General features: G+C 45.2%; 56 protein-coding genes (1 of these 56 running past the window's edge). 34 read left to right on the top strand and 22 right to left on the bottom strand.

Annotation, left to right across the window (positions count from 1 at the left end; genetic code table 11):
- Positions 1-1183, bottom strand: partial view of a tetratricopeptide repeat protein gene (locus QUA57_RS07325; protein ID WP_333061724.1) — the beginning only. It extends 3275 nt beyond the left edge of the window; only the first 1183 of its 4458 coding nucleotides appear in the window; the start codon lies at positions 1181-1183; the stop codon falls past the left edge of the window.
- A gap of 39 nt (positions 1184-1222) precedes the next feature.
- Here QUA57_RS07325 and rpiA point away from each other — a divergent pair, with 39 nt between their 5' ends.
- The 3 genes from rpiA (at position 1223) to QUA57_RS07310 (ending at position 4449) form a co-directional block, all read left to right on the top strand.
- Entirely contained in the window at positions 1223-1939 is a 717-nt protein-coding gene (gene rpiA, locus QUA57_RS07320; protein WP_333061722.1) for a ribose-5-phosphate isomerase RpiA, read from the top strand.
- Between the two features lie 355 nt (positions 1940-2294).
- Complete coding sequence (locus tag QUA57_RS07315) at positions 2295-3479, top strand: aldo/keto reductase (RefSeq protein ID WP_445304462.1); 1185 nt, start codon at positions 2295-2297, stop codon at positions 3477-3479.
- A 214-nt stretch (positions 3480-3693) separates the two neighbouring features.
- Entirely contained in the window at positions 3694-4449 is a 756-nt protein-coding gene (locus tag QUA57_RS07310) for a Fe-Mn family superoxide dismutase (RefSeq protein WP_333061720.1), read from the top strand.
- 182 nt (positions 4450-4631) lie between these two features.
- Here QUA57_RS07310 and QUA57_RS07305 read toward each other — a convergent pair whose 3' ends face one another.
- The 3 genes from QUA57_RS07305 to QUA57_RS07295 all read right to left on the bottom strand — a co-directional run bounded on the left by QUA57_RS07305 (position 4632) and on the right by QUA57_RS07295 (position 6948).
- Positions 4632-5417: a glucose 1-dehydrogenase gene (locus QUA57_RS07305; RefSeq protein WP_333061718.1), complete on the bottom strand. Its 786-nt coding sequence runs from the start codon at positions 5415-5417 to the stop codon at positions 4632-4634.
- Between the two features lie 25 nt (positions 5418-5442).
- On the bottom strand, positions 5443-6186 hold the full coding sequence (gene rsmG / locus QUA57_RS07300; RefSeq protein WP_333061716.1) for a 16S rRNA (guanine(527)-N(7))-methyltransferase RsmG: 744 nt from the start codon (positions 6184-6186) through the stop codon (positions 5443-5445).
- Positions 6187-6276: 90 nt separating this feature from the next.
- Positions 6277-6948 (bottom strand): energy-coupling factor ABC transporter ATP-binding protein, encoded by a 672-nt coding sequence (locus QUA57_RS07295; protein WP_333038351.1) that lies wholly within the window; start codon positions 6946-6948, stop codon positions 6277-6279.
- A gap of 407 nt (positions 6949-7355) precedes the next feature.
- Between QUA57_RS07295 and QUA57_RS07290 the strand changes: the two genes are divergently transcribed.
- The 3 genes from QUA57_RS07290 (at position 7356) to QUA57_RS07280 (ending at position 9555) form a co-directional block, all read left to right on the top strand.
- Complete coding sequence (locus QUA57_RS07290; protein ID WP_333038355.1) at positions 7356-8372, top strand: Sll0314/Alr1548 family TPR repeat-containing protein; 1017 nt, start codon at positions 7356-7358, stop codon at positions 8370-8372.
- Positions 8373-8500: 128 nt separating this feature from the next.
- Complete coding sequence (locus QUA57_RS07285; RefSeq protein ID WP_333038358.1) at positions 8501-8953, top strand: DUF3531 family protein; 453 nt, start codon at positions 8501-8503, stop codon at positions 8951-8953.
- 170 nt (positions 8954-9123) lie between these two features.
- The gene (locus QUA57_RS07280; RefSeq protein ID WP_333061715.1) at positions 9124-9555 is read left to right on the top strand and encodes an NUDIX hydrolase; all 432 of its coding nucleotides are present in this window, start codon (positions 9124-9126) and stop codon (positions 9553-9555) included.
- A gap of 151 nt (positions 9556-9706) precedes the next feature.
- Here the strand turns inward: QUA57_RS07280 and QUA57_RS07275 are convergent, their stop codons facing one another.
- Both QUA57_RS07275 and ychF read right to left on the bottom strand, forming a co-directional pair.
- On the bottom strand, positions 9707-10072 hold the full coding sequence (locus QUA57_RS07275) for a phage holin family protein (protein ID WP_333030414.1): 366 nt from the start codon (positions 10070-10072) through the stop codon (positions 9707-9709).
- Between the two features lie 21 nt (positions 10073-10093).
- Complete coding sequence (gene ychF / locus QUA57_RS07270; RefSeq protein ID WP_333061714.1) at positions 10094-11185, bottom strand: redox-regulated ATPase YchF; 1092 nt, start codon at positions 11183-11185, stop codon at positions 10094-10096.
- A 121-nt stretch (positions 11186-11306) separates the two neighbouring features.
- Here ychF and QUA57_RS07265 point away from each other — a divergent pair, with 121 nt between their 5' ends.
- Entirely contained in the window at positions 11307-11663 is a 357-nt protein-coding gene (locus QUA57_RS07265; protein WP_333061713.1) for a hypothetical protein, read from the top strand.
- Between the two features lie 133 nt (positions 11664-11796).
- Here the strand turns inward: QUA57_RS07265 and QUA57_RS07260 are convergent, their stop codons facing one another.
- Positions 11797-12045 carry a gamma-aminobutyric acid A receptor, epsilon-like protein gene (locus QUA57_RS07260; RefSeq protein WP_333061712.1) on the bottom strand — a complete coding sequence of 83 codons (249 nt, stop codon included), beginning with the start codon at positions 12043-12045 and terminating at the stop codon, positions 11797-11799.
- 567 nt (positions 12046-12612) lie between these two features.
- Here QUA57_RS07260 and QUA57_RS07255 point away from each other — a divergent pair.
- The 10 genes from QUA57_RS07255 (at position 12613) to QUA57_RS07210 (ending at position 23377) form a co-directional block, all read left to right on the top strand.
- On the top strand, positions 12613-13530 hold the full coding sequence (locus QUA57_RS07255; protein ID WP_333061710.1) for a chitinase: 918 nt from the start codon (positions 12613-12615) through the stop codon (positions 13528-13530).
- Between the two features lie 104 nt (positions 13531-13634).
- Positions 13635-14585: a glycosyl hydrolase family 17 protein gene (locus QUA57_RS07250; RefSeq protein WP_333061709.1), complete on the top strand. Its 951-nt coding sequence runs from the start codon at positions 13635-13637 to the stop codon at positions 14583-14585.
- A 24-nt stretch (positions 14586-14609) separates the two neighbouring features.
- Positions 14610-15077: a CAP family protein gene (locus tag QUA57_RS07245; RefSeq protein WP_333061707.1), complete on the top strand. Its 468-nt coding sequence runs from the start codon at positions 14610-14612 to the stop codon at positions 15075-15077.
- Between the two features lie 111 nt (positions 15078-15188).
- Positions 15189-16268, top strand: a complete 1080-nt coding sequence (locus QUA57_RS07240) for a glycoside hydrolase family 64 protein (protein ID WP_333061706.1) — start codon at positions 15189-15191, stop codon at positions 16266-16268.
- Positions 16269-16289: 21 nt separating this feature from the next.
- Complete coding sequence (locus QUA57_RS07235) at positions 16290-17087, top strand: pentapeptide repeat-containing protein (protein WP_333061704.1); 798 nt, start codon at positions 16290-16292, stop codon at positions 17085-17087.
- Between the two features lie 182 nt (positions 17088-17269).
- A complete protein-coding gene (locus QUA57_RS07230) occupies positions 17270-17713 on the top strand; it encodes a hypothetical protein (RefSeq protein WP_333061703.1) in 444 nt (147 codons plus the stop codon).
- Positions 17714-18093: 380 nt separating this feature from the next.
- Positions 18094-19257 carry a GTPase gene (locus QUA57_RS07225; RefSeq protein WP_333061701.1) on the top strand — a complete coding sequence of 388 codons (1164 nt, stop codon included), beginning with the start codon at positions 18094-18096 and terminating at the stop codon, positions 19255-19257.
- A gap of 662 nt (positions 19258-19919) precedes the next feature.
- Positions 19920-21482, top strand: a complete 1563-nt coding sequence (locus tag QUA57_RS07220) for an aminotransferase class I/II-fold pyridoxal phosphate-dependent enzyme (protein WP_333061700.1) — start codon at positions 19920-19922, stop codon at positions 21480-21482.
- A gap of 99 nt (positions 21483-21581) precedes the next feature.
- Positions 21582-22175, top strand: a complete 594-nt coding sequence (gene cbiT / locus QUA57_RS07215) for a precorrin-6Y C5,15-methyltransferase subunit CbiT (protein ID WP_333061699.1) — start codon at positions 21582-21584, stop codon at positions 22173-22175.
- A gap of 284 nt (positions 22176-22459) precedes the next feature.
- On the top strand, positions 22460-23377 hold the full coding sequence (locus tag QUA57_RS07210; protein WP_333061698.1) for a phosphatidate cytidylyltransferase: 918 nt from the start codon (positions 22460-22462) through the stop codon (positions 23375-23377).
- 107 nt (positions 23378-23484) lie between these two features.
- On the opposite strand, the gene QUA57_RS07205 is transcribed toward QUA57_RS07210, so the two are convergent.
- Both QUA57_RS07205 and QUA57_RS07200 read right to left on the bottom strand, forming a co-directional pair.
- Complete coding sequence (locus tag QUA57_RS07205) at positions 23485-24276, bottom strand: DUF2993 domain-containing protein (RefSeq protein WP_333061697.1); 792 nt, start codon at positions 24274-24276, stop codon at positions 23485-23487.
- Between the two features lie 349 nt (positions 24277-24625).
- Positions 24626-24784: a hypothetical protein gene (locus tag QUA57_RS07200; protein WP_333038389.1), complete on the bottom strand. Its 159-nt coding sequence runs from the start codon at positions 24782-24784 to the stop codon at positions 24626-24628.
- A gap of 109 nt (positions 24785-24893) precedes the next feature.
- On the opposite strand from QUA57_RS07200, the gene QUA57_RS07195 reads away from it, so the two are divergent.
- Together QUA57_RS07195 and QUA57_RS07190 are read left to right on the top strand one after the other, a co-directional pair.
- Positions 24894-25688, top strand: coding sequence for a pseudouridine synthase (locus tag QUA57_RS07195; RefSeq protein WP_333038391.1), 795 nt, complete (start codon positions 24894-24896; stop codon positions 25686-25688).
- Positions 25685-26566, top strand: a complete 882-nt coding sequence (locus QUA57_RS07190; protein ID WP_333061694.1) for a RodZ domain-containing protein — start codon at positions 25685-25687, stop codon at positions 26564-26566. Before QUA57_RS07195 ends, QUA57_RS07190 begins: the two co-directional genes overlap by 4 nt.
- 388 nt (positions 26567-26954) lie before the next feature.
- Here QUA57_RS07190 and malQ read toward each other — a convergent pair whose 3' ends face one another.
- The 4 genes from malQ to QUA57_RS07170 form a co-directional block, all read right to left on the bottom strand.
- A complete protein-coding gene (gene malQ / locus QUA57_RS07185; RefSeq protein WP_333061693.1) occupies positions 26955-28463 on the bottom strand; it encodes a 4-alpha-glucanotransferase in 1509 nt (502 codons plus the stop codon).
- 463 nt (positions 28464-28926) lie between these two features.
- Positions 28927-29052, bottom strand: coding sequence for a photosystem II protein Y (locus tag QUA57_RS07180; protein ID WP_333038396.1), 126 nt, complete (start codon positions 29050-29052; stop codon positions 28927-28929).
- Between the two features lie 175 nt (positions 29053-29227).
- Positions 29228-29986 carry a MinD/ParA family protein gene (locus QUA57_RS07175; protein ID WP_333038399.1) on the bottom strand — a complete coding sequence of 253 codons (759 nt, stop codon included), beginning with the start codon at positions 29984-29986 and terminating at the stop codon, positions 29228-29230.
- 74 nt (positions 29987-30060) lie between these two features.
- Positions 30061-31851 carry a CHASE2 domain-containing protein gene (locus tag QUA57_RS07170; RefSeq protein WP_333061692.1) on the bottom strand — a complete coding sequence of 597 codons (1791 nt, stop codon included), beginning with the start codon at positions 31849-31851 and terminating at the stop codon, positions 30061-30063.
- A 336-nt stretch (positions 31852-32187) separates the two neighbouring features.
- Here QUA57_RS07170 and QUA57_RS07165 point away from each other — a divergent pair, with 336 nt between their 5' ends.
- From QUA57_RS07165 to QUA57_RS07140, 6 genes are all read left to right on the top strand, one after another.
- A complete protein-coding gene (locus tag QUA57_RS07165; protein ID WP_333061689.1) occupies positions 32188-32928 on the top strand; it encodes a DUF928 domain-containing protein in 741 nt (246 codons plus the stop codon).
- Between the two features lie 142 nt (positions 32929-33070).
- On the top strand, positions 33071-33808 hold the full coding sequence (locus tag QUA57_RS07160) for a DUF928 domain-containing protein (RefSeq protein WP_333061687.1): 738 nt from the start codon (positions 33071-33073) through the stop codon (positions 33806-33808).
- 216 nt (positions 33809-34024) lie between these two features.
- The gene (locus QUA57_RS07155) at positions 34025-34819 is read left to right on the top strand and encodes an HAD family hydrolase (RefSeq protein WP_333061685.1); all 795 of its coding nucleotides are present in this window, start codon (positions 34025-34027) and stop codon (positions 34817-34819) included.
- A 409-nt stretch (positions 34820-35228) separates the two neighbouring features.
- Positions 35229-36446: a DNA double-strand break repair nuclease NurA gene (locus tag QUA57_RS07150; RefSeq protein ID WP_333061684.1), complete on the top strand. Its 1218-nt coding sequence runs from the start codon at positions 35229-35231 to the stop codon at positions 36444-36446.
- A gap of 144 nt (positions 36447-36590) precedes the next feature.
- Complete coding sequence (locus QUA57_RS07145) at positions 36591-36809, top strand: hypothetical protein (RefSeq protein WP_006633087.1); 219 nt, start codon at positions 36591-36593, stop codon at positions 36807-36809.
- A 180-nt stretch (positions 36810-36989) separates the two neighbouring features.
- A complete protein-coding gene (locus QUA57_RS07140) occupies positions 36990-37319 on the top strand; it encodes a hypothetical protein (RefSeq protein WP_333061681.1) in 330 nt (109 codons plus the stop codon).
- 124 nt (positions 37320-37443) lie between these two features.
- Here the strand turns inward: QUA57_RS07140 and QUA57_RS07135 are convergent, their stop codons facing one another.
- Positions 37444-39495, bottom strand: coding sequence for an ABC transporter ATP-binding protein (locus QUA57_RS07135; protein ID WP_333061678.1), 2052 nt, complete (start codon positions 39493-39495; stop codon positions 37444-37446).
- 445 nt (positions 39496-39940) lie between these two features.
- Here QUA57_RS07135 and QUA57_RS07130 point away from each other — a divergent pair, with 445 nt between their 5' ends.
- Positions 39941-40459: a GNAT family N-acetyltransferase gene (locus tag QUA57_RS07130; protein WP_333061677.1), complete on the top strand. Its 519-nt coding sequence runs from the start codon at positions 39941-39943 to the stop codon at positions 40457-40459.
- Positions 40460-40532: 73 nt separating this feature from the next.
- Here QUA57_RS07130 and QUA57_RS07125 read toward each other — a convergent pair whose 3' ends face one another.
- On the bottom strand, positions 40533-41867 hold the full coding sequence (locus QUA57_RS07125) for a tetratricopeptide repeat protein (protein ID WP_333061676.1): 1335 nt from the start codon (positions 41865-41867) through the stop codon (positions 40533-40535).
- A gap of 21 nt (positions 41868-41888) precedes the next feature.
- On the opposite strand from QUA57_RS07125, the gene QUA57_RS07120 reads away from it, so the two are divergent.
- The 4 genes from QUA57_RS07120 to hisC all read left to right on the top strand — a co-directional run bounded on the left by QUA57_RS07120 (position 41889) and on the right by hisC (position 46035).
- Positions 41889-43172, top strand: coding sequence for an esterase-like activity of phytase family protein (locus QUA57_RS07120; protein WP_333061674.1), 1284 nt, complete (start codon positions 41889-41891; stop codon positions 43170-43172).
- 178 nt (positions 43173-43350) lie between these two features.
- Positions 43351-44205 (top strand): alpha/beta hydrolase, encoded by an 855-nt coding sequence (locus tag QUA57_RS07115; protein WP_333061672.1) that lies wholly within the window; start codon positions 43351-43353, stop codon positions 44203-44205.
- Complete coding sequence (locus QUA57_RS07110; RefSeq protein WP_333061670.1) at positions 44202-44915, top strand: glycerophosphodiester phosphodiesterase family protein; 714 nt, start codon at positions 44202-44204, stop codon at positions 44913-44915. Before QUA57_RS07115 ends, QUA57_RS07110 begins: the two co-directional genes overlap by 4 nt.
- 73 nt (positions 44916-44988) lie before the next feature.
- The gene (gene hisC / locus QUA57_RS07105; protein ID WP_333061669.1) at positions 44989-46035 is read left to right on the top strand and encodes a histidinol-phosphate transaminase; all 1047 of its coding nucleotides are present in this window, start codon (positions 44989-44991) and stop codon (positions 46033-46035) included.
- A gap of 86 nt (positions 46036-46121) precedes the next feature.
- Here hisC and QUA57_RS07100 read toward each other — a convergent pair whose 3' ends face one another.
- From QUA57_RS07100 to QUA57_RS07070, 7 genes are all read right to left on the bottom strand, one after another.
- Positions 46122-46589 carry a type II toxin-antitoxin system VapC family toxin gene (locus QUA57_RS07100; RefSeq protein ID WP_333061668.1) on the bottom strand — a complete coding sequence of 156 codons (468 nt, stop codon included), beginning with the start codon at positions 46587-46589 and terminating at the stop codon, positions 46122-46124.
- Positions 46583-46900 (bottom strand): antitoxin family protein, encoded by a 318-nt coding sequence (locus QUA57_RS07095; protein WP_333061667.1) that lies wholly within the window; start codon positions 46898-46900, stop codon positions 46583-46585. The genes QUA57_RS07100 and QUA57_RS07095 overlap by 7 nt, the downstream gene beginning before the upstream one ends.
- A gap of 46 nt (positions 46901-46946) precedes the next feature.
- Positions 46947-47747, bottom strand: coding sequence for a class I SAM-dependent methyltransferase (locus tag QUA57_RS07090; protein ID WP_333061666.1), 801 nt, complete (start codon positions 47745-47747; stop codon positions 46947-46949).
- 143 nt (positions 47748-47890) lie between these two features.
- Complete coding sequence (locus QUA57_RS07085) at positions 47891-49531, bottom strand: 2-isopropylmalate synthase (protein WP_333061664.1); 1641 nt, start codon at positions 49529-49531, stop codon at positions 47891-47893.
- A gap of 207 nt (positions 49532-49738) precedes the next feature.
- A complete protein-coding gene (locus QUA57_RS07080; protein WP_006633075.1) occupies positions 49739-50260 on the bottom strand; it encodes a LabA-like NYN domain-containing protein in 522 nt (173 codons plus the stop codon).
- A gap of 336 nt (positions 50261-50596) precedes the next feature.
- Positions 50597-51247 (bottom strand): response regulator transcription factor, encoded by a 651-nt coding sequence (locus QUA57_RS07075; protein WP_333061663.1) that lies wholly within the window; start codon positions 51245-51247, stop codon positions 50597-50599.
- Positions 51248-51896: 649 nt separating this feature from the next.
- Entirely contained in the window at positions 51897-52322 is a 426-nt protein-coding gene (locus QUA57_RS07070) for a ferredoxin (RefSeq protein WP_333061726.1), read from the bottom strand.
- A 258-nt stretch (positions 52323-52580) separates the two neighbouring features.
- Between QUA57_RS07070 and groES the strand changes: the two genes are divergently transcribed.
- From groES to QUA57_RS07050, 4 genes are all read left to right on the top strand, one after another.
- Positions 52581-52892 (top strand): co-chaperone GroES, encoded by a 312-nt coding sequence (gene groES / locus QUA57_RS07065; RefSeq protein ID WP_006633072.1) that lies wholly within the window; start codon positions 52581-52583, stop codon positions 52890-52892.
- Positions 52893-53030: 138 nt separating this feature from the next.
- Positions 53031-54674 (top strand): chaperonin GroEL, encoded by a 1644-nt coding sequence (gene groL, locus QUA57_RS07060; RefSeq protein WP_015174510.1) that lies wholly within the window; start codon positions 53031-53033, stop codon positions 54672-54674.
- A gap of 122 nt (positions 54675-54796) precedes the next feature.
- The gene (locus QUA57_RS07055; RefSeq protein WP_333061662.1) at positions 54797-55798 is read left to right on the top strand and encodes an ATP-binding protein; all 1002 of its coding nucleotides are present in this window, start codon (positions 54797-54799) and stop codon (positions 55796-55798) included.
- A 28-nt stretch (positions 55799-55826) separates the two neighbouring features.
- A complete protein-coding gene (locus QUA57_RS07050; RefSeq protein ID WP_333061660.1) occupies positions 55827-57611 on the top strand; it encodes a S8 family peptidase in 1785 nt (594 codons plus the stop codon).
- Positions 57612-57671 lie beyond the last annotated feature (60 nt).

The raw sequence follows: 57671 nt of genomic DNA, 5'->3' as shown, positions 1-57671 counted from the left end.
CTCGTACAGGTTTTACACTAATAATATTCAACCATTCTACCCAGTCTCGGGATCGCACCGACCAAGTACACCCTCGATTTATATATTCTACCTGCTGTCTTAAATGATTTTCAGCAGTTGCGCCGCCCGCACCCGTGCCCTCATTTAAAACTCCGACTATCGCCTCTAAAAACCGCCTTGTATATCCCTCCCAATCTGCGTTGCCCGCCCGATTCCAATTAGTTATCGATGCAAAATTTTTCACCCCTGACATGGAAACTAGACGGGCAAATCCAGCCGTTGTTTCCGGCAAAGCTGCCAATTCACTCGTCACAATGCGGCAACCGCTAGCCATCGCCTCCATCACGGCAATAGATGAGGTTTCCAAATAGGTATTTGGGTAAGCTAAAACCGCGACTGAACGCAGTTGCCGGACGAGTTCGGGTTGCGGTACGGAACCGACGTACTCGACGCCTTCTGTTTCCTGGCACTGGCGGTAAAGTTGACCGAAAAAAAGCTTGTTATCATTGTCGTCTATTTGGTGTACTTTCATGCTTGAAAATACTTTTAATCGGGTTCCGGGGACAGCTTGACGAATTTCGGGAAAGACTTTTAACAAAATATCGAGTCCGCGAAATGGAGTGCTGGTGTAAGCTAGAACGGGCGGTCGAGATTTATGAGAGAGGATAGAAATATTATCGGCGAAAAGGTTAGCAAAACAAGGTGCGATCGCATTTCTTAAAACACAACTGCGATTAGAGTCAATCCCAAAGCGCCGATGAAATTGCTGGCGTTGCCACTCGCTGACAAATACAAAGGCATCGCAAGCATTGATTTCTCCCTGATTATTGAAATCTTGGAGGAATACAAAGCCCGGTTCGTTATGAATCCACAAAATTAACTTAGTTCGATGCCCCAAAAGCGGCTTAACTTCCTGCGCTTTGCCGACTATATTGACTATAACTAAAAAATCGAGCGATCGCAGCAATTCTAAATTAGATTTGTCCCCCACCCTGCGCCTGCAATCAACGCCGCGCGACATCCCCGACTGGGAAGTATTGTTGAGCAAAAATACCTCGTTTCCCTGTGCAGCCAACGCCTCGGCTAGGTAACAAATAGCCGACTGAGTGCCCCCCAAAGGTTTGCAGTAAGGAGTTTCAATATTGTAATCCCAAGTGTAGGTATCGAGAAATCCGATTTTCATTCAATGGTATAATCTTAAAACTATTAAGGAGTACCGAACATGACCACAGAACAAGATCCCGTAAAATTGATGAAACAGCAAGTCGGCTTTGCTGCAGCCGATCGCGTAAAATCTGGTATGATTGTCGGACTCGGCACTGGGTCAACTACAGCTTATACTATTCAAGCATTGGGCGATCGCATAAAATCAGGTGAACTTAAAGATATCAAGGGAGTGCCGACATCTTTTCAATCAGAAGTGTTAGCCAAACAGTACGGAGTACCGCTGGCAACACTCGATGAAATTGATAGAATTGATGTTGCTATTGATGGCGCTGATGAAGTCGATCCCCACCTCAACTTAATTAAAGGTGGCGGCGCAGCCCACACCCGCGAAAAAGTAGTCGATTACCTCGCAACTCAATTTATTGTAGTAGTTGACAGTTCCAAAATCGTAGATAAATTGGGTTCGACTTTTCGGGTGCCCATCGAAGTTATACCGATGGCATTAACACCAGTGATGCGCGCCATTGAAAAATTGGGTGGCAAACCCGAACTCCGCATGGGCGTGAAAAAAGCAGGCCCAGTAATTACCGATCAAGGTAATATGGTAATTGATGTCAAATTTGATGACATTGCCAACCCCGGAGAAATGGAAAAAAGCTTGAATAACATTCCCGGTGTGTTAGAAAATGGTTTGTTTGTAGACTGTACAGATTTGGTTTTAGTCGGCGAAATCCAAGACGGAAAACCCGTAGTACGGGAGATTTCTAAATAGTCAAAACTGCCGCACTGGTGGTCAAAAACTCTTTGTGGAACAGGCATCTTGCCTGTTCAGGAGAATGCGGCAATATGCGAGTTACAACCCGCAAAAATACAAAAAACAAGGTTTTTTACCCTATAGCAACAGCCAAGACTATTAAGAAGTTCTTAATCAGTCAAGCCCTGGGGATTGTTACATATTCCTTCTTCCTTCTTCCGACGGACATCGGACTGACATCCGTTACATCCGTTACATCCGAAGAAAACGAATCCGTTGCCCAACTTCCGACGGACATCGGACTGACATCCGTTACACCGTTAAAAAATCCGTTGCCGAACTTCTTTCTTCTATAGCTTTGACTTTGATTATGATGATGCAATATCGCAGATTCGGTCGCACAGAATTATCCATGCCCGTCTTTTCCTGCGGTGGCATGAGATATCAGTACAAATGGCAAGACGTGCCAGCCAATGAAATTCCCTCAGACAATCAACAAAATCTAGAATCGACGATTAGCTATTCGATTGAATGCGGCATCAATCACATAGAAACTGCTCGCGGTTACGGCACTTCCGAGATGCAATTGGGGTGGATTTTTCCGAATTTTCCCCGCGAAAAGTTGATAGTGCAAACGAAAGTTAGCCCCAAACCGAACTCCCAAGAGTTTCGCGAAGAATTTGAGAAATCCTTAGCTTATTTGCAACTAGAATACGTCGATTTACTGTCGCTGCACGGCATTAATACGTGGGAATTGCTAGAGGAGTCTATGCGTCCGGGCGGCTGCATGGATGTGGCCCGAAAGTTGCAAGCAGAAGGCAAAGTTCGGTTTATTGGTTTTTCAACCCACGGCCCGACGGATGTGATTGTCAAAACAATTGAAACTAATAAATTTGATTATCTTAACTTGCACTGGTACTACATCAATCAAATTAATTGGCCAGCTATTGAAGCTGCTAAACGTCACGATATGGGCGTTTTTATTATCAGTCCTTCGGACAAAGGCGGTCAACTTTACAGCCCGCCGCAAAAATTGGTAGACTTGTGCTATCCGTTGAGTCCGATGGTGTTTAATGATTTGTTTTGTTTGTCGCATCCGCAAGTACACACTTTGAGTTTGGGCGCCGCAAAACCTGAAGATTTTAACGAGCATCTGAAAGCTGTAGAATTGTTAGATAGAGCCGATGAAATTTTGCCCCCGATATTAGAAAAATTAGAAAATGCAGCAATTGATAAATTAGGAGAAGATTGGTTTAAGACTTGGCACGTCGGTTTACCAACTATAGAAAATACTCCCGGAGGTATTAATATTTATGTGATTCTGTGGCTGTGGAACTTGGCGCAGGCTTACGATACGATCGACTATTGCAAGATGCGCTACAACCTTTTAGGTAATGCGGGCCACTGGTTTCCGGGCCAAAAAGCCGATCGCCTCGATGAATTAGACTTGCGCCGCTGCCTAGCCCACAGTCCCCACGCTGCTAAAATTCCCGGTATTCTTCAAGCAGCCGATCGACTGTTTGGAGGCGAAGCCATCCAACGCTTGTCCCAAGAATAATCGCAAAAAAACCCGGTTTCGAGACAGAAACCGGGTTGATGAACCGGAGCACGTGAGTTAGTTACGCGCATACAATTAGCCTATACTTGAGAAACTCTCACAACCATCGCCCATCCGTCTCATCCATTCGGGCGATAGGACTTTTTTTCTCAACTCGCTCCCATTTTGCTTCAATCTGAGATAAAACAGTTAATAATTCACTTAGGTACTTTTTATGACTCTCAAACGCCGAGATTTCTTGTATTTGATGACTGCCACGGTCGGAGCTATTACCGCAGGTGCTTGCCAAGCGTCAGGAAATAATGTATCGCAAGCAAGTCCAGTTGCAGAAAGTCCAAAAATAGCCCAAACCCCCGGGCCTTTTACACTGCCACCTCTTCCCTACGAATACAATGCTTTAGAACCGCACATCGATGCGCGGACAATGCAATTTCACCACGACAAACACCACGCTGCTTACGTTAAAAACCTTAACGATGCTGTCAGTAAATATCCGCAACTCAAAAATATCACTGCGGAAAATATGCTGCGAGATTTGAGCAAAGTGCCGGAAGATATTCGCACAACCGTTCGTAACAATGGCGGCGGACACCTAAATCACAGTATGTTTTGGGAAATCATGAGTCCCAACGGCGGCGGCGAACCCACAGGGGCAATTGCAACAGCAATTAAGCAAACTTTCGGCAGTGTTGACGATTTTAAAGCAAAATTTAACGATGCTGGTACCAAGCGTTTTGGCAGCGGTTGGGTGTGGCTAGTCCGCAATAAAGCTGGCAAACTTGAGATTACAACTACTGCCAATCAAGACACTCCTTTCATGGAGGGAAATTATCCAATTATGGGTAACGATGTTTGGGAACACGCTTATTATCTCAAATACCAAAATTTGCGCGCAGACTACTTAAAAGCTTGGTGGAATGTTGTTAATTGGGCGGAAATTAACAAGCGCTACGAAAAGGCGAGCGCCTAGTTCCACAAAGTTTGTTGTTGCGATCGAGCCCCGACAGCCCAACAACAAACTCTGTTTTAAGTAGGTAGGCGCTGTAAAACGCAATTCAGTAAGTAAACGATTGTCAAATATCCTGAGCCTTAAACGTGGCTGACTTAGCAATGTTTCCATACTTTTAGATGGTTGAGTTTAATGCCGCCTACTTACTTATTTTGAGATTCTGCTGTGAAACTCGGGCTGCCCTCAATGTACAATCCACCATCTACCTTTAACACGCTACCCGTGATGTAGCTAGCTGCATCAGATGCCAGGAAAACTGCTGCTTTGCCTAAGTCTTCCGGGAAGCCCATCCGACCAAGAGGCATTTGGTTGCTAAACGACTCAAGCAATTCGTCGCTATACCAGCGTCGCTCACCCGGAGTGTCAGTCCACCCAGGCTCTAGGATGTTGACCCGAATTTTGTGCCACATCAGTTCATTCGCCATAGAAAGAACGAGGTGATGACAGGCTGCTTTGGTGGTGTTGTAGTCAATCGCACCCTTATACGGAAAATGGGCGTGGGGGGATGAGATATGGATAATCGAGCCTTGGGCCTTCCTTTCCACCATACGGCGGGCGAGTATTTGACATACATGAAACACACCGTACACCCCTATTTCTAGTGTCCGCTGTAAATCCTCAAATTTAGTTTCCAGCAAGGTGTTTCGGACGCTAGCGATCGCATTTGTTACTAAAATATCGATTTGACCGAGTTCTTGTTCGCACCTATCGACCATCCTTTCCACTTGGTCGCGCTGGGAGACATCTGCTTGAATCGCGATAGCGCGACGGCCGAGAGAGTGAATCTGGTTGACTATTTCTCGCGCAGATGTTGGAGACTCGGAATAGTTGACACAAATATCTGCACCAGATTTTGCTAATTCAAGGGCGATGCCAGCACCAATTCCTTTCGAGCTACCTGTCACAAGTGCAATCTTATTGGCAAGCATAGTTAGTATTGAAAAACGGCTATAGCTAGCGCACGGGACGCTCGAACTGCTGTACAACTTTCCGCAAGTAAACGCAGTGCCGCGCCCCCTGACTCGTCGGCGTTGTGAATGCTTCGACTGACTCAACTTTACCGCCCAAATGCTCGATCGCCCTTTGCAACTCCGTTTCTTCCTCCACCGTCCAATTCCCCCGGTAAAGTACAGCCAAACCGCCATTTTTCAGCAGAGGCAGCGCGCATTTAGCGCAGAGAGGAGCTGCTCCAACTGCTCGGAGAACGGCTAAATCATAAGCTTGTTTGTGCTGTGGCGCTCTGGCAATTTCATCGGCTCTCCCCAACAAAGTTGCAGCATTTTCTATCCCTAAAGACGGCACAACTGTTTCCAAAAAAGTAATTTTTTTGCGCGTAGAATCGAGCAAAGTAACTGATAAATGCGGCAGGGAGATCGCGATCGGCAGACCCGGAAAACCCCCACCTGTCCCGATATCGATCGCTTTCTGCACCGACTCGGCGCCTAATCCGGGATTTTCCGCCGAATTATGATTAGCTGGCAGCAGTCTCGCAATTCCCCGCAGAGAATCCCACAAATGTTTTTCCCAAAACTCCATCGGCTCAGTAATTCGAGTTAAATTCAAGGAGCGATTTCCCTCGACAATTAACTCATAAAGCCGCTGAAATTGTTGCTGCTGGGACTCATCCGGCTGCCAATTCAGCGTTTTTTGCCACAACTCGTTCATCTGGGGCAATACAGGCATTGTAATCTGATTCATCTTCTATTCCCACTCTTTTGTAAGCTCTGCAAATTCTCTGCACTTAAAAATGCTTCATAATGCGGTAGACCAGCCCGCACTAACTAATGACTAATGACTAACAAAACTCGTTTCCTTAGCTTCTAATTTAGACCGATCGACCTCCTGCAAATCCCCGTGGTCTAAAGTCCAAAATCGGTCAGCAACGCTCAACAAATCGCTAGCATCGTGAGTTACAATCAACAAAGTCCAGTGACTTTTCAACTTACTCAACAAGCTTACCAACTGCCGACGCATCGACCAATCCAAACCCGCCGTCGGTTCGTCCAAAAGTAGCAAATGCGGCTGCCGAATTAGCTGCACCGCCAGGGCTACCCTCCGCTGTTGTCCGCCGCTCAAAGCGTGGGGAGAAGCGCGCAGCGGCAAATGTCCTAGTCCCACTTCTGCCATTGCTGAGTTAATTTGTTCTTGTCCCAATTCAGGATGACCCAACCGTAATTCTTCTAAAATTGTGCCGCCGCAAAAATGTCTTTCTGGAAACTGGAACACTAAACCTCCTAACTGTTGCAAGTGTTCCGGTGTTAATTCTTGTTCCCGCCAACGGATGTCCCCGCTAGTTTTTTCCGCTAAACCTGCTAATATTTCTAATAGCGTACTTTTGCCAGAACCGCTGCGACCCACAATCAGCCCCATTTGCTGCGAGGGCAGTTCTAAGTTAATATTTTTCAGAATAGGATTCGGACAGGCGGTGGGATGATATACTAAGTTTTTTAGATAAAGCATTAACGGCAGTTGTTAGTTGGCAGTTGGCAGTTGGCAGTTCTTAACACTCAACAGTCAACAATCAGAAAAATAGTTATTGTTGGAGCGGGGAACTTCTGGTTGTGCTATTGATAGTTAAGGCTGTTTTTGGGTGGGGTCGATGGCACACAATTATTTTACATAAATCTTAACAAAAATTTCCTTTTTTTCATGAGTGGTGTTTGATTTTTCTGCTTTTTCATGGTATATTCTAATAATGAAAATATGTACTTTAATCTATTATAAGTCACACTTACATTATTAAAATGTACCTCAAAAACCCTAAAAAATCAAGCAAATTTCACTCTTTTTTTGGTCGCGGCCCGAAAGTCTGAAAATTTAACTCTCTTGTTTCTAGTATACAGTATATTACATTGAGAGAATTGACGATGACGAAAACCCCTTTAGCATCGCTTGGCAAGCAAATGTTAAGTTCTAAACAGACAGTGCGGGCGATCGCTCCTGCACTGGCGATCGCCCTCAGCATCTGCATTAACTCGGCATTAGCGGGCGATCCCTTTCGCAGCAGCAACCCGCAGGCGATCGGGCCCAACACCGAAACCGCTTTCAAAACAATGTTTCAGCAAGGAAACTACAAACAAGCAAAAACTCAAATTCAACAAGCACTATCAGCCGAACCAAACGAGCCGCTAGCCTATGCAATGGCAGCCTCCATCTCATACATCGAGGAGGACTTAAACTCGATGAATTCCTACGCGCAAAAAACCCGTGAAGTAGGCGAAAAATTGGCAAAAACTAATCCATTGCGCGGCAATATTTACACAGCAGCAGGTCACTTTCTAGAAGGGGCGAACATTATAGCCAAAGAAGGAACCGCCAAAGGCGCGCCCCAAGCTTTGAGTAAATTGCGAGTAGTATTTCAATACCTAGATGCCGCCGACAAAATAGCCCCCAACGACCCAGAACTAAACCTAATCAAAGGCTACATGGACTTAATGCTAGCCACAAACCTGCCCTTTTCCAACCCCAACGAAGCAATTCAAAGACTCGAACAAAAAGCCTCTCCCCGCTATTTAGCTTATCGCGGCATGGCAGTAGGGTATAGAGACTTGAAAAAGTACGATCGCGCTTTAGAATTTGCGAACAAATCCCTAGCAGAAACGCCAAACAATCCCGAAGTTCTCTATCTAAAAGCACAAATTTTGTTTTCCCAATCCCAGGGAAAAGACGGTAACAAAACCTTACTTGAGGAAGCCCGAAAAAACTTCGACGCAGCCTTAGCAAAACCCGACCAACTGCCGCGCAGTTTAGTAGCCGACATCTTCTTTCAGCAGTGCAGAACCCGTAACCGTCTCGACAGCCAATCTCGCGCCTGCGACCCGATGCGCGATAAAATCAGAGATGCAGATGGAGTCTGGGGGCCGGCAGCCTTACCACCACTATAAAAAGAGTGAGAGGGGAAGTCAGAAGTCAGGAGTCAGCAGGAAAATTTTCCCTGTCTCCCTCTCTCCCAATTTTCCTCTCTCCTGCAATCCAATTCCTGCAATTCCATTCCCTTTCTTTGAAAAAATTGATGCAAGTAGAGTTTCGCGAGTTTAACCCCTTTGACCTCTGGATTTGGCTGAAGTTCAGCAACGTGCCTTCAAACGGTGAAAAACAGTATGTTGAAGAAGTTTTTGACTCTTGGTTTTTCTTGGGAAAACTGGGAGGATTTAATGCGGAAAATTTGCAAGTTCAAGATGAAGGCTTAGATATCAGTCAGATGAATTACGATGTTAATCTAGCCGACCAAAGCATGATGGCTTTGATGCACAATATGGGAGAAATGGAGTATCAAGGTTCTTGGGCTCGCTGCTGGTTTGATTTGGGCACTAGCGATGCGATTGGCCTCGATGTTTTGATTAATGTTTTCCAGCAACTCAGCAAAGAATTCGTAACCATTGAAAAACTCATTATTGGCGGGGAAAATAGAAACTGGCCCGTTGACACCAGTCGCCGTCGAGAGACTTTTGCTGCTGATAATTAGTGATTAGTGATTACTCATTAGGGGCGGATTCTACTCGTTACTAGGCTCTGCCTGGTAACACATACCCGGAGGCTCTGCCTCCTATTTTGCTGCTCCGAAAGCGAGGCAGAGCCTCTGGACATTGATTCCTAGGCATAGCCTAGGAACCAGTTAATGATTGATGACTAATTATGCAAAAAGGTACAATTCGCGTAATTGTTTTAGGATTAATTCGATCGGGCGATCGCATTTTCGTGTCACAATGCGAAGATCCGGTCAAACAAGACACATTTTACCGATCTCTGGGCGGTGGCATAGAATTCGGAGAACACAGTATCGACGCTTTGCAAAGAGAGTTTCAAGAAGAAATTAAAGCCGAGTTAACAAATATCAAATATTTGGCTTGTTTGGAAAATTTTTTTATTTTTAATGACCAAGCCGGACACGAGCTAATACAACTTTATCAGTGCGAATTTGTCGATCCCAAATTTTATCAATTGGAAAGTCTAGCTTTTGCAGACGGAGAGTGGGTATTTACCGCACTTTGGATGCCGATCGAGCGCTTTCGATCGGCCGAATTGCGCCTAGTTCCAGAGCAATTTATCGACTACTGCGAAGGCTAAAAACTCAACCAATACCAAAAAATACATACCTGATATGGGGGAATTAAACCTAAAATATTTGCATTAGGGGCGGGTTTCACCTGAAATATTTGCGATAACTAACAGGATGAATAAACCCGCCCCTTCCTTCCGCCCAGCGCGTTACCTTTCTCTATCTTACACTAGGCAGAGTCCGCAACAGCTCATAAAGCAAAGAGTTGATAAAACCGAGGGCTATAGCACCCAGCAAAGCACTCCAAATTCCCCACCGCAAGCGAAATCCATCCACTAGCCAAGCCGCCAATCCAAAGATAATCGCGTTGATAACAATTATCCACAAACCAAAAGTTACCAACACCAATGGAAAACCCAAAACCACAAAAAGCGGCCGCACCAAAGCATTCAGCAATCCAAAAACCGCCGCCGAAATCATCGCTTTTCCAAAAGTGTCAATGTCCACCCCGATGGGCAACTTGGAAATAATAAAAAAGCTCACCGAAGTTACCAGCCAAGCAATTGCCAGCGAAACGATATCCATGTGTTCATCTCCTTAAAAAGGCTAAACATTAAATCGGAACAACAGCACATCCCCCTCTTGTACAACATACTCTTTTCCTTCACTGCGAACTAAGCCTTTTTCCTTAGCTGCATTCATCGCGCCCGTAGCAACCAAATCTTCATAACTCACAGTTTCGGCCCGGATGAAACCCCGTTCAAAGTCCGAGTGAATAACCCCCGCAGCTTGCGGTGCTAACATTCCCGCGATAATTGTCCAAGCGCGAGTTTCCTTCGGGCCGCTAGTAAAATAAGTCCGCAAACCCAATAATTCGTAAGTAGCTCGAATCAGAGATTTCAAGCCCCCTTCTTTTACCCCCAGAGATTCTAGGAAATCCGTTCGTTCTTCCTCGGATAACTCCACCAATTCTGACTCAACTTGCGCCGAAACTATGACAACCTTAGCATTTTCTTTAGCTGCTACTTCCCGCACTTGTTCGACATAGCTATTTCCCGTTGCTAAATCGTCATCAGATACATTAGCAGCATAGATAATTGGTTTGTTGGTCAGTAATTCCAAACCTTTAACTAATTCAGCTTCTTCATCTGTGAAATTATACTGCCGCGCCGGTTTCCCCGCATTCAAAACAGCGACCAATTTTTCGAGCACATCCACTTCGGCCTGAGCTTCCTTGTTGTTGCGGGCCAGCTTGCGAGTGCGATCGAGCCGGCGTTCAATTTGAGCTAAATCTGCTAGAATTAATTCGAGATTGATAATGTCAATATCTCGGATCGGATCGACAGAACCCGCAACGTGAATGATATCGTCATTCTCAAAACAGCGGACAACGTGGACGATCGCATCTACGGCCCGAATGTGAGACAAAAACTGATTTCCCAGTCCTTCTCCCTGACTCGCCCCCTTCACCAAACCCGCAATATCCACAAACTCCATCCGCGTCGGCACAGTTTGCACGGAATTGGAAATATTGCTCAGCACCTTCAACCGTTCGTCTGGCACTGCCACGATACCCGTATTTGGCTCGATCGTACAGAAAGGAAAATTAGCAGCAGTCGCCTTGGCATTAGCAACCAGAGCATTAAACAAAGTAGATTTGCCAACATTAGGCAGTCCGACAATTCCGGCAGTAAGCATAGCTATTTAGAAACATATCACTGTTTCAAAATATCATAAGCAATAGCAATATATCTGACTTGTGCTTTCTAACTTCTAAAGCTAAGCTTGAATAAATATACAACTTGAGGTAGATGACTCAATGGTTAACCAGTGGTTAAGCAAAGTAACGATGGCTGTGGGGCTGTCGCTGCCTCTTTTAGCGCTCACAGCAGCTAGCGTTTTCGCTCAGACGGTCACAATTTCGGTAATTAACAACAGTGGCAAGACGATGACAGCCGTCTATATGTCTCCTCCCGATCAGGATACTTGGGGAAAAAACGAGTTAAACGCCCCGATTGCCGATCGGGAAAAGGCAGAGTTTCAGTGGGATCAAGCTGACTACGTGGACTCGGATGCGGGCTGTGTTTTTGATGTCAGGGCCGAATACGCTGACGGCAGATCGACTGATTTAGCTGCTGTTGACGTTTGTAAAGAGACTGCGCTCAACTTCAATTAATCGATAATCTACGCAAAAACCGAGTTTTTTCAAGTCTGATATTCATCAAAAAGATTGGGGACTTGGGAGAAAGTCGGTTTTTGCGATCGACCTCACAAACAATCTTAAATTTCGCGATCGACTAAAACATAATTTATACAGGTTCAGGGATTGTCTGAGGAATAGGCTCCGGCACTGTCTGAGGAATTGGAGAGGGTACAGTTTCCGGCACCGGTTCAGGAATTGGCTGGGGAATTGGCGCAGGTACCGGTTCCGGTACTATCCCGGGAATCGGTTCGGGAACGGGACCCGGCACTGGTGGCGATGCGGGTATAGTCGGCAGCCCCGGTTCGGTGCTGGGAATCTGCGGGCCGGGAAACGGAGTAGGGTTAGGAAAAATCACGGCAATTCTATTAATAACTCGATACAATCATGCTAGATAAAAAACTAAAAATACGGCATCTATCTAAATAGTGAAAATTTATTAAAGTTGATATTTTGCATCTTTTTTAATCAGCTTTTTGGAGTAGACGAAAGCAACCGGGTTTATCTGTATTTAATTTTTTATGCTGACCGGAAGCAATTTGGTCACAGCCCCCCGGTACAGGCCGTGAGCCCTTGAAAAAAGCGTAGCGTACTCATCACCTGCGATCGCTACAGCCCGTGGGAGCAATTCTAAAATCTAAAATCTAAAATCTAAAATCTAAAATCTAAAATCGATCGCCGTCCGAAAAGCCTTGCTAGCCTGTAGTTTTGCACGACACCTAGCCAAAAGTACAGGTTATTCCCTCAATTAAGAGTCAGCTTCATGGGAGGTCTTTTGTATGGGCAGAAAACTCAACTACAGGCTAGCACCTTCCTTGGGTGTATCACCTTACAGTGGGTTTACAGAGGGAATCGCAAGCAGAAATAGTCTACAAGCTTGTTGGTTACTTTCAAATTTGAACAACCTACTCAGTTGAGGCAATTTATGTCTTGTACAGTTGGCCGCTCGTACATAGTAGAGGCTGGAAATACGCCTTATAACATCGCTCAAGAACAATTAGGTGATGGTAATCGTTGGCGTGAAATTAAAAAACCAGATGGCAGCTCATTGACAGACAATGATGCTAGCAATTTGCCAGTAGGTCAGGAACTCTGCATTCCTAACGGGTCTGTCACTTTGCCAGGAGGTAATGGTTTCGCAAGTATTATATCTTCTGAAACTTATGAAGCCATGTTCCCCAACCGTAACGCTTTGTACGCTTATGACAGTCTGGTGACGGCAACTCAGAAGTACCCGCAGTTTTGCAATGAGGGTTCAGATGAGCAACGCAAACAGGAGGCAGCCGCGTTCTTAGCAAATATTGCCCACGAGACGACGGGAGGTTGGGACGCTGCTCCTGGTGGACGTTTTGCTTGGGGTCTGCACTTTATCGAAGAGCAAAACCCCCCAAGTCAATATTGCGAGGCATCGAATACCACCTATCCTTGTGTGCCTGGTTGTTCCTATCACGGTCGTGGGCCCATACAACTGTCGTGGAACTACAACTACGGTCAGATGGGCGAAGTCTTGGGCGCGGATTTGCTTAATAACCCTGACCTGGTTAAGTCAGATGGCGTCATCGCCTTCCAAACTGCTCTGTGGTTCTGGATGACCTCGCAGCCACCCAAGCCTTCTTGTCACGCAGTAATGACTGGCGGTTGGACACCCTCTCCTGACGATGCCAGCAAGGGACGTGCACCTGGATTTGGCATGACTATCAACATCATCAATGGCGGTCTTGAATGTAGCATCCCTACTAATGACAAGGTTCGCGACAGGGTGGGTTTCTACGAGCGTTTTACCCAGATGTTGGGTGTAAACATGGGTGAGATCATCTTTTGCGAAAACATGGCGCACTACTAAAGATTCTGTTTCAAAAAGTTTTTGGCAAGTGTTCTAGACGCGCCGCACAACTTATCTGGAACCCTTGCACAAAATACATCTCATTGCAAGATGGAAGTATCACTATGTCTGAATTTCTTGGTGTAGCTTTTAGTCCGTATGTTGGCCCCGCGAATCAATTGTGGAACTCATACAGCCAGCAGGATATTGTTCGGATGCTGGAAATCATCGAACCGTATTTCAACAAGATAAGTACCTACAGTATGGGCTATGACGGATACCCGCCCACAACACCCTGGAATCAGGTCAATTCTAACTGTCATATTGTTGGTGCCGCTGCCCAGTTGAATCAACTTCGGGGTAAAATCGCCTTTGAAGTTAGTCAGGGAATTTATCAACAGACTAACCAGCAACAGCAGATTGACATGGCGCTACAGCAGGCAGAAATCGATGCTGCTTTTGCTGCGGCATCCTTAGCGAACACTTCTTACCCAAACACGGTGACTTCTTTCGTTTTCACCAATGAATATGTCACCGATGCTGAGAAAGCAAATGCGGTCAATCAGATGATTGTGGCTAACAAGGAAAAAGCTCACAATCTCGGTATTAAAGTGGGTGTTCGCTCGAATACCTTTGGTGAAATTGCCAATCCTAACAGCGCCTATTACAACGAGCTAAAAGGACTTATTCAGAATTGCGATTTTATCCAATGCAATCTTTATCCAGCTTCAGAGTCTGTCACACCTCAAGATGGTGTGAATGCAGTAGGTCAGGCTTTTTATCAAATCAAAACAGCCGTTTCAGACGTTAATCCCCCATGCGAGATGATGATTGGCGAAACAGGGTGGCCATCAGAGGGAATTAGCTTTAACAACACAAACAATAATGTGGCAAACCTCCTCGCTTATTATGAAGCAATTGACAAGTGGGCATTTGAAAATCGGGTGACCACTTACTTTTTTGAGGCATTTGACGAACCTTGGAAAAGCAATCATAACTCACAATATTCTGCCGAAGGACACTACGGAATCTGGTATCTCAATGACCAAGGCGAGTACAAGCAAAAGAAAGTTTAACTGCACAAAACAAAGGAGAAAATGATGTCTAATACTAATCCATCTGTGACAGCACCGCAAAACTCAATAGCTCAAGAAATTCTTAATGCTCATAACCAGTACCGGGCAGAAGTAGGCGTTCCTCCACTCACTTGGTCTGATACTTTAGCCAATCATGCTCAGGAGTGGGCAGACTACCTTGCTTCCTTGGGAGGAACCTTGCAACATAGCCAGAACACGGGTGAAGGCGAAAACCTCTGGATGGGAGCATCTGGCTACTTTAGTTATACCCAAATGATTGAGAGTTTTGGAAACGAAAAGCAGTATTTTATCGGTGGTACATTCCCCAATGTTAGCTCTACTGGAAAGTGGCAAGATGTTGGTCACTATACCCAGGTTGTCTGGAGGAACACTACAGAAGTTGGTTGTGCGATCGCTAGCGCCAATGGCAATGATATCTTAGTTTGCCGTTACAGCCCTCCAGGGAACTTTCTAGGAAAACCTGCTTTCTAACGACAATTACATATAGAGTTGAGTCTAGCTCTTGAATGAGAAAAGCTTTTCGATAGGAATGTTTAGCTTTTCCCCATAATTACCAACTCGCTTCTTGATTAGGAAAACATTATGAAATTTTCATTCACCAATAACACTGGAGGAAAATATTCCTCTGAGCAGATTTACTTTGTTATCATCGGCAAAAATTCCACAGGTCAATTTTGTCATGTAGACAAAGATGGTAATTTAGTCCCCTGCAATGATAGTGATAACGATGCGCCCGGTTATCTGACCAAAAATGAACAAAACTGGTGCAATTATTTGCATACAGTCAGTGAAGTTACCGAAATACAAGTTCCTAAAATCGATTCTGGTAGAGCATATATTAGTCTCGGCTCGCCAACGTATCTGAAAATTGTCAACAATGGATATGGTTTTGTTGGCCCAAATCCAGCTAATCCATCTGACCCCAATGCAGACGTTTATTTTGATTGGTTAGAATTTACTATTGATGATGCTGGTTTTCACGGTAATACCACTCAAGTAGATCAGTTTGGTTTCCCAATGACAGTTGAGTTGACTGCATCAGATGGATTTTCAAAAAAACTGGGAATAACTGAATCTAGAAGTGCTTTATTCAGTGAATACATGGCAAGTGTACCAACCGAATTTCAATCTCTGGTTCAGGCACCCTACAGAATCGTAGCGCCTTTTAAAGGTAATTTTTCTCGTGGTCAAAATTACGAAACATACTTCGATAGCTACATTGCTGAAATGTGGCAATATTATGCGTCAAACGAACTGGTTTTTACTACACATGAGGGAACTTTTACGGGAAAGGTAGAAAACAAGGTTTTTGCCTTTACAAAGGATGGTGATGTGAATAGGAAATATATAATCGATTATCCCACCTCTGCCGAAGTTTTTGAGTGTGCGGGAGCATTTGCTAAAGGCGATGCTACTGAAAAAGTGATTCAATCTCAAGTGAGCGCTATGCTCAACAGGCACATATTAGGCAGTCCAGAAAATCGGTATAATCCAGATGAGTATTATAAAAATGCTCCGGCTAATTACTATGCACAGTTCTGGCATCTTCACAGCATAGATAACAAAGCTTATGGATTTCCCTTTGATGATGTTTGCGAGCAAAGTACCTTGCTTGAACATCATAACCCGGAAGAATTAAAGGTAGTTATAAGTTGGGATTGAGCGGATAAAACTTTGGAGTTTATGAACAACAATACACCAAAAATTGAGGCTCTGAGAGAAAGTTTTGCCAGAGTCTACGATGGTCCAGACCGATTGCAGCGCGAGTATGACTTAGTGTGTGAAGCAAAGCGGTTGAATATGGAGATAGACATTTATCGCCGTTTATACGATCTCAGGTCAGAAGAACCTATCGATCCGTACCCTAAGACTAAGAATTGGTGGAACATACATACTACTTGGGCTAAGTGGGCACTGCACTTACCTACCAAGAAAAAATGGGCTTTGCTCCGCAAAGGATCTGTGAAATTATTACAAAGTGGGATAGTAATAACTGTTGTCATTGGGTTGGGTCGCTATGTTTGGGAAGCACCAAAACGACAGAAGCAAGCACACTATCAAGCATGGACGGTTATTAATTCAGCGTTGGGTCAAAACGGTAGTGGAGGAAGAATTCAGGCTTTGCAAGACCTGAATAAAGATGGGGTTAGTTTGCAAGGGCTGAAAGCTCCAGAAGCAAATTTAGAGGGGATCAAACTGGAAAAAGCTCAACTCGGTGGATCGAGCCTCGAAAAAGCTTGGATTAACAAAGCCAACCTCAAAGGTTCTAATCTTAATGGGGCATGGTTAAAGGATGCCAATCTTAGTGAAACCGACCTTAGTGGAGCATCATTAGATGGAGCCAACCTCAATGGAGCCAACCTCAAAGAAACCCATCTCAACGGAGCTAAAAACCTAACCCCAGAGCAAGTTAAAGCTGCCCAAAACTGGGAAACAGCCCACTATGACCAAGAGTTACGCGATCAACTAGGTTTACCTTGAAAGCAGTTAATGGAGCAGCTTAAGGAAGCGAAGCGATCGCCTCCTTAAGCTTAGATCCTTTCTTTGGTTTATCCCCCTACAGTGGTTTGATCGGGGAACCACAAGCCGAAATAGTCTACAAGCTTGTTACTTACTTTGAAATTGGAACAGAGTATTAAGTTGAAGCCATTTAGGAGAAAATCATGAAAGTTGGAATTGCTTTTTTTTTAATTCTTCTAGCAGGAGCAATAGGAGGTGCTGTAAATGCCCTTCTGACTCAGAATGGATTTATATTACCTAAAAAAATAGAGGATAAAGATTTCACAATCGTGAAACCTGGATATATGGGTAATATTTTAATTGGTGCTGTTTCAGGCATTGTTTCATGGGGATTATATGGTCCAATAGCAGGAGCTAATATACTTGCCGCTCTGGATGCTCCATTAAGCCTTGCCTCTTTCGCTGGTGCGATTCTTGTCGGAGTTGCTGGTGCAAGATGGCTTACAAATGAAGTAGATAAGAGCCTTTTTAAGGCGGCTGCTATTGAGGCGGCTAAAAAACCAGCAGATATCCATGCTTCACAAAGGATCTCAAACACGACATCACCGGAGAAGGCTTTTAAGATAGCAAAAGGAATAACCGACTAAACTGCGAGATGCGATCGCTTTGGGGCTAACCAATAGTCGTATAAAAAAAGAGCGATCTCTTCCTAGCAACAAGCGATCGCCCCAAAACTTCCTCCCTCACAATAGTAAGCTGTAGCCAAGAGGCGCGATCGCCCCCGTTTACTATAAAATAACTCCTGAAATTACGGATCTGTAATTCCTTTCATCCCTCTTTCGGCCAAGCCTTTGCCGGCCTTTCTTTTAGAGCGACACCTAACCAAAAGTTTAGGTTGCTTCCCCCACTTAGGTTTAGCTTATGCCTGATCTTTTTTATGGGCATCTAACTCAACTATGAGTTAGATGCTTTCTTGGGTTGAACCCCGTACAGTAGTTTTATAGAACCCAAATTCAACGAGGTTGGTATGGCAAACGATGTATCTACTGCATACGATTCTGCTTGGGATGACGAATTTTTTTTCAAAAAGGTAGAAAGCTTGACTGAAGAAAAATATCCCGATTTTTCTAAAACATTGAATATGGCTTTTATTGGCAAAGTCAGCTCCGGTAAAAGTTCATTAATTAATGCTTTTTTAAAGAGAGAGCGGGCAGATATTCTCGCAGCAGTCGGTGCGAAGTCAGGAGTTACGACTAAGCTAAAAATATTCCAATTGGATCGTGTAAAACTTATAGATTCACCAGGTCTTGATGATGTCCGTTCTGAAAATAGCAAAGTTACAAAAGAATTTCTAGAACACATTGATGTAGGGGTATTAGTTGTTACTGGATCTTCAGATGGAACCCAAAAAAAATACATTGACGATCTTCGCGCAAGCTGTAGTAGTATATTTGTAGTTCTGAACAAGATCGATGAGTGGGATAGGCATACTCCCTCTACTTTAGAAGGTATCAAAGAGCAATGGAAGACGCATCTTCATATTGATAAAATCTATCCAGTCTGTGCGTTTGGTTACGATCCCGAAACTAAATCTAATGAGCCACTAGATGTACGAGGTGTGGATGAACTTAGAAGAGACATAGAGAGTTTTTTGCAGGGACAGGGAAAGAATATTTTACTGGCCCGACATATGGCTGAGAAGCAATCCTATGCAATCAAGATAATAGCAAGTGCCTTGGTCGCTGTTTCAAGTCAAGTTTTGCTCCCAGGCAGTGCAGCTTTTATTGTAGCAACCCAGGTTTCTGCAATTGCTTCGCTTTACTATCTTTACACTGGCAAAGCACTTGCTCCTAAAGCTGCTATTTCGTTGCTACCTTCTTTTGCAAGTGAGGCAATTTATTCTAATGTTTTTTTGTTCGTACAGTCATTCATACCTCCCACAGGAGTGCTCGATCTCCCCGCCGCTATTGCTGCTATAACTACTACAGTTTCAATGCTAGCTACTGTGAATCATTTCTTGGCAACAGGAGCTAAACTTGAAGAAAAGCAGCGTCTTCAAGAGGCATTCAGAACATACAAAAAACAAGCGACTCAAGAAGTTTTCTTCAAAATCGATCTTGAAAAGTTAAAGAATCCTGACTATATACGAGAGACAGTTACAAGATTCATCATGGGTCAGGCAATCGCTTAAATTAGAGTGTAATTAACTTGGCTTGCCAGAGGTACTTCATGAGTAGTATCTAGGATTTACGACGCACCGAGACCAAACAGGAATGAGACCATGAGGTTTTCAGGCCTCTCTCTCGGCCAGGAGTAGGTCTCAAACCCTTGAAACTTCGTTTTGGTGAGTAAGTCCTAGCATCTTATAGTTTACTTCCCGATCAGTTTAACAATAACGCCAATGCAATGCGATCGCCAAGGTACTAACCCAAGACTCCTACAAAAAACAAACGTCCGATCGCCCTCCAAGACGCGATCGCGCGATCGGGCGGAGTAAAAAAGCGGCCGATATTATCGAACAGGTTGTATGGACTCGAAACCGGGTCTTCGCTGAAAAGTCACCGCAGACTGTGGTATGATTTTGTACTTTAACTGAAACCACAGCCCCTAGACAAACCATAAGTAAAGCAGTAGCCAGGATTTTCAACTGTTTGAGTATCATACTTAAGCAGTCCATATTAAGTCATTTTAGAAAAGTTTGAAATTGAGACGGTGTTGCTTGTGGGCGATTGCAACGAAAAAGGAAGCAGTCGATGCGATCGCGGAATTTCCAGCAAGGGTTTCAGCAATTAATAACGTCCGGTGAAACCTCGGCAGTTGCTATAATTCCAAATATTCAAATCAAGATTAAGCGTGTCACCAGCAAACTCTCAACAACAAACGCCTCTATTAGATGCCTTGCGCGATCGCACAAATCATCCACACGCCCCATTCTACGCCCCCGGACATAAACGCGGACAAGGAATCTCTCAACCCCTAATTGACTTATTCGGTGCAGCAGTATTTCGATCGGACTTGCCGGAATTGCCGGAATTAGATAATCTCTTTAATCCAGAAGGTGCTATTGCCGAAGCTCAAGACTTAGCCGCCGCAGCATTTGGAGCTCAATCAACTCGGTTTTTGGCCAACGGTTCGACTTGCGGAATAATCGCCGCCATCTTAGCAACTTGCGGCCCTGGCGATAAAATTATCTTGCCTCGAAATATCCACTCCTCGGCGATTTCTGGTTTGATTTTATCTGGTGCAATTCCAATTTTTGTCAATCCAGAGTACAACCCGGATTGGGATATTGCCAACAGCATCACTCCAGAAGCCACAGCCGCAGCATTAGAACAACATCCCGACGCCAAAGCAGTAATGATAGTTTACCCAACCTATCACGGCGTCTGTGGGGATTTGCGGGCGATCGCCCAAATTACCCATCAATACAACATACCGTTATTAGTAGACGAAGCCCACGGCGCGCACTTTAACTTTCATCCAAACTTGCCAGAACCAGCACTATCAGCCGGCGCCGATTTAACTGTACAATCAATCCACAAAACCCTCGGTGCAATGACACAAGCATCGATGCTGCACGTCAAGGGCGATCGCATAGATATCCAAAAATTAAATAGAGCATTGCAGCTAGTACAATCTACCAGTCCCAGCTACTTATTATTAGCATCCCTAGACGCAGCCCGCCAACAAATCGCACTCCACGGCAAAGAGTTAATGGCGCAAACTTTACAGCTAGCAGAAAAAGCGCGATCGCGCATCAGTCAAATTCCCGGATTATCAGTTTTAGAACCGTTAAATACACCGGGTTTTGCAGCATTAGATCGAACCAGGCTAACAGTAAAAGTATCAGATTTAGGAATCACAGGATTTGCCGCCGATGATATTCTGCACTCTCAACTCGGCGTCACCGCAGAATTACCAATGCCGCAACATCTAACATTTATTATCAGCTTGGGAAATACAGAATCAGATATTGACAATTTAGTTAAAGCTTGTACTTTTTTAGAAGGAAGAAGGAAGAAGGAAGAAGGAAGTTCGACAACGGATTCTGTAACGGATGTAACGGATGTCAGGAAGAAGGAAGAAGTCAGAAAGAAGAAGTCCGAGAGAAGAAGTCCGATGTCCGATGGAAGATTTGCCCAATCTCCCACTCTCCCACTCTCCCCCTCTCCCCCTCTCCTCTCCCCCCGCCAGGCCTTCTTTTTCCCAGCGGAAACAGTACCCGCAGACAAAGCAGTCGATCGACTCAGCGCCGAACTCATCTGTCCCTATCCCCCAGGAATACCAGTCTTGATGCCCGGTGAAATCATTACCCCAGCAGCCGTTGACTACCTGCAACAAATCCTTGCCGCCGGCGGAAAAATCACAGGTTGTAGCGATAGAAACCTCCAAACTCTCAAGGTTGTGCGACAGTAAATATTAAGGCTTGGGGGAAATTGGGAGAATTCCTACTTCTTCCGCGAGTTCCAACTGCCGTCTTGCTTCACTCAAAAATCAAAAATCAAAAATATAACTATGCTTTGGCCCTACGTCACTCCAGGCATCCCGGATGACTTATTTGAACGTTTACCGGGAATTCCCATGAGTAAGCGAGAAGTCCGACTGCTGTTAATCTCCCACCTGCGGCTGCAAGCAGATTCAGTGGTGTGGGACATCGGTGCAGGTACTGGTACGATCGCCGTAGAAACAGGTTTGCTTTGTCCCAAAGGTCGGATTATCGCCGTCGAAAGGGACGAAGAAGTAGCAAGCTTGATTCGCAGAAATTGCGATCGATTCGAGCTCGACAACGTAGAAGTCATAGAAGGCAGTGCCCCGGAATGCCTTGCAAACCTGCCCCAACCCCCCCACCGAGTCTGCATCGAAGGAGGTCGCCCCATTAAAGCGATTCTCCAAGAAGTCTGGCGGTACTTGCCACCTCACGGTAGAGTTGTCGCCACAGCATCCAATTTAGAGAATCTTTACGCCCTTTCCGAAGGGTTCGCCGAGTTGCAAGTCCGCAACATCGAGGTAGTCCAGTCCGCCGTCAACCGCTTGGAGACTCGCGGCCTCAGTCAAACCTTTGCCGCCGTCAATCCCATATTTATTCTCAGCGGCGAAAAGCTGGATTAGAAGCAAGAAGAAGGCACGACACGAATTTTGACACCGATACACGAATTAATTCTGTAATTTTTAATCTTTTTTAAGTTCACTTAACCTTCATACTTAAGAATAGGGGCCACCATAGCTGGATTGACCGCCTGACTTGAGATATTGGATGACCGATGGGGGATGGGGATTAGTTGTGCAAGGGATCAACTCGTGCTCTAGAAAAATCCAAAATCTCCAATCCAAAATCCAAAATCCAAAATCCAAAATCGAATGATCCGCCGCCGTCTGCAAGAGAAATTCATTTTATGCCTTGGTCTCGTATCCTGAGTGGAATAGTTGCGATCGCCCTTGCTTTGGGAATGATTATTATGGGCGGATGGTACTTCACCGTCGGCTTTGGAGTCATCGTCTACCTAGGTCAATTGGAATATTTTCAATTAGCCAGGGCTAAAGGTATTGCACCCGCTGCCAAAACTACCTTAGCCGTAAGTCAAGGGCTATTAATTACTGCCGCCCTAGCACCGGAACTCGTAGATGCCATGTTCCCCTTAGCGGGAACCTTAATCTGTTTCTACCTGTTATTCCAACCTAAATTATCGACGATCGCCGATATTGCCTCCTCAGTTTTAGGATTGTTCTACGGCGGTTATTTACCCAGCTATTGGGTACGGCTGCGAGTAGGCCTCGACCCAGGCAATCTTGCTACAACCCAACTTTCGCAAGCAGTAGCAAGCAATTTGCCGGTTAACATTTACCCGTCCCCATCTTGGACAACTTCTAGCCATATATCTTTAGGATTGACTTCGCTGCTGCTGGCTTTCCTCTGCATCTGGGCCGCTGACATTGGGGCTTATTTTGTCGGCAAATTCTTCGGGCGCACTAGCCTGTCCCACATCAGCCCCAAAAAGACCGTTGAAGGTGCCGTATTTGGAGTTTGCGGCAGCATCGCCGTGGCAGTCGCTGGGTCTTGGTATTTAAACTGGCCGGGGTGGCCCTATACTGGGGCTGCTTTTGGTCTGTTGATCGGCGTTGCTAGCCTGTTGGGAGATTTAACTGAGTCGATGATGAAGCGAGACGCCGGTGTTAAGGATTCGGGACAGTTGATCCCCGGTCACGGTGGCATTCTCGATCGCACCGACAGTTATGTTTTTACCGCACCGTTAGTCTACTATTTTGTGACTTTACTGTTGCCCGCGATCGACTCTTTTTTAATTAATCGGTAATTGGGCATGGGGAATTGGGCATGGGGAATTGGGAATTCGGTATATATTCCCAGGCTTTGCCGAGGAAGCAGGTTAAAGTCAACTGTTAACTGTCAACTGTTAATTAACTAAGGCAAAACTCTAATTCCTCCCCGACAAACAATCTCCCCCGGACTCAAGATCAACTCTTCTATCTCAACTTCCGGCCCAAAATCAATTTTAAAACCATTGAAATCACTGCTCTTTAATTCTCCATCCATTTCGATTTCTGGTGATTCAAACATCAATTCGCGACCGCTGGCTATCCGCAAACCAGTCCGCAATACAAAAGGAATTTGCCTACCGCCAGCGCGCAAAATTGCAGCCGAAAGCGTCAACAAACCCGCCTCTATTACAATCTGCGAATTTTGCAACTTCAGCGACTGTTCCCTATCTGCCAGTGGCAGCATTGGCAGCAAAAATTCGCTCAAAGCATCAGCAAGCAAAGGCGCTTTCAGTGACGCATTCAAATCCGCTTGGCTGAGCCTCAAAACGCCTGTCACGGGAACGGATTCTAGGAGGCGCAGGGGTTGGCCTTTGAGAGCTTGACCGAGGTTGATGCGAATGTCGCAGCCCTCTATGGCAACTTCAGTTAGGTGTAATCCTTTATACACAGCACCGCGAGCGGCAGCCGTGACTTTGGGGATCGCACCGCTGAAGATTTGTCGATCGCTCCCCTCAATTTTCACCTTCAATTCGTCCACCTGCTGAACTTGCGATCGCAGCCACAACTGCACCGCCGGAGACAGCACCGCGCTCGCTATCCGGCTGCCTTGACTCGGCGAAGGTTTCCCCGGTTCCTCGCCCAGATTAACAGTCCCACCAGACCCAGCAGCCCCATCTCTATTGTCAAATTGAAGAGAGTTTTGATCGACAGTCATAAACAATTTCAGAAGATAAACCTTAATATTCAAGCACAGAAATTTAACTAGAACTTGCACATCCGGCCTCAAAAACCCGGTTTCTGCACAGATATACCGCTGTCAACCTCTGATTTTCCTTAGAAACCGGGTTGATGAACACAAGTCCGATTAACTGCAAAACCAAGCAGAAATCTGGCATCAGCAAGGCCAGAAGCAGAAAAATTCTCACCTTTCCCCCCTTGGAATATTGGGGTAGTTCACGAGTTGTGCGATCCCGATGAAAAATTCGCGATCGAGCGTATAAATTTAACCAGCAGTACGGGATTTATGGTAGTGTTGGTTTATGGTCGGGTCAGACCCACACCTTTCAAACCAGCCGCAAACCAACGGTGCAAACCTGTGCCTGCCGCGAGTCTTTTCCTCGTAGTTTTTGCACAGCATTCAGGGTAATGCCATCAGGACAATCTGCACCGGGCACAAGGACAATCTTTGCCACGCCGGGCGTCCTGTAATAATTGGTCAGCATTATAATTTATTCCCAATCAGGAATTGAGCATTGCTAGTACGGTTAATCAATTAACCGTGTCGTGTTTCCTCCCCACCGTTCGCTCGTTGGGGATTTCCACACTCCCGTCATGTCTGATGAAAGGCTGCAAAAAATCCTCGCCCAGTGGGGCATTGCCTCTCGCCGTCTTGCAGAACAGATGATTGTAGCTGGACGAGTCCGAGTTAATGGCAATATTGTTCGCTTAGGAGAAAAAGCGAATCCCGATCGCGATCTTATCCAAGTCGATGGAGTCCCGGTGAAACCAACGGATCGACCCGCAAAGGTCTATCTGTTGCTCAACAAACCGGCAGGCGTAGTTTCTACTTGCAGCGATCCCAGGGCCCGATCGAAAGTTCTCGACTTGCTGCCACCCCAACTGCGCTCCGGTCAAGGCATCCACCCCGTAGGACGCTTAGATGCAGATTCCACCGGCGCCCTCTTACTTACCAATGATGGTAAGCTGACATTTTGTTTGACCCATCCGCGTCACTCGATCGCCAAAACTTATCAGGTTTGGGTGAGCGGCGATCCCCCGGAACCCATACTGGAAGCGTGGCGTCAGGGCATCATCTTGTCCGGCAGAAAAACTTTGCCCGCGAAAATTAAAGTTCTAGAACGCGCGCAAGACCAAACTCTGTTAGAAGTCATTCTATCAGAAGGCAGAAACCGACAGATTCGGCGAACAGCCGAGCTCTTGGGATATCCCGTGGTGCGCCTGCACCGCACAGCCATTGGCCCGATTCAATTGCAGCGGCCTGGTTCGCCAATATTGCCACCAGGCTGCTGCCGACCCCTAGAAGATGCGGAAATTATTTATTTATGGAATCTAGTCAACCTAACATCAATAAGCGTGCCAGTAAATTCCCAGGAGCACAGCATATGACAAAGAATTTATTGTTTTTATTCTTCAAAACAACTAAGCAGAAACTGCACTCCCAAGAGCCAGAAACAGCTCAGAAAAAGCTAGCGGAAATTGGAAATCAACTCCGTCAGTACCGCGAACAGCAGTCGATTTGTTTGGACAAAGTAGCCGTGGTAACAATGATTCGGCGGAATCTGCTACAAGCAATCGAGGACGGTCAACTCGACCAACTTCCCGAACCCGTCTACACTCAGGGTTTGATCAAGCGCTACGCTGAAGCCATGGGTTTGGACGGAAATCAGTTTGCCGAATTTTTCCCGATCGAACCGGCGCCCCGATCGAGAACCAAGCTATCTTGGCAAGATGGGCCTCAGTTGCGGCCGATGCACCTCTACCTCTTTTACACATTTCTAATTATCTGTTCGGTCAATGTCTTATCTCAGTTGATGAGCGGTTCTGTTACCGCAAAAAACGGTGCGGGAGCCGAAGAACTAGCGCTTGGGCAGCAAGAACAAGCTCGTTTAGCTGCTGAGGCATCGAGTTCCTCACAAAATCAGAAACCGGATAGTTACGAGGCTGTCGAAGCAGTAAGAACCGGTCAAAATTTAAATAAATCTGGCAATAAACCAGTAATGGTTAGCGTCACTTTTAAAGCCGAATCGTGGATGCAGGTTGAAGTCGATGGTAAAACAGAGTTTGAGGGAACTTTGCCTTCAGGGACTGTTCGCACCTGGGGAGCTCAAAAGCAATTAGTAGTGGTAGCAGGTAACGCCGGCGGGGTAATGGTTGCTGTTAATAACGGACAAGCCGAACAACTAGGAGATCCTGGAGTCGCCAAAGAAGTTGTTTTTAAAGCCAACGAACTCAATCCTTCATTACCACCCAAGAATGAAGGTTGAGTGTTAATTGGTAATTGTTAATTGGTAATAGGTAATAGGGGGCAGTCCACAGATTTTAATTAGAATGTCCGTCTTGATGCCCTCATTACCCATTACCAATTACCCATTCTATCAAACCCGGTTGCATCGGAATAGTCAAATCCAGTCAACCGTCAACAATTCCCGATGGTGCAACCGGAATTGATCTAATTCATCTGCGTTAATCTGTGTTTATCTGCCTGTATCTGCGGTAAAAAAAAGAGAATGTATTAACCGCAGATGACAATAGGTTGACGCTGATTCACGCAGATATAGAGTAGAGAGATAGGAATGATTCCGATGCTAACAGATTTGATATTACCCCTTAACAATTACCAATTACCCACTACCAACTACCCCTTACCGACGATCAATGTTTATTAGGAGCGCGCCCGGAGATGTAAGTCATAGTTTTGAGCCGATCGCGCACTTCCCAATTCAAAGCTTCGGGTCGATACCGCCATCCCCAATTTCCCTCTGGTTTCCCCGGAAAATTCATCCGCGCGTCAGTACCTAAACCCAACAAATCTTGAAACGGCACAATTGCCATATTAGCAATAGAAATCCAGCCCATGCGGATTAAAGACCAGTGAATTCCTTGGGGATCGATGCAGCCCAAATAACGCAAAACCTCATCTCTTTCGTAGTCTTGCAGTTGATTGAACCAGCCAACAGTCGTGTCGTTGTCATGGGTGCCGGTGTAGACTACCGAGTTGCGATCGTAATTGAAAGGCAAAAAAGGATCGCCAGGGCCCGCGCCAAAAGCAAACTGCAAAATCTTCATTCCTGGAAACTCGTATCGATCGCGCAAAGCTTCCACTTCAGGAGTAATTACCCCTAAATCTTCAGCGATAATCGGCAAGTTGCCAAACTTCTCGTTAATTAGATCCAACAAAGCTGTTCCCGGCGCTTTAATCCACTCTCCCTCGATCGCAGTTTCCTGTCCGCGCTTCACGGCCCAGTAAGCTTCAAATCCTCGAAAGTGATCGATCCGAGTCACGTCTACATAAGAGAAAATCGCTTCAAAACGCTGCACCCACCACTCGAAATTAGTTGCTTGCAACTTCTCCCAATTGTATACCGGGTTGCCCCACAATTGACCTGTATTGCTGAAGTAATCAGGGGGAACTCCCGCCATTAAAGCTGGTTCTCCGCTGGCTTCATCCAAGCAAAATATTTCTGGATGAGACCATACATCGGCGCTGTCGTGAGCTACATAAATCGGAATATCGCCAATAATTTTAATGTCCCGCATATTAGCATAGCGTTTCAACTCCGTCCACTGGCGAAAAAACTCAAACTGGACGTATTTGTAGTAATAAATCTCAGCATTTAGCTGCTGCCGCCACTTCTCTAACGACTGTGGTTCTCGACGGGCAATTTCTGGCTCCCAATTGTTCCAGCTAACACCGCCAAAGTGATCTTTTAGTGCCATAAATAAGGCGTAATCTTCCAGCCAATTCTCTTTGCTTTCGCAAAAACCTGAGAATTCTTTTTGCTGGATCGGGGATGCTTTGGCTTTGAAGTTTTCGCAAGCTTTTTTGAGCAAAGGCACTTTCAGGGCGATCGCTCGATCAAAGTCTACATAATCCAGCGGAAATTCTGGCAAATTAGCGAAGTCTTCATCTGCGAGCAATTGCTGGTCCCGCAGCAGTTCTGGGTTAATTAGCAGCGGATTTCCCGCCATTGCTGAATAGCACGAATAAGGAGAATTGCCGTATCCTGTGGGGCCCAGCGGCAATACCTGCCAGTATTGCTGGTCGCTCTCTACTAAAAAGTCAATAAAACGATATGCTTCTATTCCCATGTCCCCAATGCCAAATCGACTGGGAAAGGATGTGGGGTGGAGTAGCATGCCGCTTGATCGGGGAAAAAGCATAATCTATCTAAAGATATAGGAATTCAACATTGACAATTTGACCTATCTTCCCTACCAGTTAAACTTCGTAGTTTTTATGGCGATTGTTAGGGCAAATACTTTTGTGATTGTCTCATATTTTCTGCGATAACGTGCTTACAAAATATTTTTATAACACTCTACTCATAAATCCTGAGTAGAGTTCAAAACATCAAAATCCGAACTTACACGATCGCCCTGCTTTCACCGCTAGGTTTTTTTACCCAGGCTCGTTTGCTGCAACAAAGTATTTTGCTTGAGCGTACCTGGTTTCTGCTTAACCTTTAAATTTAACTTTTCTTGGGTTTTGGCCCCATCTCTCTGCAGTCGTAAATTGCTCACCAAGAATCAGCCATCACTTAAGCAGAGCCAATGCACAAAATAGCCGGCTGTTTTGTATCTCAAAAAACAGCCGGCTGCGAAATTACTGGTGATAATGCTTAGTTCATGCTTGCTTGTTCAACAATTTCTGCACTTGTTTGAGAGCTATAGCACCGACGTTGTAAGCAGCCCAGCCGCCCGCCAACAATACGGGCATCAATACTATTAGTATGCGGAAGTCAAATTCCATGAGTTCTCCTCCTAAAGTTTTTTAACAAATTCTCATAATCTATTTGTATCTCATTTTGTCGCCATTCTCATGACTCTTTAACCAAATATTCGGGATACGCAGGAGGACATCGCTCCGCAAGAATTGAGAGCCAAAGCGAAACTGCTGGGCGGGCGATCGGCATTCGCTGCACCAATTATCCCACAATCTGTTTCGCAATCCCTTCGACCACCTTAGTTAGAGGGTCGTTCGGGAAATGCAGCGCAAACACTCCCTTGCTGGCGAGCAGCATCATCTTGTCGCTGTGGGGCAGTACCCCTGCCACTGGGATGTTGTAGATACTCTCTACTTGCTGCTTCAAATCCTCGAAATCCAGCGATTCTGGGGCTTTGTTAATCGTCATCAAAATCTTGGGAACTTCTAATTTTCGGGCCACATCTACCGTGACAGCCGTTCCCTGAAAATCTTGCTGATCCGGACGCAGAATCAGCAGCAGGATGTCGGAAATGGTGATGCTGAGGAGGGTTTCTTCGTTGAGCCCCGGGTGCGTGTCTATAAATAGGTAGTCTAAGTTCAAAACCTCGATCAGTTCTTGAAAGCCGTCGGTAAGCAGTCCCACATCGTAGCCTTCGCGCAAAACTCGCGCTATCTCCCCTGCTTTAATACTCGAAGGAATCAGGTAGAGGTTGCCGTTACTGGCTAATTTTGGCAGCAGCGAACTCACATTGTAGGCCGTATCTGCGATCGGACACCGGCCCCACAGGTAATCGTTCAGGCAGCGATCCATGTTGCTCTCGCTGAAACCGAACAGCACGTGAATCCCCGGTGATTGAATATCTGTGTCCACAATGGCGACCCGATTTCCGCCGCGAGCGATAATAGATGCCAGGTTTGCTGTCGTGTTCGATTTGCCAGTTCCGCCCCGGTAAGAGTGGACAGAGATGATTTTGGACATGATCTGCGTATTAGGGTAAGAAACGGCGAGAACCCATTATGATGGAATTCTCGATGATGCAGTGGAGTTGTCTGTCATTCTTCCTTGCCCCCCAAATCCTCCTTATCTGTTAAACTATCAATTTTTTCATCTTTTATCATCTTTTGGGCGCCCCTGCGCTGCCGCATCTGTTTGGCTTTGGTTTGCAAATCGCTGAACTCGTCATCAGGTTTAGTTTCGGCTGAACTAGCACCACAACCAGTACCGTTAGGGACACCCGTTTTAGAGCCGCTTTCCGATTCAGTCACGGCGGGGCGCTGCTTCTGCTGTTTGGCTTTTTCCTGCAACTGAGCTAGGTATTCGTCTGTTTGACTTTCGACCTTGGGAAGCTCTGGGGTACTTGCAATTATTTCTTGGGCTTCGGAAGGTGGTTTGTGAGAGGTTTCTTGTTTGCTAATCCTCAGTTTATCTTTCTTTTGCTGCAATTCTTTAAAGAAATCAGATTCGGTGATTTCTGCGACTTGCTGTTCTTTTTTGGCTTGGTCTATTTCGATTTTGAAGACTTGTTTTACTCGATCGCTAATTGCTTTCCCGTATCCGGCTTTATTAAATCTCTCTGCTGAGACAATGCTACCGCCAGTTAAGATTAATGCTAACGCTGGCGCTGCCACAGGCACCCACCCTCCCAACAGAAAAATCCCAAAGCCGATCGCGCAACACCCGGACAGCATTGCTCCGAATGTCACCGTCAACTTCGCTGGGTGAGCCATCCGCGATGCCAAGGTTCCTCCGACAATTGACCATCCCGAAATCCACAAGATTTCTGCCCATTGCGGCCAAAACCACAACATCGGTCTGTTGTCTAAAACTGCACTCAAAATTTGGCTGACTACTTGTGCGTGTGCCACGATACCAGGCATGAATTGGTTGCTTTGCTGTCGCCCACTGTAAGGAGTATAAAATAAATCTTTAACGGTTTCTGTGGTGTAACCGATGAGAACTATTTTATCTTTAACTAAATTCGGGTCAACTTTCCCTTCTAAAACATCCGTAATTCTGACTTGGTTTGCGACTTGCTGCTTGGAACGATAGTTAATTAATATTTGATATCCCCTGACATCGACATTGCTGTATCCTCCGTCATTGCTTTTTAGTTGTTTTAATTGGGTTTTTCCCAGCCATAAAGATTGATCTGGTGCAAGTTGGGGAGAGATTTTTTCCCCTTGCAGGTAGCGGAGTGCTAGCTGGAGGTTGAAGGAAGCTAAAACTTGAGAATTGTCATTGCAAAGATGTTTTTGGACCGAGGATTTGCCCTCTATTGTCGGTGGTTTCATAAATAGTAAAGCCCTGCGGAGTATGCCACCCGCGTCGATTACGAAATCTGCAAATCCCACCCGGTTTTGTGGCAGCCCCGGCGCAGGCGGAGAACCGGGATTGTCCGGGCTTCCGTCGGTGACTAAACATACCCCGATAATTCGATCGCTTTTTTGTAAAAATTTAGTTAATTCCTCGCGCCCGTCTGCTAAAGGTACGTCTCGCAGTACATCTAAACCGATGACTGCCGGCTGCATTTTGTCTAGTTTTTGTAAGATTTCAGCTATTTTGCGATCGGATATTGGCCACTGATTCAGTTTCTGAATGTCTGCTTCGGTAATCCCCACAACTAGCAAACGCGAGTCTGGCTGTTCCTCGGGACGCCACCTCACCATTTGGTCGTAAGCGCTTAATTCTACTGGTTCGAGTATTCCTAGCTGTCTGGCCCCCATCAATGATAATGTTACTGCTGCGCTGGCAATTAATACAGACTTAGCCAATGCTAGTGATGGTTTATACATTTGACTCAATTGAGCCACTGCCGATCGAATTTTGTTAGATATTTTACTCATTATCCCAGCATAAAAGTTTGACTCGTTTCTGGAACAGCAGTTGTTTCAAATTTCCCGCCTGCTGGAGACTTCCTCCATCTTAGAACACTCGGAAACTCCGACCACTTTGTTACAAAAATTTACAGTACGTGGCGACCAACTGTATCCAATGATACTTGCGGTTTAGGAAACCTGATTTTTCCGACAGAGAATCCCCTTGCCGCTCGAATTAATTAATGTTATTGATGATATGTCAAGGTATAAATTGTGTATCTGCGCCCTCGACTAGCAGCTCAAAAATATTTGTCGCCATCAGCGAATGCCTGTGTTTGCAATTATAGTGAAAGGTACAACCAAATGAAACGTTTTCTACATCGGGCTACACTTGCGGTCGCCGTATCTGCGATCGCAGCTACCGTACCCAGTTCACTTGCACCGATGCGCGCACAATCCCAGCCGCTTCTACTGAGTCAAAATGTTAATTTCAAGCCTCCCGACGTAACAGCCCCGGCCGGCCGACAAGGAGGGACACATCGCGGCAACAAGCTTTGTCCAGCGGGTTTATCTATTACTCCTTTAGTGCCTCCAACTAATATCGGTTTAACCCTAACAGAGTCTCCCACAATTTTTGTCTATGTTCCTCAAACCTCGGCAAAAATAGAGTTTACTGTCCTCAACGAGAAGGAAGAGGAAGTGGTCTACGAAAAAACATTTAAACTAGACAAATCTGGGATTGTTGGAGTTACCATTCCTGCTACCGTGGACAACAACAAATCCCTTGAAGTTGGCAAGCGATACGTGTGGTCATTTTCGCTAGTTTGCGACCCCGAAGACCGAGCTGCGGATTTAGTTGTTAAAGGGTTCGTGCAGCGAATTGAACCGCAGGCAACTCTCAAGAGCGAGTTGGCAAATCCCGACCCGATGACTAGGCTCAATGTTTATGCTCAAAATGGGATTTGGTACGAAACACTCGCTACTTTAGCCCAAATGCGGCGCCAGACACCGGGGGATGTGAAGCTGACAGCGAAGTGGACGCAATTATTGCAGTCCCAAGGACTGGAATCAGTTGCAGCTCAACCACTGGTTGCGCCGCTTTAAATCTCGCTATTTCTGAAAATTTTGTCGGTCGGCCGATGGCGATTTGAAAATTGACCCATTTACTCGATCGCGCCCGGGGCTAAAACTCCGGGTTAACATTTAGAGATGCGCTCTATAAATATTTCTACAAGTTGGTGGAAAAATGAAACGTTTTATACATTTTACTGCACTGGTGATGACTGTATTGGCGATCGCCGTTACTCTCCCCAGTTTGCTGACACCGATGCAGGCTGTGCCTGCACCCATTCTGCTGAGTCAGAATGTTAATTTCAAACCTCCCGATGTAACAGCCCCCGACAACCGGCAAGGGGGGACGCATCGAGGCTGTAAGTTACGGGATGGTTTATTCATTACTCCCTTAATACCTGAAAGCAATATTGGCTTAACGCTAACAGAGTCGCCAACATTTTTTGTATATGTTTCTCAACCAGCGGCTCAAGTAGAGTTTATTTTGCTAAACGAAGATGAATCCGAAGTAGTTTACGAAACTACTTTAAAAAATGACAAAGCCGGAATTATTGGAGTTAGCCTTTCTGAGAAAGACCAGACAAAAAATATTGAGGTTGGTAAGCGATATGTGTGGTCGTTTGCACTAGCCTGCGATCCGCTGGAGCGTTCGGGAGATTATATTGTTAAAGGATGGATGCAGCGAATTGAACCCCAGGCAAACCTCAAGAACGATTTGGCAAATCCCGACCCTATGGCTAAGGTGATTGCTTATGCTAAAAATGGGATTTGGTACGAGACTGTTGCTACTCTAGCCGAAATGCGGCGCCTCGCACCCGATGATTCCCGGCTGACGACCGAGTGGACGCAATTGTTGCAGTCCCAAGGACTAGAATCGATTGCCGCTCAACCGCTAGTTCAGTCTTTTGAATAACGACTCTTGACTAATCACTGCTGAGTGTTTGCACAGTCAATTCTTCAATTATTCAATCCAGTGACCGAAAGCAGCCAGGGTACAAGCCCCCCAAATTTAGAGGTGCAGAAATAAAAAACCTAGTATCCGATAACAAGTCCCCGGATTCATCAGGGAGATCGCTTTCTTCAATTCTCCAATTCTTCAATTATTCAATCCAAAATCTAAAATCTATTGATGGCTAATAACTTTCCGACAATTCTAGCTCTTGATTTTGACGGTGTGATTTGTGACGGACTAATCGAATATTTCCAAACCGCTTGGCGTACCTACTGTCAAATCTGGAAACCAGTCGAAACAGTGCCAGCTCCAGATTTAGCTTTGAGTTTTTACCGAGTGCGACCCGCCATCGAAACCGGTTGGGAAATGCCGCTGCTGATCCGCGCACTGCTGACAGGGATTTCCCCAGAGCAAATTTTGCTAGATTGGCCCAATATAGTACCGTATTTGTTGACCGAGAATAATTTAAAAGCGCAGTCTGTCGGTGCTATGTTAGACGGATTGCGCGATAATTGGATTGCTGAGGATTTAGCTGGGTGGCTGTCTTTGCACCGCTTTTATCCAGGGGTAGCCGATCGCCTGCACTCGTTGCAGGATAGTTCGGTGAAAGTGGCGATCGTTACTACAAAGGAAGGCCGTTTTGTGCGGGAACTTTTGCAGCTAGCAGGCGTACAAATGCCGTCGGAGTTAATTTTTGGTAAGGAATACAACAAGCCTAAACACCAAATTTTGCGGGAATTTTTGGCTGCGTCTGGCAAAGACTCGACTATTTGGTTTGTGGAAGATCGGTTAAAAACTTTGCTGTCGGTGAAGCAGCAGCCGGATTTATCTCAGGTGAGGTTATTTTTGGCGGATTGGGGTTACAATACTTTGACAGAACGGGAATCTGTGGCTCAAAATCTACCAGTTCAATTGCTTTCTCTGTCGCAGTTTGCCGGAGATTTTGCCGATTGGCTGCCGCTCGACTATTGATGTTAGATTTGTTTACAGGTGTGATTTTTTTTCGCTTTTCAGAGTCAAAAAAACTCACAAAATTTTACATCTTTTTTGTTGACTTTTGCGGCGTAGACATGGTATTTAAATATAATGGGATGGTGAAAAAAAATAATATTTTTTCACCATCCCATTATAAAATAAATATAACAAAAATCCATCAAAAAAGCAAGGTTATCGACAAAAAAAATGTTTTTTTTTATAGACTATTGGAAGTAATCTTGACCTCCAAAACCGGGTTTTTTACTATTTCTATGGGCCGGGACGAAGTATTTTAATTGGTCAAACCACGTATCTGACAAAAAACAAAGCTTCGCCACCAAAAAATTGAAAAGTATTTTGATAATTTCTCAGCTTGAAAGCTTTCTAATATTGAGATTTAAAACCGATGCTCGATTTAACTAAAGCAGCCAAGGCAATGCAGGGAATGAGTCAACATTTGAATGTGGAAGCTCACGCGGCTCGCCAACGTTTGGAAGTGGCTCAGAATTTGCTGGTAAAGGCGGCAGCGGAACAGGAAAAATTGGTGGAATTGCAAGAGAATTGGCGCGATCGCACTTTATTCAATGCTGCCACGCCGATCGAGCCATTGTCCGATCGTACCTACATCACCGCACCCCCCGCCGCCCACACAGTCTTTGCCACAGACGGCTCGCAAATTTCCCCCAACCATCACGAAATAGCCTACTGCTACCTGCTAAACGTTGGCACAGTCATGCTGCACTACGGACAAAGCCGCCACCCAGTTTTAGACAGCGTACCCGAGGTTTTCTACAAACCCGAAGACTTGTACGGTTCGCGACAGTGGGGAATTAGAACCGAAGAATGGATGGGATATCGGCGCGCAGTTTCCGAAGCAATTGCCTTAGCAGAAATGGGTTGCAATTGGGCAAAAGTTAACGACAATAAATTGCCCGCGCCAGCTTTAGCAATGGTAGACGGTTCCCTGATTTATTGGTTTTTGGAACAGTTACCCACCGATGCGCGCGATCAAATTTTGCTGCCAATTTTAGAAGCTTGGGACAAGTTGCGTTTAGCAGGAATTCCGCTGTTAGGATACTTAAGCGCTTCTCGCAGCAGCGAAAGCTTATCTTTTTTGCGGTTTGAAGCTTGCACCCACGACGTACCAGACTGCATGACTAATTGTCCGAACGTCGGATTTGCCGCGACAATTTCTTTCGCCGAAAAAGCACCTTGTCAAGAATTTGAACCTTTGCGGGATGCCATATTGTGGGCAACAATCCTGTCCCCAGGACAAAGGAGTCCTTTGTGGAAATCCCAAGCTCGAATTTTAGATTTGTACGGTCTTAATTCCGTCTATTTCTGTTACGTTCACGTCGGCACAGAAATTGCTAGAATAGAAGTGCCGGAATGGGTAGCACAAGATACAGCACAGCTAGATTTAGCATTAGGAATGATGCTGGCTCAAGTACACAAAGGCGGCGGCTATCCGGTGACGCTAGCAGAAGCTCATAATCAAGCGGTAGTCACGGGGGGCGATCGAAGTCGCTTTTTCGCTTTGTTAGAGCAGCAAATGATTAAAGCCGGCTTAAAAAATGTCGGAATTTCTTATAAGGAAACACGGAAGCGTGGCAGTATTGCTTAAAGTAATAAGTAGAGTAGTCTTGGACGCAGAAACCGGGTTTTTACCGAAATACTGCATTTGAACCTTTAACACAGATAAAAACCCCGGTTTCTATGGTATTGATACGTAATTTATGTTGAATTTAAATAGAGTTAAAAATGTTATATGCCAATAGAACTAATTATCTTAATTGCTTCGTTACTTGTATCTTGGCTAGTCTTTAATTGGGCGTTTAAAGTTTTGAAAGCCAGCATCGGGACAGCGATTGGTTTAGCAGCAATTGTGCTGACGATGCAGTTATTGTTTGGCATCGGCCCAAATCAGCTTTTCCAACATATAATTCACTTGCCGGAAACCCTGGGTAAAATGATTTCAGGCAAGTGAATCAATTTAAAATTTGCTATTTTAGATTTGAGATGGGAGGACAAATCTAATTGAATGTATGCTAGGTCTGCTGTGGTGGCACAGAAGGCTGTCGCTCAAATAAGTGTCACTCAAAAAAGCGACTGGTCGATCGCTCAGTCCGATCGCCAAAATAGAGCTAACGTATCGACATAAAAGCAAATGAATACAGCTTTATTAATTGCTTGGACGATCGCCGGATGGTGCGGAACCATTCCCATTTCAGTCTTAATTCGGGAGCTCCGGCGGCGGTTTCCTCCTCCCCCTCCTCCTCCCGATCCGTTCCGAGAAATTGCCTTCCGCATCTCTGGGGTAGCGGGTGGCATTGCTGGGGGCTTTCTCTACAGCAGCGCTTTCCCGATGCAATCGCTGGATGCCGTCAATGTAGGGGTTACAGCCTTTGGGGCCTTCTTGAGTGGGATGCTGGCATCTGACATGGCGGGATTGGCGATGAGGCAGGGCGATCCGACTCCTCAGCTTAATGTGAAGTGAATCGCAGATAAAAAGTGCAAACAGAGGTTCAGTAGGAAACTTGACGGGGTTCTTACCCCGTCAAGTCCTGTATCTGGGTATTCCGAGAATTTTCCCTCTTCCCTCTTCGTTCTTCCTTCAGATATTAACTTCCCAGCATTTGCAACTTGTACAAACTGGCATACAACCCTTCTTGCTGCAACAACTCTTCGTGGCTGCCAGACTCTACTAACTGCCCGCGTTTGAGCACTAAAATGCGATCGACATTTCGGATAGTCGAGAGCCTGTGGGCAATAATTATCGCCGTTCTGTCCGCCATCACACGCTCTAGAGCTTCTTGAATTAAAGCTTCCGTCCCCACATCCAAACTAGCAGTTGCCTCGTCTAGAACTAAAATACTGGGATTGCGAATAGCGGCGCGAGCAAACGCTAATAATTGCTTTTGTCCCCCCGAAAGATTGGTTCCCCGTTCCCGCAATTGCGTATCATAGCCTTGAGGCAACTGTTCGATTAAACGGGCAACATTTGTCTTTTCTGCTGCTGCTTGAATTTCCTCAATCGAGTAACTTTCTCCCAGGCTGATATTGCTCTTCACATCACCAGCAAATAAAAAGCCATCTTGGATAATTACGCCTATGTGCCTGCGTAACTCTGCTTGAGGCAAATCCCGAATATCGACATGATTAACCAGAATCCGTCCTCGGCTAGGCTCGTAAAGGCGGCACAGGAGACGGATAATCGAACTTTTGCCCGCACCCGTGGGGCCAACTAATGCTACTTTTTCGCCAGATTTGATGGTGAAATTGAGGTTTTGCAGGACATATTCGTCTTCTTTGTAAGCAAACCACACGTTGTCAAATTGGATTTCTCCAGATTCAGAATTCTGCGATTTGGCATTTTCACCCCCCCGAAGCTTGGGGGGGGTGGCGGGGGGTGATTGGGGATTGTTAGCCAATAAACGATATTCTGAACTTGCTGGATTTTGATGATTATCTGCCAATCCTCGATCGAACGGAGACAAGTTGTAAGCCGTTGCCTCTGGATGTCCAGTTATCAACAACGGTGAATAACCTGCCCTTCTTCCTTCTTGCGTCTTCCCTCTTCCTTCTTCCTTCTTGCCTCTTCCTTCTTCCTTCTTCCCGCTAGTTGGATCTTTAATTTCGATCGGTTCGTTGAGAATATCGCTAATTCGTTCGACAGCGGTAAATCCTGCTTGAATTGCAGTGAATTTCTCAGCAAATTGCCGCAGCGGATCGAAGAGACGCTGAGCAAATAAAATGAATGCCGAGAGAGTACCGAAGTTGAGATTACCGGCTAAAACCCTTTGACCGCCCATCCACAAAACGGCTGCGATCGCTACTAAAGCAATCCATTCTAATGTCGCAGATACGGCTGAGTCGTAAAAAATAGTTTGGTCAACGGCTTTAATGTAGCGTTTATTGGTGACGCGAAACAATTCTGAGTTGAATCTTTCGCGGCGGAATAGCTGCACTACACCAATACCAGTCAGGTTTTCTTGCAGTTGTGCGTTGAGATCGGAAAGTTCTTCTCGGGTATTGTAATTTGCTATGCGATATTGGTACTGTAAATAAATTATGACTGCCGTAATTGGTATCATCATCAGCACCAACATTAAAGCTAGTTGCCACTGCATGGTAAACATGAAAATGGCAATTACTAAAATTGAAAATAAATCGCTGACAATGCCGATCGCCCCTGAAGAGAAAACCTCTCCTAAAGCTTCCACATCACTGGTGAGGCGAGTCATCAATTTACCAACAGGAGTGCGATCGAAAAATCTCACTGCTAGCGATGTGACGTGGGCGAACAAATCATTTCTAATATCTGTAGTAATTATTTGCCCTACTTTCGTGACTAAATAGCCTTGAACTGATTGCAGTGCTAATCTAAGTGTTATAGTTAGCATCAGCAAAATAGCCAAAATATTCAATGCAGCAGATAAAGACAATCCTCGCAAGAATTCGTAGGTAGGTTCCGAGCGAATTACGGAAATTGCCTGTCCGATGAGAATCGGTTGAATTGCTCCTGAGACTGCTAGCGGTACTAATAGTGCGATCGAAATAATCAGCAAGCGTTTGCTGCGGGTTGCGTAAGATGCCAACCTCATGAATAACCGCCAGTCTGTTTCCTGGCCGGATTTGTTTTTGGTATCTGCTACTGGTGAGGAAGTTGTCATCCGATTTTAGATTTTAGATTTTAGATTTTAGATTTCAGAAGCTATTATGCTGCTAAATCCGGCGCCTTTTTCTGAGGATATCGAGCTTTTTTTCGCTGCGTGGCTTGTAGGGCGGGCGGGCGAGATCAGTTCGCTCAGCTTAGAGCAAAAAAGCTGTACAATATATCCAACTAATAATTGTAGCAAATAGAGTCAGTCAAATTAGGAAATATTCTACATAGCCAGCAACTTCTCGAACCCGACAGCACTCAGTCACCCATATTTATTAGAACAGCGGATATGCGCTACTTGCCACTTTATGCCTTTAGACATAGAGTTTACTACTGGTTTTAGTTACTGTGTCAAATGCTGGGTTTTCAAAATGCAGTTCACTGTATTGAAGAGATTGATTCTACATTTCACCGTCGTCTTAATGAAAGTGTATTAGACTTTGTACTGATAAATTATGCACGAAATAGAGACAGCCCGATTGTATCTGAGACAATTTACGCCTGAAGACTTAGATGAGCTGTACCGTATTTACAGTGAGGCAGAAGTAATGAAATACTTGAGAGGAGTTAAAACTAGAGAAGAAACACAAATCGCCATTCATACCATGCTCAAATGTTGGGCAGAAAACAACTTCGGAATGTGGGCTTTAGTACATAAAATAGACCGTAAATTGATCGGTCGCTGCGGACTGGCTTTTCTGGACAAAACACCGGAAGTTGAGCTGGGCTATGCGATCGACAAAGTTTATTGGAATCAAGGATTGGTTACAGAAGCATCTTTGGCTAGTCTCAACTATGGATTTCAAATATTAAATTTGGAGAGAATAGTTGCGATCGCCCGACCCGAAAATATCGCCTCCCAGCGGGTGATACAGAAAGTTGGCATGAAATATGAAAAAAATGCTCGTTATTACGAAACTGATGTACTATATTACTCTATCTCGCGAGAAACCTACGAGTCAAAAGTAGTTTAGTAGGGTGTGCAATGCACACCTTACTGCATTTAAATTACTCACATTGCAAATTGTCATTGTTGCCTGCTGACAACTACGAAGTTCTTTGCAATTGCTTGTTAACTTTTTGAATTTTCTTAGCAAAATACTCTTGTCTGTGTCCCAATTTTTTAGCCACGTCCAACCCTTTTTGATAGGATTCCAAAGCTTTATCGTAAGCCTTCATCTCTTGATAAACTTGACCGATATTGTCATAAGTGTTCATCAATCCGTAGAAATTGTAAGCCCGCTCTTCTAACAGCAACTGCATTTGATAAATCCGCAAAGTCTGTTCCCACTGCTTTTGCGCTCGATAAAGTAACGCTAATTTATCTAAAGCTTCGCTAGCTTGGGCATACTGTTGAATAGGGACGGCTAAATTGTAGGCTTCCTGATAGTATTGAGCGGCTAAATTGATTTGACCTATGGTTTGGTAATCGCTGGCGATCGCAATTTTGATCGGTGGTATAGCGCTGGGATTTTGCAGGTTGACATACACTGATGCTAGTTTTTCCCTGGCTGCGATCGCCTTTAGGGGTTGTTTCGACTGCTGGTAAACGTAGGCCAACTGTCTGAGAGTATCTACCTCTGTTGGAGGAGTTACAGGCTGCGGCGGCGCGCCGTTTCCCGCAACTACAGCAGAAGTTGGCACAGCAGAATTAGCAGCAAATAAAGCGCGGTTTTCCTGAATTAAAGTTGCCAATTCCTCATACACAGGAGCCGCTTTATCGTAACTCAACCAATTGATGTGAATGAGGCCGATCGCCTTCAAAATCTGACCTTGAGCCAATATATCTTCGTTTTGGCGCGCATTTTCGAGAATTTCTTGGTAAACTTCTACAGTCGGGCCTTTAGCGCGCACCTGCTGAAAAGCCGCAGCGAAGACGGGGAGCAACTCAGTATTAAGTGGTACTTGGGATTTGACTTCTTTTTGAATTGCTTGCAACCGTTTGGTAATAAGCTGTAGTTCGAGGTTTTTACCGTTACTCCAAGCAACACTTCCCACCCGACTCAAAGCAGCAATTTCCGCCGCAGGCCCGAGATACCTACGCAGCCGCAATTCTCGGAACCAAATTTCAAAAGCACCAGCGCCGTCTCCAGCTTCCAGTTTAGCCGCTGCTTCTAAGTTTAACTGCTCCAAAGCCGCTGTCAGTTCGTCCCGCTGAGTGCTGCTCAAAGATTCAGTGGCGGGAGCTAGGGGATCGGGTGTGGTAATTTCTAGAGGATTAGGAGAAAATTGATCGAGGCCTGGTGGATTAGTTTGGGCGCTAGCAATAGAACCAGCACACAACCACAGGAAAAGCAAGCACCCAATTGGTACAGAACTTCTCATTCTCAAAATTTGGTTGCCGCGATTCGGCATTCCTTCTCGAAACATCAAGTTTTGCATATCTACAAAACGGTATAAATTATGTCACAAAGATGGCACAAAAGCAAACTGTTCAACAAGAGCAACCAAATAAAAATTACCCTGCTGAGCAATTATGACCATTTAAAGACGCTGGGCGATCCTCTTCGAGGGCTTCGCCAACGTATTTTACGCTTATTCAGTCTCGCCCTAATTCTCTTAACTGTTTGCACAGCTTGCGCCCCCCCTCCCGCAGTTGCTAGAGACCGCTCTTTTCCAGAAATGGCCCTAGAATTTTTGGGCGAGTACCAATTGCCAAAAATGAATTTTGAAGGAGCACCAGTCGGCGGTTTGTCAGGAATTACCTACGACCCCAAAGGTATTAGCGCAGTCAATTCCAAAGCTTATCGCTTTTACGCTCTTTCCGACGACCCCAGCGAAAACGGAGAAGCGAGATTTTACAGTCTCAGAGTCGACCTCACATCAAGCGATCCAGCAAATATTCGCCTGAAAAAAGTTACTGTTGAAGGCGTTACACCTCTCAAAAAAGCAGAGGGTGAAACCTTCTCTTGGGGTTCCATCAATCCCGAAGGCATCGCCCTTTCTCCCCGCAACTCAGTATTTGTCGCCAGCGAAGGCGTTACTCATGTTGGCATCCCTCCTTTTCTCGGAGAATTCGACATCAAAACAGGGCAAATGCGGGGAAAATTGCCGATACCAAAGCGCTATATTCCTGATGCCAGCGATGAAAAACAGCAGCAAGGAGTGGTGGACAATTTAGGTTTTGAATCTTTAACCATCGACCCAGAAACCTTTAGTCCGGGCGGTCTAGATCCGTTTCGTTTGTTCGCAGCTACGGAAGCGCCGTTAATGCAAGATTTAGACCCGGAACAGGCAAGCAAACTCCGTCTTTTACATTATGTCATCGTCGATAAAACACCCCAATTAGTCTCAGAAAATCTTTATACTCTCGACCAAGTTCCAATGACTATTTTGAACGGTTTAACAGAATTAGTAACTGTCGGTGGCGGTCAGATTCTGAGTTTAGAACGTTCTTTTGGCCTGTCGGGATACAGCGCTAGAATTTATCAAGTAGCGGTTGGGGCGGCTACAGATACTTCGAGAATCCAGAGTTTTAAAGGGCGAGTGGCAATGGTCGAACCTGTTAAGAAAAAGTTGCTGCTAGACTTAAGCGAACTCGGAATTCCGCTGTACAATTTAGAGGGAATGACCCTCGGGCCGCAGTTGCCAGATGGCAGCAAAAGTGTAGTTTTGGTCAGTGACGACAATTTTGATGAAGCGCAGAAAACTCAGTTTCTTTTATTTAGCTTGAAGGGCCCAGGTTAGGTCATAAGGGCGGGCTAGAAGCCCACCCCACCCCACAAAAATATTTATTGTTTGTGAAACAGGCAGGAAAGCCTATTGAGGAAAACCGTACCATAAAATTCACTCTTTGTGGAACAGGCATCTTGCCTGTTCATAAAAAAGTTAAATCAAATTTCTCCAACTATAAAACCCCCTACTCATGCCAAGTCGTAACACTTTGCACCTGCCAGGAATGGAACTTTCATACCTAGAATGGAAGCCAGAAACAGGTAAAAAAAAAGTTCCGCGTTTGCTGCTGCTGCACGGTTTAGCAGATAGTGCGTGTGTCTGGAGTAGCTTGGGCAATTATTTCTCCAACCGCTATCATATTGTAGCGCCAGATATGCGCGGCCACGGAGAGAGTAGCAAACCGAAAACAGACTATACTTTTGAAAGTGCGATCGCAGATTTAGAAGCTTTGATGGCACATCTCAACTGGCCTGACGCACACATTTTAGGACATTCTTGGACGGGAAAACTAGCAGCGATTTGGGCGAGGCAAAATCCCGATCGCTTTTGCAGTATGATTTTAGTAGACCCCATCTTCATCACCAAACTGCCCGCCGCGATGAAACTCACCCTGCCAATGGTTTACCGAAAATTAGACTGTCTCAAATGTGTGGGCCCGTTTGCGACTTTAGCCCAAGCAGAAGCAGCAGCCAAACAATCGGGAGAATACGCAGATTGGAGTGACTTGCAGCAAATGGTATTCCAACACCAAATCGAACAAAAATCCGACGGAACTTGGGGCAGTAAATTTGCGATTGCAGCCAGAAATCCGATATTTGCCGAAGTGATGAAAGTTGCGGGTTTAACTGAAAATATTGAGATACCGACTTTGTTTGTACAGCCGGAAAAAGGCGTAAATCGCATGGCTTGGCAAATGCAGCCATACAAGAGATACTTGAAAAATCTTACCGTTGCAAAAGTACCGGGGAATCACTGGTCTTTTTTGACTCAACCGGAAACTTTTAATCAAACTGTGGCAGATTTTTTAGAGGGCACAAGACAGTGAATTTAGAAATTATTGCACATCGGGGATTTTCGGCTATCGCCCCCGAGAACACTTTAGCAGCTTTTGAACTGGCGATTGCCCGTGGAGCTCATTCGATCGAATTTGACATCCAGTTATCCGCCGACAACGTACCAGTGATTTTTCACGACGCAACATTAGATAGAATCACTGGAGTTTCTGGCAAAGTTAGGGAAACAACCCTGTCTCAATTGAAGACACTTAATGCGGGAAAATGGTGTAGCGATGAATTTTCCCAAGAAAAAATTCCTACTTTAAAAGCCGCATTAACCATACTCAAAAATGTTGACAAATTTCTTTACTTTGATGTCAAACCTCACTGCGATTGGTCTGACTCAGATGTAGCGGATTTTGTCAATACTTTGAAGGGCGAAGAAATCCAACACAAATGCGTTATTACCTCTTTTAACGCTGGATTTCTGGAACAAGTGCGGCGGCTATCTGGCGATTTGGCGATCGGACACATTGTTGCTAATCTAGAAGCGTACAAAACTCAATTAGCTCAAGCTGTGACCTATCAGGATAATTTGATTAGCAGCCAGTATCGCGTGTTGCTGGAAAATCCCGCACTAATTCAAGAAAGCCGGAGTCAGGGAGTTGACATTGTGGTCTGGACGGTGGACGATCGAGCAGATATGCAAAAGTTAATTGATTTGGGTATAACGCGGATAGTCACTAATTGTTTGATATAATTTGTTTAACTTGATATCTTGCACCATTATCAAGAACGGGCAAGATGCCGGTTCCACAAAACTCAATTAATAGATGAATTACTTTCGCAAAAGCATCCACGAAATGTCTGGCTATGTGCCGGGGGAACAGCCACCGCTAGGCACAAAAATTATTAAACTAAATTCTAATGAAAATCCCTATCCACCTTCTCCAAAAGCGTTAAAAGTGCTTCAGGAAATAGACGGAGAAATGCTGCGCCGCTATCCCGATCCAACTGGCAAACTTTTCCGCATTGCTGCTAGTCAAGTTTTGGGAGTTGCTGACGATTGGATTGTTGTAGGTAACGGCAGCGACGATTTATTAAACTTGATAGTTCGCGCTGTGGGAGAATCAGGGAAACAGATTGTTTGTCCCGCGCCTACCTACGTCTTGTACCGCACTTTGGCAGAAATTCAAGATGCAGAATTTGTTGAAGTTCCTTATCCCGACGACTACAAGCTACCAGTCGATTTGCTAATAGCAGCCCAGGGTGCAGTGACATTTATAGCTTCGCCAAACAGTCCATCGGGAACAGCCATATCTGTTGCAGATTTGGAGAAACTGGCTAAAGAGTTATCGGGCATTCTTGTGATCGACGAAGCTTATGTAGATTTCGCCGAAGACAATGCTTTGAACTTGGCAAAAAAGTACAGTAATGTTATAGTTTTGAGGACGCTTTCAAAAGGTTATTCCCTGGCAGGATTGAGGCTGGGTTTTGGCATAGCAAATCCGGCGCTGCTGGCAGAATTAAATAAAATCAAAGACAGCTATAATGTGGATGCTTTAGCCTATGCAGTGGCGGCGGGTGCGATCGCAGATCAAGACCACAAAATAGCCAACGCCGAAAAGATAAAGGCTTCGCGAGCAAAACTAGGCGTTAGCTTTAAGGAATTAGGCTTTGACGTTTGGCCCTCGCAAACCAACTTTTTGTTAGTTAGGCCACCAAACGGCGATGCAGAAAGAATTTATCAAACACTGAAAGTACGGGGAATATTGATTCGATACTTCAATCAGCCGCGATTAGAAGACAAATTGCGGATTAGTGTAGGTACGGAGGAACAGAATCAAATCTTAGTGAAAACTTTGAAAGAAATCCTCTAGATAACCACCCCAGCAATATAGGTTCGTAGTGAGAACTTCAGTCCGCATCTATCAAAGGACTAAAGCCCTAACTACAAACCATTTGATTACGGATAATTATTAGGATTGTCAATTGCTAATCCGGCAGAATGAGCAATATTCAGCAGTCTGTTGTCCGCCGAAACAAAAATTAGTTGAGTTTCTGGCACTGATGTTAAAACAGATTGAACGTACAAACCCGATGCCAATTGTACAGCATCATAGGCGCGTAATGGGTATTGAATAACCAATTGACCCGCGCTTTCAATCAACGCTGGGTCAACTTCGACTACTCGGTACTGAGTATCAAATTCATTGCGAAACTTTTCCAACAATAAATCGAGTTCACCAGCAGACAGACTTCCCTCGCGCTGACGGCGCGCCAATGCGCTGTGTACCTCCACCCATGTAATCTGACTAATAGCTAAATCGTTATTGGTAGCCACCTCAGTAATTGATTGAATCCAATTACTTCCTATTTCCGGCACATATCGTTTAACCAAAGCGCTGGTATCTAGAAAATAAGCATTTACCACGACCCGCGATCCTCGATAACTATTTCAGAGACAGGTGTTCCAGGTCTTCCCTTCAGTTTTTCAAACAGTTCGCGCCAATTCTTTTCGCGTAGCGCTAATTCGGCTGGATTGATGTGAGTCTGCTTATTTGGCGAACGGATCAATCCGCGTTTATCCATCAACTTAATCGCCAATTCGCGATCGCCCTTGAGTTCTTCCGGCAAAACTTCCGCTACAATTGTGATTTGCACAGTTTCCCCATCATTCAATGACAAAGGACTCAAGGGACGAAAAACCCCGTTTTCGTAGATAGCAGTAATAGTTTCTGGCATAATTACCCTCTTAATTAAATGCTTTGACTTATTGTACTTCTTGTAACTACTTCGTTGCCACCACAGCCAAATTCCAAGCCAAGCGCTTCATCAAAGGCAACTTTTTCAAAAACCCATCCAACCCTTCTAACCGAGAGTATTCCGGTTTCAGTCTGTCTTGTTCAATGATAATCTTTTTCCAATAACGCTCCTCATTCGGATGCACTTTTTCGATCAAATAAAAGCGCAAAAAAATCCAAAGCGATGTCAGCCAAAAGGTATCATAAGCCGTCTCGGAAAACAAAGACTTGACAAAATTCACAATATTAATATCTAAAGGAGTTTCATCCTCTGTCCGCACCTCAGTCGCCATTCTGCGGTAAACATTAATCACCGGATTGTGCTTCATCGGGTCCCAAAAGCAAGCTTTCCCGCCTGGTTTTAGCACCCGGTGCATTTCGCGAATTGCCTTTTCTGGTTCCGGTAAATGGTGCAACAAATTAGAAGCGTAAACAATATCAAAACTGTTGTCCGGGAAATCTAGCGCCATTGCATTCACCGTGCAGCCGTCTATTTTGACGCCGTTTTTCTCAGCCAATTTTAGAGCAACTTCTACCATGCCCTGAGAATAGTCGGCAGCCACACAATGGGCGCCTTTTTTAGCAAAATATACGCTGTTTTCTCCCGCGCCGCAGCCTAAATCTAACAGCCGTTTGCCTGTAATATCGCCCATTTGCTGGACGATAAATCTATTTTCTGGGGCGGTGCAAGCTTCAAAGTAATCATTGACTCGAATGCCGTCAATATCAATTGTGGATGCCCAAGCATCGTGGAATTGTCGCTCTTTTTTTAAGGTTTCGTCTTGCATTTTTCAATAGTTGGTTATTGGTAAAAAAAATTAATTTTAAACCGCAGATAAACCCGGATTAACGCAGATTAATTGAGAGTTATCTGCTTTGCTCTGGGTTCGTCTGCGGTTGGTTTCAAGAAAAATGGCTGACAGTAAATTTATCAGCGCTGTGCTTCTGCAACAACTTGCTTTCCGATCGCAGTTGGCTGTTCGGAGGCTTTTTCAGCACTATGCTGCAATGCCTGATACAGGCGATTTAAAGCGCTGATGTATGCTTCTGCAGACGCTACGATAATGTCGGTATTTGCTGAGTGACCGGAAAATACTTTGCCTTCGTGCCGCAAGCGAATTGTTACTTCGCCGATCGCATCAATTCCTGCTGTCACCGACTGTACAGAAAACTCGATCAACTCGTTCGGTACGTTTACCACCCGGTTAATTGCCCTGTAAATCGCATCCACAGGCCCGGTACCGATCGCAGCATCGGTCAATTCTTCGCCCGCCGGATTCCGCACAGTGACAGTTGCTGTCGGGCGAGATTTGTCGCCGCAGGAAACTTGCACCAATTCTAACCGGAACAGTTCCGGTGCTTGGTGCACTTCGTTATTGGCGATCGCCTCTAAATCCCAATCCGTAATCTCTTTTTTCTTGTCTGCCAAATCTTTAAACTTGACGAAAGCCTTATTTAGCTCATCGTCTGCCATTTCAAAACCCAACTCTTTCAAGCGAGTGTGAAAAGCGTGGCGGCCGGATAATTTACCCAAGACGATTTGATTTTCCGTCAAGCCGATCGACTCAGCGTCCATAATCTCGTATGTCCGCTTATTTTTCAGCACCCCGTCTTGGTGAATTCCCGACTCGTGAGCGAAAGCATTTGCCCCGACAATCGCCTTATTTGGCTGCACCAACATCCCCGTCAAATTGGAAACCAAGCGCGACGTTTTGTAAATTTGGCGCGAGTCAATATTTGTCAGCGGTTCCTCAGAATCCGCAGCCCGGCCCAAGAACGGATTATAATATTGGCGCCGCACGTAAAGCGCCATTACCAACTCTTCCAGAGCTGCATTTCCCGCCCGTTCGCCAATCCCGTTAATCGTGCATTCTAACTGTCTGGCGCCATTTTTTACGGCTTCCAAAAAGTTAGCAACAGCCAATCCTAAGTCATTGTGACCGTGCACCGAAATAATTGCGCGATCGATATTCGGCACATTTTCCTTAATTCCCCGAATCAAAGCCCCAAACTCGCTCGGAGTCGTGTAGCCCACAGTATCGGGAATATTAACCGTAGTCGCACCCGCTGCGATCGCCCGTTCTAGAACCTGATACAAAAACTCCGGTTCCGATCGACAAGCATCTTCCGGCGAAAACTCTACATCATCCACAAAAGACTTAGCGTAAGCCACCATTTCCGGCACAATTTCCAGAACCTCAGCCCGCGTCTTTTTCAGCTTATACTCCAAGTGAATATCAGACGTAGCCAGAAACGTATGAATTCGCGAATTTACTGCTGGTTTCAGAGCCTCTGCTGCTGTTTTAATATCCTGCTTTCTCGCCCGTGCTAAACCGCAAATTGTCGGGCCATCTTCCGTGCCAACCGATCGGGCTATTTTTTGGACGGCCTCGAAATCTCCCGTGCTGGTGAAAGGGAAACCCGCTTCAATCACATCCACGCCCAATCTCGCTAACTGGCGAGCGATCGTCAGCTTTTCATCCACATTCAGAGATGCACCCGGAGATTGTTCTCCGTCCCGCAAAGTCGTATCGAAAATAATAATCCGGTCTTGACTTGGTTGAGTTTTCATAGCTCTAAAAAGTGTGTTCCTGATTTTTACTTGTCTGTTTTTCTGGATTTTAGCCTCCAGTCACCAGTCCCCTGTCTCGCGCCAATAACGAATAATTAATAACCCCTAACCCATAACTACTGACTAATGACTGCTGACTAATGACTAATGACTAATAACTAATGACTAATGACTAATGACTAATAACTAATGACTAATGACTACTGACTAATAATCCATCTTCTCGATATGTTCCCTAATTTCATTTAGGTCTATATACCTATCTGTAGCATTTCTTAACTCTCTTGCAATCATTCCTTCGGTTGATACCACAGTAATATGAGTATTTTTCGAGCGGAGCAGCTCGATCGCCCGCTCAAAATCCCCATCCCCGCTAAACAGCACAACTTGGTCGTATTGATCCACGGTATTAAACATATCAACCACAATTTCTATGTCTAAATTAGCCTTTTGAGAATATCTGCCCGAAGCATCGTCGTAATATTCCTTAAGAATTTTAGTGCGAACGGTGTAACCTAGACTGATCAAAGCATCTCGAAATCCCCTTTGATCTTGGGGGTCTTTTAGGCCCGTATACCAGAAAGCATTGATCAAGATGACATTCGGCTGCGAAGTTTTGAAATATTCGAGCACCCTGCGAGGATCAAAAAACCAGCCGTTCTTTTGTTGAGCGTAGAACATATTGTTCCCGTCCACAAAAATAGAAAGGCGGTTCATTAAGTTTGTCATAGAAACTTAGACCTAATAATTGTAGAAAGAAGTTAATCTAAATATCACATTTTAGCAACATGGAGCTAACTGAGGCAATAGATTAAACTTCAGAAAACTCCATCTCCCCAGTATTTCATATTTTCGGCTCTACCGCCAGAGGGTTCTTTTAAGCCTGCTTGCATTTGAGCGAGGTGCCCTCAAAAACTATACGCCTACTAACTCAATACCGGCTGCCGTGTCAAGGTTAATGGCGCCTTCAAACTACCGCCGTACCGCCCTACCGCCAAGCAGGGATACCGAAGCGCATAGCAGTAGATTTTGCTCCCCTGATTTCATAGCGCAGACTACCTCCGCTCAAGCCTTTTTGCTTTCAAGAGCCCAGCGAGCTAACTCTGTCCGGTTGTGCAGACCTGTTTTGCCCAGCATATTGCTGACGTGGCTTTCGATAGTCCGCTGGCTGACATTCATCACGTCTGCGATCTGGCGGTTTGCCATACCCTGGGCTAGCAACTGTACCACCTTTAACTCAGTGGGAGTCAATTCGACATTGCGGCGCGCCTTAATTTTTGGACCACTCTCCATACCGGGATTTGAGTGGCGAATCAAGCGCGATGCTGCTTTCAGAGAAGATTCCACTTGGGCTACCAGTTCTTCTGGTTCAAAAGGCTTGACTATATAAACGTCAGCCCCAGTGCTCAAGCCTTTTACTCGGTCTGAACTTTGACCTTTTGCGGACAAGAAAAGAACCGGAATCCAGCTAGTGCGAGGGTCTTCCCTGATGTGTTTGACTAAAGTGTAGCCGTCCATTTCCGGCATCATCACATCGCAGATAATCAAGTCGGGAACTTCTTGTTCTAGTTTTTCCAGAGCGTCTCTGCCGTTTTCTGCTGTAATGACGTTGTAACCCCGAAACTCCAAGTAGTCTTTGACGAGCAAGATCAAGTTGGGGTCGTCGTCAACCAGCATCAGCCGTTTTTGGTCTCCTGAATTATTGTCCTTTGTCATGTTTATTCCCGCTAAAGTATCCCGCACACTTCCTTGTTTTCACTTCTGTTTTTTCCGTCAGTCCCCCGCCACCAGGCTGGGAGTGGAGGACGACGGTCGGCTGAAGGGATGGCGGTGAGGGAAAGCGGGGCGGGTATTACCGCTTTCCAACCTATAATTGAGGGCTGTTTGTGAGTGTCTTACGACCTGGAATGCAGCCCAAACCTGTAATGCACGATCGCCCTATCAAGATCAGCCTTGATTGATTGGAGACTCCCTAACAGAGCCCAAGTTAAATATTTAATCTCGATCGGTTCAATTTCAGGTTAATGCCCCGGTTTTAAATGATACTTCTGATATAGAGAAATTTAAGCAGACTCCCTACTTACGTATTTAACTGTTTCTAGTGTAGTTTGGCAACCTGCTTAGTGTCTGCCACTGAGAAATTTTTGCACAAAATTTCACAGTTACTCGGATCGATTTTTTTTACTGTACCTTTTGAGAAACACCAGGAGCACGGGAAGCCGCACAAGTAAGACAAGAACCTAACTACAGTTTTATTGAACTGTAGCAGGTGCGATCGCCCGGACGCCAAACTGTCTCAAATTCTCACCCTTAACCTTAAATTTAACACTTTACCTATAACCCTGTACTTTAGACAGCGCTACACTTAAATGTTTGGCTCCGCCTCACGAGGCGCAGGCAAAGGATGAGTCAAGAAAGCGTATTCTTGAACTACCTTTGAGTTTAGGAGATGTTCCTGAATAATTCTCTCAATGACGGGTGGAGTAACGTCGCGATACCACACTCCGTCTGGATAGACTACCATAATCGGGCCAGACGCGCACACTCGCAGGCAATTGGCTTTCGTGCGAAAGACGCAAGTTGGTCGAGTGGCACTTGGCTTGTCCAACCCCAATTCTTGCAAGCGTTTTTTTAAGTAATTCCACGCCTCCAGACTCGTTTGCCGATCGCAGCACTTGGGCACGGTTTGGTCGGCACAGATAAAAATATGCCGCTCGATTTGAGCGATTCCCAGGCTTTGGACGCAAGCGCTCAAGCCTTGGCTGCAAGATTCCTCGTTATTTTCTGTCATTGTCTTCATCAATCAAAAGTAATTGGTTAGCGGTCGAAAGTCATCACCACAGCCCCCACTCCCACTTCTCCTTCCCTCCAACTCATAGCCGGTTCGGGAACCCGTACTGACAACTAAGTTGCGATCGACCCTGACTAAAGCTAAATTAGCACTCAGGAGTCGAGAGTGCTAATATGTCAGTTGTAAGTAGTCCGCTGTTGCTTTCATCGTGACCCCTGACGACTGACTCACGACAATCTGTAATCTGGAGATTTATTTATGGCAGCAGTATCACTGAGTGTTTCTACCGTTAAACCGTTAGGCGAGCGCGTGTTCGTAAAAGTAAGCGCTAGCGAAGAAAAAACCGCCGGCGGCATCCTTCTGCCCGACACAGCGAAAGAAAAGCCCCAAGTAGGCGAAGTCGCGGCCGTGGGCCCTGGCAAGCGCAATGACGACGGCAGCCGCACTGAAATGGAAGTCAAAGTCGGCGACAAAGTTCTCTACTCGAAGTACGCCGGCACCGACATCAAACTCGGCACAGACGAATACGTCTTGCTTGCAGAAAAAGACATTCTGGCGATCGTTAACTAATTAATCATTAGTCATCAGTCCTTAGTCATCAGTCATTAGTTTAAAGCGAACGCCGCCAAACAACTAATGACACGGGACAAATGACTAAAATCCATAATCCCCAATCCAAAATCTCAAACCCTCAAATCCCCAAAAACTATGGCTAAGCGTATCATCTACAACGAAAATGCACGTCGCGCCCTCGAACGCGGTATGGACATTCTGGCCGAAGCAGTGGCCGTAACCCTCGGCCCCAAAGGCCGTAACGTGGTTCTAGAAAAGAAATTCGGAGCTCCTCAGATCGTCAATGACGGTGTTACCATCGCCAAAGAAATCGAACTAGAAGACCACGTAGAAAATACAGGCGTTGCCCTGATCCGTCAAGCAGCTTCCAAAACCAACGACGCAGCAGGCGACGGTACCACAACTGCTACCGTTTTGGCTCACGCAATGGTCAAAGAAGGTCTGCGTAACGTAGCAGCCGGCGCAAATGCGATCGCCCTCAAGCGCGGTGTTGACAAAGCAACGACGTTTTTGGTAGAAAAAATTGCCGAACACGCCAAACAAGTAGAAGATTCCAAAGCCATCGCTCAAGTCGGCTCCATCTCTGCTGGTAACGACGATGAAGTCGGCCAAATGATTGCTAACGCAATGGACAAGGTGGGCAAGGAAGGCGTGATTTCCCTGGAAGAAGGGAAGTCTATGACCACCGAATTGGAAATCACCGAAGGGATGCGCTTCGACAAAGGCTACATTTCTCCCTATTTCGTAACCGACACTGAGCGGATGGAAGCGATTCTAGAAGAACCTTTCATCTTGCTGACCGACAAGAAAATCGCTTTGGTACAAGATTTAGTACCCGTGCTCGAACAAGTAGCTCGTTCCGGCCGCCCGCTGTTGATCATTGCAGAAGACATTGAGAAAGAAGCTTTAGCTACCCTCGTTGTCAACAAACTGCGCGGTGTATTGAACGTGACTGCTGTTAAAGCACCCGGTTTTGGCGATCGACGCAAAGCCATGTTAGAAGATATCGCCGTATTGACCGGCGGTCAACTAATCACCGAAGATGCCGGTTTGAAACTGGAAAACACCAAGCTCGACATGATCGGCAAAGCCCGCCGCATCACCATCACCAAAGACAGCACCACAATTGTTGCCGAAGGTAACGAAGCTGCCGTTAAGTCCCGCTGCGAACAAATTCGCCGTCAAATGGACGAAACCGAATCTTCCTACGACAAAGAGAAGCTGCAAGAACGTTTGGCCAAATTGGCTGGCGGCGTCGCAGTCATCAAAGTCGGCGCGGCTACCGAAACAGAAATGAAGGATCGCAAACTGCGTTTGGAAGATGCGATCAACGCAACCAAAGCTGCTGTTGAAGAAGGAATTGTTCCTGGCGGCGGTACAACTTTGGCTCACCTGACTCCTCAATTAGAAGAGTGGGCTAACAGCAGCCTGAAGGGCGAAGAATTGACCGGTGCTTTGATTGTGGCACGGGCTCTGGCTGCTCCTCTGAAGCGGATTGCTGAAAATGCTGGTTTGAATGGCGCTGTGATTGCTGAGCGCGTCAAAGAAAAGCCATTTAACGTCGGTTTCAACGCAGCGACAAATGAGTTTGTCGATATGTTTGAAGCTGGTATCGTTGACCCTGCGAAGGTGACTCGTTCTGCTCTGCAAAATGCAGCATCTATTGCTGGCATGGTGCTGACAACCGAGTGCATCGTCGTTGACAAGCCTGAACCGAAGGATGGCGCTGCTGCTGCTGGCGCTGGCGGCGGCATGGGCGGCGGCGACTTCGATTACTAATTAATCGTCGTCTTTAAAGTAGGTGGGGGCGCAAGGGCCCTCACCTACTTTATTTTAATTAAGTAGTTGATTAATAAATCAAGTATCATAGTGGTGTACTCTCTAGTATAGTGAGAGGCGCTATGAAAGCAGAAGTTCTTAAAAGATTATTTAGGGCGATCGCCAGTGCCGACACAGAGGCGATCGACAAACTCACACACCTAGTCATTGAGGAAGAACGCCAGAAGGGACACACGCTACTAGCCGACCAATTAGAGAATATTACCAAAAAGAGCCAGAAAGAGAAATCGACCTCTAACAGCAAAGCAGTTTCGCCAGTACCAAATACCCGACAAGCTTTAAGCGAACTGCCGACAAGTAAGCGATTAAACCTTCCTTTAGTGACTGTCATAGGAAGGGAAAAACTGCGGCATCATATGGTGCTTCCTGAAGTTATTGAAAAACGTTTCCAGCGAATTGAGCGCGAGTATGCAGCAAGAGATAGGCTTGCTCATCACGGACTCCGCTACAGACAAAAAATTCTTCTGTACGGTTTCCCCGGCTGTGGTAAGACACTCGGAGCAGAGCGTTTAGCTTGGAATACAGGTTTACCACTTCTCAAAGTTCGATTTGATGCAATGGTATCATCTTTTTTAGGCGAAACGGCGAGTAATTTGAGGCTTGTTTTTGAAGAAGCATCAAAAAATCCATGTTTGTTGTTTCTTGATGAATGCGACTCAATTGCTAAATCAAGAGAAGACCATCAGGAAGTAGGAGAAATTAAGCGAGTGGTAAATACATTTCTTCAAATTTTGGATGAATATGAACCCACCTCTGGTCTGATTGTAGCAGCTACAAACCTCACTAAATCTCTTGATACTGCACTGTGGAGACGATTTGATGATTTGATAGAAGTACCAAAGCCCGGAGAAAAAGAGTTAGAATTTATCCTAAAAGAAACACTATCTGCTATGGAAGTAGGCTCTATCAACTGGCCTGTGCTGATTGAACAGATGAGAGATTTTTCTGCTGCTCAAGCTGTGAGGGTTGCACAAGATGCTGCTAAACGGGCAATTCTTGAGCGAGAGGAGCTAGTCATTCACGAACACTTGGAAGAAGCGATTAAAGAAATCAAGGTTGGATAAATTTATTTTTTTGTGTCAGGAGAAGTAAATGGTTGAACGTTCTGATAGATTTCCGCATATTCAGCTCAGCCTTGCAAAAGAAGGAATTGCTGCAAGTCCACAAGGAGGAGGCAGGAAGAAAGATCCTCAAACACTCGCAAATTCAGGTGACAGATGGGGGCATGGTAGTCGGCTAAATAGTTCCGTATCATCCATAACTGCTAATTGGAAAGATACTGAAGAAAAACGAGAAGAAGAAGAGCAACCCGAACTTCCTCAATCTCGACGCATTATCTTAAAAATAGATCCAAATGCTTTCGATCCAGAGAGTCTTAAATCCTATGGGATTGAGCTAATTGCAGAGATCGAAGATGGATATATTATTGGTGCATCAGCAGATTTAGAACTTAGTGAACTGCGAAATAAAATAGGAAAATTTATTAGAGAAGAATATGGTGGTGGAAAAGTTGCTGAAATCTGGGATCTGATTGACGGAATAAAAAAGCCAGAATACATTCTTTCGCCAGAATTAATGGCTCATTGGGATCGAGTTAAAAATGACCACATATACACAGTTGATGTAGGTATTGCTTGTGTAGCGATTACACCTAAGTTACCTAATTCTCCCAAGAGAGAAACTAATGAAAGTGATGAGCATTTTGAAAAAAGAGTTAATCGTTGGATTGACAAACGTGACTTTACCTATGAAAACTGGGATGAGATAAAGTCCGAAAGAGAAAATGAGTTCACAGAATTTATTCAAAATTATAAAGGAGAAATATTAAATATAGTTGATGGAAGTATTCCTCAATCAGCTAAATTACCAGATAGTTTTTCTTGTAGAATTCAAATTTCCGGTAAAGGATTAAAAGATTTAGTTTTCAACTTTCCTTATATTTTTGATGTCAGTGAGCCTGATGAGTTTGCTGAATTTGTTGAGCGAGAAGCTTTATCTGATGTTGATACTCCTACTTTCAAACTACAAGCACCGAAATTAAATGCTCCCAAGGTATGTGTTATAGATAGTGGGATTCAAGAAAGGCATCCTCTTTTACAAGCAGCAATTGATTGCGATAATTCAACATCTTGGGTGCCGGGAGAAATCGACCAAACTGCTGACCGTGTTAGGAATGGTGGACACGGAACCAGGGTAGCTGGTGCAGTCATTTACCCAATAACCATACCTCGTACTGGAAATGAAAAAGCTATTTGCTGGATTCAAAATGCGAGAGTCCTTGATGTTAATCGTAAACTACCTAAACAGCTATTTCCACCTAAATTTCTAGGTGATATTGTGGACTTTTATCACGGTCAAACAAAAACTAGAATTTTTAACCATTCTATTACTGGGTCGGTTCCATGTCGCACCCGATATATGAGTGCGTGGGCTGCGACGATCGATAATCTGACATGGCACAACGATATACTTTTTATTGTAGCATCCGGCAATCTACCATTAAATGAAAAAATCGGCTTCACAAGATTATCTGTCAAAGACCATCTTGCAGCAAATCGGCTATGTCCCGATTATCTTTTAGAAGATTCTTGTAGAATTGCGAACCCGGCTCAAAGTTTTCAAGCCTTAACCGTTGGCTCAATTTCTCTAGCTTCTTATCATGCACTATCTTCTTCGTCCATATCACAAAAGGATAAACCCTCAGCTTTTTCATGTTCTGGGTTAGGTATTTGGGATACAATTAAACCCGAAGTAGTTGAATATGGTGGGGACTTAGTAAAAGATGAATCTATACCACCTAACATTACTTACCCTAAAGAAGTTTGCCCTGAATTAGTACGATCGACTTTGAATGGTGGGCCATTCGTAACAAGTTAAGCCTGTATGGCAGTTGTCAAGGGGATTTCAGAAGATGTCTCAAAGAAATATTGGTTCAGA

It is taken from the genome of Microcoleus sp. Pol7_B2 (assembly GCF_036701035.1).
In the GTDB taxonomy this organism is placed as follows: domain Bacteria; phylum Cyanobacteriota; class Cyanobacteriia; order Cyanobacteriales; family Microcoleaceae; genus Microcoleus.
This window is presented reverse-complemented; position numbering and strand designations above follow the sequence as displayed.

Bases quoted from the DNA above. Each gene is read 5' to 3' on its own strand.
- QUA57_RS07275 (WP_333030414.1), bottom strand. From the start codon at position 10,072: ATGGATATCGTTTCGCTGGCAATTGCTTGGCTGGTAACTTCGGTGAGC.
- malQ (WP_333061693.1), bottom strand. From the start codon at position 28,463: ATGCTTTTTCCCCGATCAAGCGGCATGCTACTCCACCCCACATCCTTT.
- QUA57_RS07305 (WP_333061718.1), bottom strand. From the start codon at position 5,417: ATGCTTGCCAATAAGATTGCACTTGTGACAGGTAGCTCGAAAGGAATT.
- QUA57_RS07180 (WP_333038396.1), bottom strand. From the start codon at position 29,052: ATGGAATTTGACTTCCGCATACTAATAGTATTGATGCCCGTATTGTTG.
- QUA57_RS07115 (WP_333061672.1), top strand. From the start codon at position 43,351: ATGCCAAGTCGTAACACTTTGCACCTGCCAGGAATGGAACTTTCATAC.
- QUA57_RS07255 (WP_333061710.1), top strand. From the start codon at position 12,613: ATGTCTTGTACAGTTGGCCGCTCGTACATAGTAGAGGCTGGAAATACG.
- QUA57_RS07070 (WP_333061726.1), bottom strand. From the start codon at position 52,322: ATGACAGAAAATAACGAGGAATCTTGCAGCCAAGGCTTGAGCGCTTGC.
- QUA57_RS07310 (WP_333061720.1), top strand. From the start codon at position 3,694: ATGACTCTCAAACGCCGAGATTTCTTGTATTTGATGACTGCCACGGTC.
- QUA57_RS07125 (WP_333061676.1), bottom strand. From the start codon at position 41,867: ATGCAAAACTTGATGTTTCGAGAAGGAATGCCGAATCGCGGCAACCAA.
- cbiT (WP_333061699.1), top strand. From the start codon at position 21,582: ATGCTTTGGCCCTACGTCACTCCAGGCATCCCGGATGACTTATTTGAA.
- QUA57_RS07165 (WP_333061689.1), top strand. From the start codon at position 32,188: ATGAAACGTTTTCTACATCGGGCTACACTTGCGGTCGCCGTATCTGCG.
- hisC (WP_333061669.1), top strand. From the start codon at position 44,989: ATGAATTACTTTCGCAAAAGCATCCACGAAATGTCTGGCTATGTGCCG.
- QUA57_RS07315 (WP_445304462.1), top strand. From the start codon at position 2,295: ATGATGCAATATCGCAGATTCGGTCGCACAGAATTATCCATGCCCGTC.
- QUA57_RS07090 (WP_333061666.1), bottom strand. From the start codon at position 47,747: ATGCAAGACGAAACCTTAAAAAAAGAGCGACAATTCCACGATGCTTGG.
- QUA57_RS07150 (WP_333061684.1), top strand. From the start codon at position 35,229: ATGCTCGATTTAACTAAAGCAGCCAAGGCAATGCAGGGAATGAGTCAA.
- QUA57_RS07050 (WP_333061660.1), top strand. From the start codon at position 55,827: ATGGTTGAACGTTCTGATAGATTTCCGCATATTCAGCTCAGCCTTGCA.
- QUA57_RS07055 (WP_333061662.1), top strand. From the start codon at position 54,797: ATGAAAGCAGAAGTTCTTAAAAGATTATTTAGGGCGATCGCCAGTGCC.
- QUA57_RS07075 (WP_333061663.1), bottom strand. From the start codon at position 51,247: ATGACAAAGGACAATAATTCAGGAGACCAAAAACGGCTGATGCTGGTT.
- QUA57_RS07225 (WP_333061701.1), top strand. From the start codon at position 18,094: ATGGCAAACGATGTATCTACTGCATACGATTCTGCTTGGGATGACGAA.
- QUA57_RS07130 (WP_333061677.1), top strand. From the start codon at position 39,941: ATGCACGAAATAGAGACAGCCCGATTGTATCTGAGACAATTTACGCCT.
- rsmG (WP_333061716.1), bottom strand. From the start codon at position 6,186: ATGAATCAGATTACAATGCCTGTATTGCCCCAGATGAACGAGTTGTGG.
- QUA57_RS07240 (WP_333061706.1), top strand. From the start codon at position 15,189: ATGAAATTTTCATTCACCAATAACACTGGAGGAAAATATTCCTCTGAG.
- QUA57_RS07155 (WP_333061685.1), top strand. From the start codon at position 34,025: ATGGCTAATAACTTTCCGACAATTCTAGCTCTTGATTTTGACGGTGTG.
- QUA57_RS07210 (WP_333061698.1), top strand. From the start codon at position 22,460: ATGCCTTGGTCTCGTATCCTGAGTGGAATAGTTGCGATCGCCCTTGCT.
- QUA57_RS07170 (WP_333061692.1), bottom strand. From the start codon at position 31,851: ATGAGTAAAATATCTAACAAAATTCGATCGGCAGTGGCTCAATTGAGT.
- QUA57_RS07205 (WP_333061697.1), bottom strand. From the start codon at position 24,276: ATGACTGTCGATCAAAACTCTCTTCAATTTGACAATAGAGATGGGGCT.
- QUA57_RS07080 (WP_006633075.1), bottom strand. From the start codon at position 50,260: ATGACAAACTTAATGAACCGCCTTTCTATTTTTGTGGACGGGAACAAT.
- QUA57_RS07135 (WP_333061678.1), bottom strand. From the start codon at position 39,495: ATGACAACTTCCTCACCAGTAGCAGATACCAAAAACAAATCCGGCCAG.
- QUA57_RS07295 (WP_333038351.1), bottom strand. From the start codon at position 6,948: ATGCTTTATCTAAAAAACTTAGTATATCATCCCACCGCCTGTCCGAAT.
- QUA57_RS07095 (WP_333061667.1), bottom strand. From the start codon at position 46,900: ATGCCAGAAACTATTACTGCTATCTACGAAAACGGGGTTTTTCGTCCC.
- QUA57_RS07195 (WP_333038391.1), top strand. From the start codon at position 24,894: ATGTCTGATGAAAGGCTGCAAAAAATCCTCGCCCAGTGGGGCATTGCC.
- QUA57_RS07160 (WP_333061687.1), top strand. From the start codon at position 33,071: ATGAAACGTTTTATACATTTTACTGCACTGGTGATGACTGTATTGGCG.
- QUA57_RS07175 (WP_333038399.1), bottom strand. From the start codon at position 29,986: ATGTCCAAAATCATCTCTGTCCACTCTTACCGGGGCGGAACTGGCAAA.
- QUA57_RS07140 (WP_333061681.1), top strand. From the start codon at position 36,990: ATGAATACAGCTTTATTAATTGCTTGGACGATCGCCGGATGGTGCGGA.
- QUA57_RS07120 (WP_333061674.1), top strand. From the start codon at position 41,889: ATGTCACAAAGATGGCACAAAAGCAAACTGTTCAACAAGAGCAACCAA.
- groES (WP_006633072.1), top strand. From the start codon at position 52,581: ATGGCAGCAGTATCACTGAGTGTTTCTACCGTTAAACCGTTAGGCGAG.
- QUA57_RS07290 (WP_333038355.1), top strand. From the start codon at position 7,356: ATGACGAAAACCCCTTTAGCATCGCTTGGCAAGCAAATGTTAAGTTCT.
- QUA57_RS07200 (WP_333038389.1), bottom strand. From the start codon at position 24,784: ATGCTGACCAATTATTACAGGACGCCCGGCGTGGCAAAGATTGTCCTT.
- QUA57_RS07285 (WP_333038358.1), top strand. From the start codon at position 8,501: ATGCAAGTAGAGTTTCGCGAGTTTAACCCCTTTGACCTCTGGATTTGG.
- QUA57_RS07235 (WP_333061704.1), top strand. From the start codon at position 16,290: ATGAACAACAATACACCAAAAATTGAGGCTCTGAGAGAAAGTTTTGCC.
- QUA57_RS07145 (WP_006633087.1), top strand. From the start codon at position 36,591: ATGCCAATAGAACTAATTATCTTAATTGCTTCGTTACTTGTATCTTGG.
- QUA57_RS07230 (WP_333061703.1), top strand. From the start codon at position 17,270: ATGAAAGTTGGAATTGCTTTTTTTTTAATTCTTCTAGCAGGAGCAATA.
- ychF (WP_333061714.1), bottom strand. From the start codon at position 11,185: ATGCTTACTGCCGGAATTGTCGGACTGCCTAATGTTGGCAAATCTACT.
- rpiA (WP_333061722.1), top strand. From the start codon at position 1,223: ATGACCACAGAACAAGATCCCGTAAAATTGATGAAACAGCAAGTCGGC.
- QUA57_RS07280 (WP_333061715.1), top strand. From the start codon at position 9,124: ATGCAAAAAGGTACAATTCGCGTAATTGTTTTAGGATTAATTCGATCG.
- QUA57_RS07265 (WP_333061713.1), top strand. From the start codon at position 11,307: ATGGTTAACCAGTGGTTAAGCAAAGTAACGATGGCTGTGGGGCTGTCG.
- QUA57_RS07190 (WP_333061694.1), top strand. From the start codon at position 25,685: ATGACAAAGAATTTATTGTTTTTATTCTTCAAAACAACTAAGCAGAAA.
- QUA57_RS07085 (WP_333061664.1), bottom strand. From the start codon at position 49,531: ATGAAAACTCAACCAAGTCAAGACCGGATTATTATTTTCGATACGACT.
- QUA57_RS07250 (WP_333061709.1), top strand. From the start codon at position 13,635: ATGTCTGAATTTCTTGGTGTAGCTTTTAGTCCGTATGTTGGCCCCGCG.
- groL (WP_015174510.1), top strand. From the start codon at position 53,031: ATGGCTAAGCGTATCATCTACAACGAAAATGCACGTCGCGCCCTCGAA.
- QUA57_RS07245 (WP_333061707.1), top strand. From the start codon at position 14,610: ATGTCTAATACTAATCCATCTGTGACAGCACCGCAAAACTCAATAGCT.